The 57,671-nt window shown below is 44.5% G+C and carries 45 protein-coding genes, 6 tRNA genes and 1 pseudogene (1 of these 52 running past the window's edge); 7 read left to right on the top strand and 45 right to left on the bottom strand.

Annotated elements, in window-relative coordinates; genetic code table 11:
- The 5 genes from K7P76_RS00260 to K7P76_RS00240 all read right to left on the bottom strand — a co-directional run.
- Positions 1-337: the beginning of an ABC1 kinase family protein gene (locus K7P76_RS00260; protein WP_232182065.1), read on the bottom strand. It extends 1,610 nt beyond the left edge of the window; the window shows 337 of its 1,947 coding nt (coding positions 1-337); the start codon lies at positions 335-337; its stop codon lies off the left edge, out of view.
- Positions 338-517: 180 nt separating this feature from the next.
- Complete coding sequence (locus K7P76_RS00255) at positions 518-1,105, bottom strand: sterol desaturase family protein (protein ID WP_232182064.1); 588 nt, start codon at positions 1,103-1,105, stop codon at positions 518-520.
- Positions 1,106-1,446: 341 nt separating this feature from the next.
- Positions 1,447-2,607, bottom strand: coding sequence for a UxaA family hydrolase (locus K7P76_RS00250; RefSeq protein ID WP_232182063.1), 1,161 nt, complete (start codon positions 2,605-2,607; stop codon positions 1,447-1,449).
- Positions 2,604-2,930 carry a UxaA family hydrolase gene (locus K7P76_RS00245; RefSeq protein ID WP_232182062.1) on the bottom strand — a complete coding sequence of 109 codons (327 nt, stop codon included), beginning with the start codon at positions 2,928-2,930 and terminating at the stop codon, positions 2,604-2,606. The genes K7P76_RS00250 and K7P76_RS00245 overlap by 4 nt, the downstream gene beginning before the upstream one ends.
- A gap of 13 nt (positions 2,931-2,943) precedes the next feature.
- Positions 2,944-4,350: a HEAT repeat domain-containing protein gene (locus K7P76_RS00240; RefSeq protein WP_232182061.1), complete on the bottom strand. Its 1,407-nt coding sequence runs from the start codon at positions 4,348-4,350 to the stop codon at positions 2,944-2,946.
- Between the two features lie 119 nt (positions 4,351-4,469).
- Here K7P76_RS00240 and K7P76_RS00235 point away from each other — a divergent pair, with 119 nt between their 5' ends.
- Positions 4,470-5,294 carry a helix-turn-helix domain-containing protein gene (locus K7P76_RS00235; RefSeq protein ID WP_232182060.1) on the top strand — a complete coding sequence of 275 codons (825 nt, stop codon included), beginning with the start codon at positions 4,470-4,472 and terminating at the stop codon, positions 5,292-5,294.
- A gap of 211 nt (positions 5,295-5,505) precedes the next feature.
- On the opposite strand, the gene K7P76_RS00230 is transcribed toward K7P76_RS00235, so the two are convergent.
- A complete protein-coding gene (locus K7P76_RS00230) occupies positions 5,506-5,790 on the bottom strand; it encodes a DUF6809 family protein (protein WP_232182059.1) in 285 nt (94 codons plus the stop codon).
- 109 nt (positions 5,791-5,899) lie between these two features.
- Between K7P76_RS00230 and K7P76_RS00225 the strand changes: the two genes are divergently transcribed.
- Positions 5,900-6,130, top strand: a complete 231-nt coding sequence (locus tag K7P76_RS00225; protein WP_232182058.1) for a helix-turn-helix domain-containing protein — start codon at positions 5,900-5,902, stop codon at positions 6,128-6,130.
- 67 nt (positions 6,131-6,197) lie between these two features.
- Here K7P76_RS00225 and K7P76_RS00220 read toward each other — a convergent pair whose 3' ends face one another.
- The 8 genes and pseudogenes from K7P76_RS00220 to K7P76_RS00185 form a co-directional block, all read right to left on the bottom strand.
- Positions 6,198-8,609: a restriction endonuclease-like protein gene (locus tag K7P76_RS00220; RefSeq protein ID WP_232182057.1), complete on the bottom strand. Its 2,412-nt coding sequence runs from the start codon at positions 8,607-8,609 to the stop codon at positions 6,198-6,200.
- Positions 8,581-11,346, bottom strand: a complete 2,766-nt coding sequence (locus tag K7P76_RS00215) for an MrcB family domain-containing protein (RefSeq protein WP_232182056.1) — start codon at positions 11,344-11,346, stop codon at positions 8,581-8,583. The genes K7P76_RS00220 and K7P76_RS00215 overlap by 29 nt, the downstream gene beginning before the upstream one ends.
- Before the next feature lie 74 nt (positions 11,347-11,420).
- A complete protein-coding gene (locus K7P76_RS00210; RefSeq protein ID WP_232182055.1) occupies positions 11,421-12,005 on the bottom strand; it encodes a restriction endonuclease in 585 nt (194 codons plus the stop codon).
- Positions 12,006-12,227: 222 nt separating this feature from the next.
- A pseudogene (locus tag K7P76_RS00205) lies at positions 12,228-12,371 on the bottom strand (IS3-like element ISDha6 family transposase); the annotation flags it as partial.
- 511 nt (positions 12,372-12,882) lie between these two features.
- Positions 12,883-14,751 carry an SLOG domain-containing protein gene (locus K7P76_RS00200; RefSeq protein ID WP_232182054.1) on the bottom strand — a complete coding sequence of 623 codons (1,869 nt, stop codon included), beginning with the start codon at positions 14,749-14,751 and terminating at the stop codon, positions 12,883-12,885.
- A 25-nt stretch (positions 14,752-14,776) separates the two neighbouring features.
- Positions 14,777-15,367 carry a TIR domain-containing protein gene (locus K7P76_RS00195; protein ID WP_232182053.1) on the bottom strand — a complete coding sequence of 197 codons (591 nt, stop codon included), beginning with the start codon at positions 15,365-15,367 and terminating at the stop codon, positions 14,777-14,779.
- 21 nt (positions 15,368-15,388) lie between these two features.
- On the bottom strand, positions 15,389-15,910 hold the full coding sequence (locus tag K7P76_RS00190; protein WP_232182052.1) for a TIR domain-containing protein: 522 nt from the start codon (positions 15,908-15,910) through the stop codon (positions 15,389-15,391).
- Positions 15,911-15,919: 9 nt separating this feature from the next.
- Entirely contained in the window at positions 15,920-17,338 is a 1,419-nt protein-coding gene (locus K7P76_RS00185; RefSeq protein WP_232182051.1) for an AbeC-like domain-containing protein, read from the bottom strand.
- A 268-nt stretch (positions 17,339-17,606) separates the two neighbouring features.
- Between K7P76_RS00185 and K7P76_RS00180 the strand changes: the two genes are divergently transcribed.
- Complete coding sequence (locus K7P76_RS00180) at positions 17,607-18,113, top strand: TIR domain-containing protein (protein WP_232182050.1); 507 nt, start codon at positions 17,607-17,609, stop codon at positions 18,111-18,113.
- A 593-nt stretch (positions 18,114-18,706) separates the two neighbouring features.
- On the opposite strand, the gene K7P76_RS00175 is transcribed toward K7P76_RS00180, so the two are convergent.
- The 17 genes from K7P76_RS00175 to K7P76_RS00095 form a co-directional block, all read right to left on the bottom strand.
- Positions 18,707-19,702 carry a restriction endonuclease gene (locus tag K7P76_RS00175; protein WP_232182049.1) on the bottom strand — a complete coding sequence of 332 codons (996 nt, stop codon included), beginning with the start codon at positions 19,700-19,702 and terminating at the stop codon, positions 18,707-18,709.
- Positions 19,703-19,726: 24 nt separating this feature from the next.
- Entirely contained in the window at positions 19,727-21,175 is a 1,449-nt protein-coding gene (locus K7P76_RS00170) for a TIGR02679 domain-containing protein (protein WP_232182048.1), read from the bottom strand.
- A 25-nt stretch (positions 21,176-21,200) separates the two neighbouring features.
- A complete protein-coding gene (locus K7P76_RS00165) occupies positions 21,201-25,349 on the bottom strand; it encodes a TIGR02680 family protein (RefSeq protein ID WP_232182047.1) in 4,149 nt (1,382 codons plus the stop codon).
- Between the two features lie 16 nt (positions 25,350-25,365).
- Positions 25,366-26,589, bottom strand: a complete 1,224-nt coding sequence (locus tag K7P76_RS00160; protein ID WP_232182046.1) for a TIGR02678 family protein — start codon at positions 26,587-26,589, stop codon at positions 25,366-25,368.
- 38 nt (positions 26,590-26,627) lie between these two features.
- Positions 26,628-28,160 (bottom strand): TIGR02677 family protein, encoded by a 1,533-nt coding sequence (locus K7P76_RS00155; protein ID WP_232182045.1) that lies wholly within the window; start codon positions 28,158-28,160, stop codon positions 26,628-26,630.
- Positions 28,161-28,243: 83 nt separating this feature from the next.
- Positions 28,244-28,642: a nucleotide-binding protein gene (locus K7P76_RS00150; RefSeq protein WP_232182044.1), complete on the bottom strand. Its 399-nt coding sequence runs from the start codon at positions 28,640-28,642 to the stop codon at positions 28,244-28,246.
- Between the two features lie 938 nt (positions 28,643-29,580).
- The gene (locus K7P76_RS00145; RefSeq protein WP_232182043.1) at positions 29,581-32,166 is read right to left on the bottom strand and encodes a metallophosphoesterase; all 2,586 of its coding nucleotides are present in this window, start codon (positions 32,164-32,166) and stop codon (positions 29,581-29,583) included.
- Between the two features lie 5 nt (positions 32,167-32,171).
- Complete coding sequence (locus K7P76_RS00140) at positions 32,172-33,437, bottom strand: class I SAM-dependent methyltransferase (RefSeq protein WP_232182042.1); 1,266 nt, start codon at positions 33,435-33,437, stop codon at positions 32,172-32,174.
- A gap of 28 nt (positions 33,438-33,465) precedes the next feature.
- Positions 33,466-34,965, bottom strand: a complete 1,500-nt coding sequence (locus K7P76_RS00135) for a limonene hydroxylase (protein WP_232182041.1) — start codon at positions 34,963-34,965, stop codon at positions 33,466-33,468.
- Positions 34,966-35,085: 120 nt separating this feature from the next.
- On the bottom strand, positions 35,086-35,868 hold the full coding sequence (locus K7P76_RS00130) for a nucleotidyltransferase domain-containing protein (RefSeq protein ID WP_232182040.1): 783 nt from the start codon (positions 35,866-35,868) through the stop codon (positions 35,086-35,088).
- 65 nt (positions 35,869-35,933) lie between these two features.
- Positions 35,934-37,439: a TROVE domain-containing protein gene (locus K7P76_RS00125; protein WP_232182039.1), complete on the bottom strand. Its 1,506-nt coding sequence runs from the start codon at positions 37,437-37,439 to the stop codon at positions 35,934-35,936.
- Positions 37,440-37,790: 351 nt separating this feature from the next.
- Positions 37,791-37,864: transfer RNA gene (locus K7P76_RS00120), tRNA-Trp, on the bottom strand.
- 1 nt (position 37,865) lies between these two features.
- A tRNA-Asn gene (locus K7P76_RS00115) sits at positions 37,866-37,941 on the bottom strand.
- 4 nt (positions 37,942-37,945) lie between these two features.
- Positions 37,946-38,023: transfer RNA gene (locus K7P76_RS00110), tRNA-Glu, on the bottom strand.
- A 6-nt stretch (positions 38,024-38,029) separates the two neighbouring features.
- Positions 38,030-38,107 (bottom strand) — tRNA-Pro (locus K7P76_RS00105).
- Between the two features lie 83 nt (positions 38,108-38,190).
- Positions 38,191-38,264, bottom strand: a tRNA-Gln gene (locus K7P76_RS00100).
- Between the two features lie 5 nt (positions 38,265-38,269).
- Positions 38,270-38,344: transfer RNA gene (locus K7P76_RS00095), tRNA-His, on the bottom strand.
- 831 nt (positions 38,345-39,175) lie between these two features.
- Between K7P76_RS00095 and K7P76_RS00090 the strand changes: the two genes are divergently transcribed.
- The 3 genes from K7P76_RS00090 to K7P76_RS00080 all read left to right on the top strand — a co-directional run bounded on the left by K7P76_RS00090 (position 39,176) and on the right by K7P76_RS00080 (position 41,694).
- Positions 39,176-40,501, top strand: coding sequence for a helix-turn-helix transcriptional regulator (locus K7P76_RS00090; RefSeq protein ID WP_232182038.1), 1,326 nt, complete (start codon positions 39,176-39,178; stop codon positions 40,499-40,501).
- Positions 40,476-41,297: a WYL domain-containing protein gene (locus K7P76_RS00085; protein ID WP_232182037.1), complete on the top strand. Its 822-nt coding sequence runs from the start codon at positions 40,476-40,478 to the stop codon at positions 41,295-41,297. Before K7P76_RS00090 ends, K7P76_RS00085 begins: the two co-directional genes overlap by 26 nt.
- Positions 41,298-41,373: 76 nt before the next feature.
- Positions 41,374-41,694, top strand: coding sequence for a helix-turn-helix domain-containing protein (locus K7P76_RS00080; RefSeq protein WP_232182036.1), 321 nt, complete (start codon positions 41,374-41,376; stop codon positions 41,692-41,694).
- Positions 41,695-41,864: 170 nt separating this feature from the next.
- Here the strand turns inward: K7P76_RS00080 and K7P76_RS00075 are convergent, their stop codons facing one another.
- From K7P76_RS00075 to K7P76_RS00035, 9 genes are all read right to left on the bottom strand, one after another.
- Positions 41,865-42,317 carry a hypothetical protein gene (locus K7P76_RS00075; RefSeq protein WP_232182035.1) on the bottom strand — a complete coding sequence of 151 codons (453 nt, stop codon included), beginning with the start codon at positions 42,315-42,317 and terminating at the stop codon, positions 41,865-41,867.
- A 14-nt stretch (positions 42,318-42,331) separates the two neighbouring features.
- A complete protein-coding gene (locus tag K7P76_RS00070) occupies positions 42,332-43,990 on the bottom strand; it encodes an SWIM zinc finger family protein (protein WP_232182034.1) in 1,659 nt (552 codons plus the stop codon).
- A gap of 279 nt (positions 43,991-44,269) precedes the next feature.
- A complete protein-coding gene (locus tag K7P76_RS00065) occupies positions 44,270-44,578 on the bottom strand; it encodes a helix-turn-helix domain-containing protein (protein ID WP_232182033.1) in 309 nt (102 codons plus the stop codon).
- 5 nt (positions 44,579-44,583) lie between these two features.
- Positions 44,584-44,979, bottom strand: a complete 396-nt coding sequence (locus K7P76_RS00060) for a type II toxin-antitoxin system RelE/ParE family toxin (protein ID WP_232182032.1) — start codon at positions 44,977-44,979, stop codon at positions 44,584-44,586.
- Positions 44,980-45,195: 216 nt separating this feature from the next.
- A complete protein-coding gene (locus tag K7P76_RS00055) occupies positions 45,196-47,388 on the bottom strand; it encodes an MMPL family transporter (protein WP_232182031.1) in 2,193 nt (730 codons plus the stop codon).
- Between the two features lie 146 nt (positions 47,389-47,534).
- Positions 47,535-48,890 carry a GH1 family beta-glucosidase gene (locus K7P76_RS00050; RefSeq protein ID WP_232182030.1) on the bottom strand — a complete coding sequence of 452 codons (1,356 nt, stop codon included), beginning with the start codon at positions 48,888-48,890 and terminating at the stop codon, positions 47,535-47,537.
- A gap of 20 nt (positions 48,891-48,910) precedes the next feature.
- Positions 48,911-49,732 (bottom strand): carbohydrate ABC transporter permease, encoded by an 822-nt coding sequence (locus tag K7P76_RS00045; protein ID WP_232182029.1) that lies wholly within the window; start codon positions 49,730-49,732, stop codon positions 48,911-48,913.
- Complete coding sequence (locus tag K7P76_RS00040; RefSeq protein ID WP_232182028.1) at positions 49,729-50,625, bottom strand: carbohydrate ABC transporter permease; 897 nt, start codon at positions 50,623-50,625, stop codon at positions 49,729-49,731. The genes K7P76_RS00045 and K7P76_RS00040 overlap by 4 nt, the downstream gene beginning before the upstream one ends.
- Before the next feature lie 95 nt (positions 50,626-50,720).
- Complete coding sequence (locus K7P76_RS00035; RefSeq protein WP_232182027.1) at positions 50,721-52,091, bottom strand: ABC transporter substrate-binding protein; 1,371 nt, start codon at positions 52,089-52,091, stop codon at positions 50,721-50,723.
- A gap of 283 nt (positions 52,092-52,374) precedes the next feature.
- Here K7P76_RS00035 and K7P76_RS00030 point away from each other — a divergent pair, with 283 nt between their 5' ends.
- A complete protein-coding gene (locus tag K7P76_RS00030; RefSeq protein ID WP_232182026.1) occupies positions 52,375-53,391 on the top strand; it encodes a LacI family DNA-binding transcriptional regulator in 1,017 nt (338 codons plus the stop codon).
- Positions 53,392-53,525: 134 nt separating this feature from the next.
- Here K7P76_RS00030 and K7P76_RS00025 read toward each other — a convergent pair whose 3' ends face one another.
- The 5 genes from K7P76_RS00025 to K7P76_RS00005 form a co-directional block, all read right to left on the bottom strand.
- Positions 53,526-54,911, bottom strand: a complete 1,386-nt coding sequence (locus K7P76_RS00025) for a TolB-like translocation protein (protein WP_232182025.1) — start codon at positions 54,909-54,911, stop codon at positions 53,526-53,528.
- A 35-nt stretch (positions 54,912-54,946) separates the two neighbouring features.
- A complete protein-coding gene (locus K7P76_RS00020; protein WP_232182024.1) occupies positions 54,947-55,480 on the bottom strand; it encodes an RDD family protein in 534 nt (177 codons plus the stop codon).
- Positions 55,481-55,566: 86 nt separating this feature from the next.
- Positions 55,567-55,929 (bottom strand): VOC family protein, encoded by a 363-nt coding sequence (locus K7P76_RS00015; RefSeq protein WP_232182023.1) that lies wholly within the window; start codon positions 55,927-55,929, stop codon positions 55,567-55,569.
- 78 nt (positions 55,930-56,007) lie between these two features.
- On the bottom strand, positions 56,008-56,805 hold the full coding sequence (locus K7P76_RS00010; protein ID WP_232182022.1) for a hypothetical protein: 798 nt from the start codon (positions 56,803-56,805) through the stop codon (positions 56,008-56,010).
- Between the two features lie 272 nt (positions 56,806-57,077).
- Positions 57,078-57,380, bottom strand: coding sequence for a hypothetical protein (locus K7P76_RS00005; RefSeq protein ID WP_232182021.1), 303 nt, complete (start codon positions 57,378-57,380; stop codon positions 57,078-57,080).
- Positions 57,381-57,671: the final 291 nt, after the last annotated feature.

Below are 57,671 nucleotides of genomic sequence, written 5' to 3'. Positions count from 1 at the left end.
TTCGCTGTCTTCGCCACCAGGCAGACAGCCTTCTGATCGGATTTCTCGTATCGGAGAGACGCTCGCCCCGTTCGCCGAGAGGGATCGGATCGAACATCTCGAACAAGAGATAGAAGAGCAGGGAGACGATGACCATGCTGAGCAGCCATAACCATCCGTCGGCTCCGAAGCTATCCGTGTTGTGATAACGCAAGTATGTGTACCAGTACACGGAAGACGTCACGACGACGCTGAACAGCGAAGCCATGACTTGTTTCATGAAGCTAATGTTCGTCCCAATCAATCGGCCGATGATGATCATCATGATAACGGCTAGTAAAATATATTGAGAATACATCGGTTCACTCCTTTGAGTAAAGGGGCGTCCCCTTATTATACATAATTTTGTTATCGGCAACTCAGTTCGATACTTGCAGTGTCCACAGAAACGATCACACTTCTCCCCTCCAGCCCAGCAAAGACGAATAATCCAGTTTCGTCCCCAATTGGTGCAAACATCAAATTACCAAATCTTCCCCTACAGCTCAGCTTTCTTCTTGCCGTCTACATTAACAAGTGAATGGTCGGTACCGAGCAGCATGTCGAAAGCAGGGTGGGTTACGCCGAAATAGTGGGCCTCGTCCTTGTAGTGATGAAGAAGATGATGCTTTTTCATCCATTTGCCCCACGGTGTCCAAGGAATAATCGGTCGGTGCGAAACGAAATGGGTCCACTCATAAAATAACTGATAAGCGCCAAAGCCCAGCATGACCGCGAATCCCAGATGATAACTCTGGAAGAGGATGATAAACAAAACCGATAATGCGAAATGAACAGGCACATTATACGCATTGGGCGTAAGCAAGAATTCATTGTTATTAGGATGATTATGATGTTCTTCGTGACCTTTGTGCGCATTCGGCATAACGGAGGAAATAAAACCATGCAAGGCGAATCGGTGAATAAAATACTCAGCGACAAAGAATAATGCGATTCCTCCAACGAGAGCCGTCCACATCCACTTACTGTAGGGTGTCCCGATTACAATAGCGGCGTAGAAAATACTGGCGCACGCAAGAAACAGGATTCTTTTATCGAACCAAAACTCTTTCAAGTACTTACTCATCCGTCTCGCCATCTCCCTTATACTCATGCTCCTATAGCTTGAGTATAGGGAAAGGATGATTCCCCCGAAATACACCCAGGTCTAACTTTAACTTAGACCTTAGTCGTGATCACAGACCGGACCAAGAGGGCTATTCACCTTTCACGCGCTTCAATTCGACTTCTCTATGCTATGTTCTCGGAGAAGTTGAGCAATGCCTTCAAGAGAATACTCGCCTTTAACAATATCAACCATGGCGGAATTGCCACAGAATAGCAAAAGAGCAAAAGCGATAAGCCTTTGCTCTTTTGCTATTCTGTTACGGAATGTAAGCCTACCGACGCTCAGGTTATGCGGAAATCCTATAAACTCGGCCCGATTCGGTTAATACTGAACTCCTGATGGCCCAATACTTCCGCTTTCGTCCATTTTCCATCGGCGACGTCCGTAATCTCTTGCCAGATCCTCTCTCCTGCCAGCTCCAGGCTGAGCGAACCGTCCAACATACCGCTGACGTCCACGTCCATGTTGTCTTCCATCTTCTCGAAGGTACGACCGTTACCCGTAATCTTGATAACGGGTACGACAGCCGCGCCCGTAGGTGTTCCCCTTCCTGTCGTGAAGCAGACGATGTGGACGCCGCCCGCGGCCATGCCGGATACGCATTCGATATCGTTGCCGGGCGAGTCCATGAAGTAAAGTCCGCCTTCCGGAATCGTCTCGGCATATTCGATAACTCCCTTAATCGGAGCGGTGCCGCATTTGCTTATGCAGCCAAGCGATTTCTCCTCGATCGTCGAGAGACCTCCGGCGATGTTGCCGGGACTCGGGTTGCCGCCTCTCATGTCCGCGCCCATCCGTTCCACTTCCTTCTCGAAGCGATCGACAATGGAATAAAGCTTCTCTTCCGTCTGCGAATCCGCGCATCGCTCAGCAAGAATATGTTCCGCGCCGATAATTTCCGTCGTTTCGCCGATGACGATCGTTCCGCCCTGCGAGATGACCGAGTTCGCCGCTTGGCCAAGCGCCGGATTGGAAGCAAGCCCCGAAGTGGCGTCCGAGCCGCCGCATTTCACCGCTACCTTCAGCTTCTCCATAGGAATGGCGACTTTGTCCTGCTTGGCCAGCTCAGACAGCATCTTTCTCGCCAGCTCCGCTCCATGCGTAATCGCTTTGACCGAGCCGCCGATCGACTGGATGTCGAACACTTCCACCGGTTTCCCCGTAAGCTTGATTGCCTCGGCTAGTGCAGCTGGATCAACTACCTCGCACCCCAGGCTGATAATGATAACGCCGCCCACGTTCGGGTTCCGGCCCGTTCCCGCCAACACTTCGAAAGTCCGTTCCTTATCCGCGCCAATCTGACTGCAGCCGTGCTGATGCGGAATAGAGATCGTTCCCGGAACCATCTGCATGATCCGATTGCATACTTGATTGGAGCATATAACGGTCGGAATGATTAACAAATGATTGCGTATGCCAACATCGCCGTTCGGTCTCTCATACCCCATGAATGTGTTCACTCGGTCGTCTTCCTTCCCGCAGTATCGCCCCGGCCGCGAATGCCTTCAATATTGTGCACATGTACGTGCCGTCCCGCTTCAATGAAGAGAGTCGACCTGCCTATCGTCTCCCCGTATTTGCGCACATTCTGCCCCGACTCTATTGCGGAGATAGCGAACTTATGTCCGAAAGGAACGTCATCAAGAAGCTTCACTTGTTGAAAAATGCCGCCGACCCGATATTGAACGACAGCCCCTGCTTCTATATCTCGAAGAGCTGTGGCGACATGGTCTCTTTCATCCATGACCAGCGCATCCGCTCCCAATTCCACCTCATGCGACACGGTCTCGTCCTCCTTAGAATGTGTTTGCCTTCGTCGTCGTCGAACACCAACGCAAGTTAAACAGCTCTTTCATTAGGATTTCCCGAGCTTCCTCCGTGTCGATGGCGCGGAGTGCTTCGGCCGAATGCCCGCGTACATAGCGATTCTCGTCATCAAGCGCTTTCTCAAGCTCCGGCACAGCCGCTTTCGCCGCAGGTCCCATCCGAAGCAGCGATAGGGCTGCCGTAAATCGAACTTGCTCATCCGTATCGCGCAAACATTTAATTAATCCGTCAACCGTCTCATTCACTGGCTCTGCGATCAACCCCAGCGTTTCCGCAACCGTGCTGCGTACCCGTTCTCCTCGCGTGCTTAGCAGATTTACGATTTTCGGCACGGCCGGGGCTGCTAGCCCTCTTAATTCACCTAACGCGAAAACCGCGTTATTAACCGTTTCATCCCGCTCATCGTAAAGGGCTACAATCAGTCCCTGAATGGCACGTTGACCGGACACGGACAATCCGTATGCCGCCATCCGCGATACGCGTACATTGTCGTGACGAAGCAATTTCAGCAACGCTTCCGTTCCCCCGGCTCCTCTGCTCGACAGCTCGTATGCCGCATTCAGCGCTGCAGGCTCGCCTTTCTCCTCGAATTGCAGGGAAAGCTGCTTAATCGTATCGGCATCATCCGGCTTGGAATCCGATAGGCTGCCAATCCGGCCGGACATCCAGTTCCAGTTCTCTTCCCACAGAACGGGTTGGCTAACGATGCTGGAATTGCTTTTCTCAGGAGAGGACCACTTGGTATCCGCGTTGTTCCAAGAAGGCTTTTCAGGCGCTTGCGTCCTCATAAATTCAAACTTAAGCATGTAACGGGGCGTACCCAGAATATTAGCCGTTGACCGGTGCCATATATCGTAATGGATGAGAGCGAAAGTGCCCGCTTCCCCGCTCGCCGTCACTTCCCCTTCCGGATTATCTTTGGCGAAAGTACGAGTATCATAGTATTGCGTGCCTGGCATGACTCCCGTCGGTCCTAGCTTAATCGGGGTATCTTGCGGAAAATACATGACCATCGCCCACCAGGAATGATGGCTGCGAATACGTCCGTATCCCCAATAACTGTCTTTATGCCATTCCCCTGGAGTCGGCGCCGCGTTATAATGACCATGGCGGTGCGTATGCATCAAGTAATTAGGTCCTAGCACGCTAGTTAACGCTCCCGTGATGACGGGGTGATCGAATACTTTCTGCAACTCGCGAATACGCGGCAATATATTGTTGCCCGGGTTGCCTTCTTCTTGATAGACTTCATTTAATTGCTCGAGCAGCCGGTCGTGAAAAGCTTGCGGGAAATCGGTCTTGAGCAGCAGGACCCCATCCCGAATAAATGCTTTCATCTGGTCGTCGGTTAAGAGCAGCGGTTGTGTTCGATTCATTTTACAAATACCTCCCCCTGTTGGATACTTCGATTATAAGTCGGGGTCCGGCTTGGGGACATGGATGATCCTAAGAGATGCGGGTACAAAATTAAGCATCAAGGCGGAGGAAAATCGCGATGAAAAACGAAGAACATGCTCTGGCCGATCTGCTGCAAAATTTACAAATTAACGTGACGTCCGCACATCGCACGCAATGCAATGAGTATTGGGAAGACTTGGACTACACTCCGGAGTACAATAAGCTTTATTTTATTGAAGAAGGCGAAGGTTGGCTGAAGATTGGCGACAAAGAGTTTCACCCCAAGCCGGGCCAGCTTTGCCTCATGCCTGCTTATGTGAAGCAATCGTATTCTACCGTAACCGATCGAAAGCCTTTTCTTAAATATTGGTGCCATTTTACCGTCACGGCCGGCCCTTTCGACCTGTTCCAGTGGATCGGCGTGCCGTTCTTCATCGACGTCGAGGATACGGAACGAATGACAGAGTTGTTCGCACAATTAACAGCCCTCCACGGGTCCCATTCCCTTGTCTCCGTTCTTCAAGAGAAATCGATCATGCTCGAAATTATATCGCGTTACCTCGGGCAAGTGCCGGTTCGCATACTTAAGCACCGAAGCGAGGAGATGGACAGGTTAACCGTCATTCATGATTACGTGGAAAACCACCTTCACACTTCCATGAGCATCGACGAGATGGCTGCCGCCCTCCATCTTCATCCGAACTACTTCATTGCTTACTTCAGAAAACATTTCGGAATTCCACCTGCCAAATACGTCAATAGAAAACGAGCTGAGCGCGCGAAGTTACTGCTCACGACCACTTCCCTAAGCGTTAAGGAAATCGCCGAACGGACCGGGTTCGTGGACACGAACCATTTTACGAAGTTTTTCCGCAAGGAATCCGGTCACAGCCCGACGGAGTTCCGTTCACTTTATGCGTAATGAATGCCTAGGCATAGCAGAACCCTGTCCGCGTGAGGACAGGGTTTTCATGATTAATTATTCTTTTCCTTGTGCCTTCTTCTATGACGGATTTCTAGAGATATTAATACAGCCATCAGCATGACGAAAACGATAAGTGCAATATGTATTCCATCTGGGTTATTCATTATGAGGTCAATAAACACAGAAGATCACTCCTAATTTGCTCTTATCATGACTCAAACATCTCTTCGTTAAACAGTAGAAAAATCAATAACTGTAGTCCATCTTGAACCCCTTTAACGTAAAGCCATTGTTTTTGGAGTGAGATCATCTGGTCGTGCAGTTCCATCCATTGGCTCATAACTTCTTGAGTGTCATCTGATAGCTGCCCAATCAATATTTTCTCATATGCAGCTGCTTGATCTTTTAATGCCATTAACTCACTCTTACTCTCGGCCTTTTCCGATAACGCCTCGTATCTCTCTATGATGACTTCCTTAATCCACTCGTTCATGATATCACTCCTAAATTTTTGAATTGTCGTTACGCAATTGCGTACCAGGGAATAATTCATTATATGGTACGTTTTTGCGTATAGTCAATGTCGAGTTGGAGTGATTCGTATGTCCAAGAAAGTAATCGTTAAAATATCTGATTTAATTAAGCAGCGCGGAATTTCATTGAGGGAACTGTCCCGCTTATCAGATGTGCGCCATGCTGCTTTGAGCGAACTTGCAAACGGAAAGCGCGCTAACATAAATTTCGCCCATATCGAAAAAATCGCCGATGCTCTTGGCATCAGCGATATTCGAGATATCATTGATTTTATTGAAAGTGATGACAGCGATCACTAGTAAGCATGAGTTACACATAGTGGCTCTTATTAATTACATCAATTAAAAACTCATCGATGTCAGATCTTCATTCTTTTAATTGTATATCCACGACGGAACTCGCAAGATCCACTTGATCATGGTCCAACACCACTGATACAAGCCCCAATCGTCGCTGCTCGCGCCAAGTCGCCAAGTCTTTCTCAGTTTCCAACCTAAGTTCTGAGATCTCCAGCGCTCGATCAAACATATATTTAGACGTATATAGCAACGTGTAAATCCCTCGTCCGCCTGAAACTATAGGCATCGGCCGACGCTGCCATTCCCCCACAGAAAACTTCACATACAGGTTTTCTTCCGTCCCTCGTCTTGCAGGTCGTTCTGTTATTTCCTTACGACGAAGCACTTTCCAATCGGTAATTCTGCCGTACCAGTGAATGCCCAACTCTCCACTTGATTCGAATTTCTTCTTAGACTGATAGAGAGCCACGTACTCTAACTGTGTCAGCAATTTATGATCAGTTATATTCTCAAGCGGGACATGATAATAACCATATCTAAGAGCATCCTCAAGTTGCGACACATCTCTCAACGAACCCACCAATACATTTTTACCTGCAAACTTGTTCTGATAGTAGTCTTTAGTCCCTCGTGGGCGAGTTGAGCGCTCGTAAGCCTTTTCTGGACTATCCATAATGATTTCATCTAAGAAAGCTTCCATTAACTTCGTAGAATTCGGCAAAAATGGAAAAGCCCCCACATTAATTAGCTCAATACTTCGAAAAAATCGATGATCCCGAAACTGTTCTTCATTGTGATAAGGAAAAAGAACGTAGGCTCCAAACATGCTACGTTCTAATTCCCGTCCGTTTCCTTCAGCATATACGATTGCATCTCGGTAACGATGCATGGTGTTTATATCAGACTCAACAGGACCTGGAAGTTTATAGACTCTGTGATAAGGTGTACCTTCATACGCAGGATCGATACGATATTTAGCATCGAAAATATATTTATACTCCGCTGACGAATCATTCTTCTTTAACGTAAGCACGTTATCAGGCTTTTGTTTTAATGTAGGTGTTTGCTCGCCTTTGGGTAAAGCATTGTAATACAGAGTAAAGATTTCACCATTCCCGGGATTTTTGTAAACTATTTTAGCTTTCTGTGTTTCATCAAGCTTCACAAATATACCCGTTCGATCGACCTTAATAATATCTTGCTCGATCAGCTCATATTTCCGACTTAACAAATCATGAATCTTGAGAAAGCACCAATATTCATACAGTTTCGCAAGATCCTTCATGGATAATCGGAACAGATCGCTTTGAATAGATAAGCCTTTCATTAGCATGAGATAATTACGATAGACCTCACGATAGCCAGGCGCCATTTGCAATACCAGTGAGACAGAGAACTGCCGCATTTGTCCCACATTCAAGAAATCTAACTTCAATAATCTCTGTAGTTGCGTCTGCATCTCGTTTATTTTTTTAGCCAAAATCGGGTCCTTACGATTTTCCTTTGCAGCTAGGCGGACACGCAATTCATTTAACTTTTTAGAAATACGAACTAGAACCCAGCAAACAAACCGGTTCTCGTTGGTATCATAATTTACATATCGTTTTGCTTCCAATGCACGGCTTGGATAATAGCGATTACCGTGCAATGGAATAAATCCAAGTTTACTGTCAGGTATTAGCAAGTTAGGGTGCTTGGACAAAAAAGAAACATTCTCTATCCCCGTTTTCTTCACCCTCGCTGCTTCTACAATGCGATTCTGCACTTGATGCTTGCTATGAGGAGATTGATTTATTCGCTCTACAGCATGAACCAATTGACGGAATATGTGTTGAAGTATGGTGAAGTACTCCGTTAAGCTTTGATTTTTGGTTTCTCTAAGTCCGGTTAGATTATAGGTTTTACGCAGGAAATCGAAAGACAAATTATAGATTTGCTGATTAACATCGCTTAGGATCATCTGATAATCTTCTTTATAGTCCATTTTCGACGGAAAGATCTCAAGCTGAATCTGCAGAATAGCTTGTCCGTTCAATCGCAGCTCAAGCTCAGTGAGTCCTACCTCATTCTGAAAGTTCAGAATTCCCGAGAGAATCATCTTGCCCAGCGGTTTAACTGCCTGCCTTAGGTGTATGTTCTCATGGAAGAAGGAAATTGCGCACTCCTGCTTTTTCTCGACGACAATTTCATAAGCTTGCGTTTCGAAGAAAATAGGCCAACTCGATTGTCCTGCACTCCAATCTTCAAGCCGTCTTGTCTTTGGGTTAAAAGCAAATATTCTTTCGACCATTAGATTAGAAGAAAAGGTACTAACTTGTAACTGCGCCTCAACAAGCTGTTGATCTTCTGATCTATGCAATTGCAAAGCTTCTACTGTTGAATGAAATGGCTTCCCTTGGATGTACAAGTTAAATAATTTCGTCTCAATACGTAGAAGCTCGACATTTTGATTAAGAGAGCCAATAGGAAGTAAATCCATCTTCTTCTAACCTCCATATCATGAAGGCGATTTTTCGAGCGCTTTGCGGATGCCTCGCTGTTTCTGTTGAATCGCTTATGACCCACTTCTTATATAATTCCGATGCATCATCCATATAATCACCAATTGAGATCCCTCTACCTAATGCCTCTTGCATAAGTTGTAATAGCACACGCTTAACAGAGGAGCTACTACCTTGAACGCGAGGAAGTATTTTCTGCAATAATTGTAGGTCGAACGCGTCGTCGTCACTCATCAATTGAAATCGTTTATTATAAGCCATGTAGAAGCAAACGGCATCTCTAATCCGAAATCCTACCTGAGAATGGATCTGCTCCAAGATTCCATTTACTCTTACAAGTTTTTTCGTTGTGGTCTCAATTAGTTCTCTATCTTCCTTATACACATTCACTAACTGCAAATATTCACTTCGTAGGAATGAGTTAGGAGCTTGCAGTGCACGAACTTCTGCTATATTGTTCAACTCTTCAGGGTATTGCTCAAGATTAATGAAATTAAATTCAATCGTATTAGCACGGTCTAATACTTTCTTACTGAATGGATGTGTCGTTTCATCCATATTAACTGTACCCAACAAATACACATTGTCAGTAAGACTCAAGTTTCCGTATATGGACTGATCATCGGTTAAGAGCGAATTATCCTGAATTAGCGGATGGGTCACAATTCGGTCGTTCTTCCATTCCTGTGTCTCAATAACACTGAGAAGATCACTGAAGTAATGCTCCACCCTAGCCAAATTCATTTCATCTAAGCAGATAAAATACGGCTTGTGCCGATTGCTTTCTTTCGAGGCCTCGACGAGAACTTCTGACAACCGTCCTGGACGAAAAGCACCTGTTAAATCCTTATAGCCAAGAAGATCCGAGGGATCACTCCAATCCGGACGGACCGGGATGAGCGAGAACTGATTATTGTCTTTCGTTGCACCCAATGCCTCGGCAAATAGTTTAATCAGCTTTGTTTTTCCGGTTCCGGATACGCCAGCAAGAATCACAAAGGGTTTGGTTTTGAAAGATAAATACAAATTCTCAATCAACGCATGAGGGTAGTAGAAGCCCTGACTTCGTATATAAGTTTTAATGGCTGTGATTCTCTCCGATACCGTTAACGTGTCCATAGGCTCTACCTCCTCTTCTGCTTGGAATCTATATTTATCATCCCTTTTTACGATATATCCTAGTTCCTCAAGCCAGTTAAGCATGAAACGAGATCTGTTGTCTTGAGTAACCTCACTCCACTCTTCTTCCATCCCCATGCCTGAGATAAATACATCTTTAAATGGATTAAAAGTAAATGTATCTAATTCCTGTGCCAGTGAAATTGCTAGATTAATAACATTTACTAAGTTAGTGCCACTACTCTCTCGACCCACTGCTAGATGCTTCCTGAGAATTCGGCTTTGCTCCATGCTTAACTTCCAAATGCTAGCATTCATTGTATGGTAATAGGTTGTCCCTTGAGTCGTTAAAGAGTAATTACCATTCTCGTGGGTAAGCTGCCCAAGCTCCTGAAGTGCTCTAGCTACTTGCTGAATTCTTTCTTTGGGATGCTTAGCATCCTCACCGGATTTAAGGACGATGGATTGATTAGCGATTAATTCAGTTAAGGGTATTGAACGAGAGTTGTGAGTTCCTAAGTAATTGATAATTCCCTGCCCATAGTATAGATAGGCCATTGTGTATTTAAATATTGGTAGCGTTGTTGGATCACCCTCTGTCGCACCCGCAACATACTGCTTGTAGTTTTCCATTACATTCTGTAAATCAGATAGCAATTGGTCCTCATCAGGTAAGTGTTCACGATTATATTTTATATAGGCTACTGTAGAGACTTGATAATCACGCCCGATCCCACTTGATGTCAGTTGTATAAGGGTATCTTGGTATAAGCCTTCTAATGGTAATTGCTCCCTCATCGCCGCTACCTTCTGTTCCAAGTAGCGGTAACCCTCTCGCTTCCCCTTTTCTTTTATTGGTACAGTCACACCCTGATTCAAAGTCAAATAGACCGAGCTCATATCCTCGGCGAATAAGTACACTACGTATTCACCTTGCTGAGTCGTTGCCGTGTTTCTCTTATCTAGAATAGCTATCCACGGAATCGTCGCCCAATTCCCCTGGCCTATTGAGCCTTGTACTTTGTAGTCTTGATCAATGTAGGGTAAAGATTTTATATATTCAGGTATCGACTGTCTAACCAATGTTCCAAGTGAATGGTTAGCGAATATCTCCGTTTTTGCTTGCGCATATTGATTTAGCACCTGATATAACGCTTCTCGAAGTGAAAACCCTTGGGATGAGTTTGTGGCTATTTGAGCGTTATAGTTATTCAACTCAGTTGCGGCATAGTTCTCTAATTCTTCAAACGTTTGAGTATCTAAAGTATTCCAAATCTCGGATTTAAAGCTAATGGTCTCAGATGAACTATCTAAGATAGAGGAGAGGGCATCAATAGGGGTTCTAAGTAATGTCTTGGTCTGGGTTACGGTAAAATCATTCCAACTTAAAGCTACCCCACTAGGAGGAGAATCCGTATTCAGGCCATTGTCATGAGCATTTCGGTAATAGTATAAGAAGTGCTCAGCAACCTTAAGTAGCGATAATGGCTTACTTAGGGTTTCTTTATACTCTTTTATCATCGAAAGGATTAGCACCATTTTATATGACTTTTGTCTGATCCGAAATATCGACGCCAGCTCTGATGGAAGTGACATATTTCCCTCTCCAAACTGTGTATGTATAAGTCTTAGGCGAATTGTCTTACGGGTCAATTAGGGTCTGGGAAAATCTACTTGGCTTTAGACTTCGTAGTGGGACGCCATTTCCCCCATGCTCGCAGCTTTTGCTCTATGATTCCTCCATGCCAGTATTCGACACGAAATTGCTCAGCTTCCTTCTTCGCCTGACCGGTTAAATCTGATGTTGTGATTAGTAAGGTTAAAATGCAATCATGGTTTCTCTTCGCTGCTACCAGTTCTCGTACTGTTTGAACAGGGACCAAATTATGGTCAGCATAGCACTTAGCCTGAACAGCAGTTTTCTCTCCTCGTTTATCAATAATCACAAGGTCTACTCCACCATCGTTTCCACCAATACCAACTTCATGTACTGTGTATCCCTGATCTCGAAAGTACAACGCCAACAATCTTTCGAACTCCACTCCATTTATATCACTTAATGAACTAGTTAATATTATGTCGTCTGCCCGGCATGATTTAGAGGTTCGTAGAACCGTACTAACGGATGTATTAGAAGTTTTTTTATTTGTAGAGACATTCCTTTTCTTTCGCTTGCTTTTCTTATTTGGTTGAAGAAGACCGGCTATTACACCGATGAAAATGGGGATTAGAAGTAACCATAGTAACTCTTTCATTGCTACCTCCAACTGTATATTTCTTACTCATTATACTATCTCATTTGGGAACATTTGCCTATGAAATATATGTCGGAGGATGGGGGATTCTGATGTGTTTTAGTTTGGTCATAAAAAAGCACCGTCTTAGGGTGCTGATACTTTTGAAAAGAGGCCTCCTCTTGCTCATATTTTCCACCTTTTCAGCATTATATCTCTCTGTTCCCCGAGATGGTTCATGCAAGTTTTAGGCCGGTTGAGCCATTCAATATTGAGCTTTCCCCAAAAGGATTCCATTGGTGTATTATCGTAACAATTGCCTTTACGGCTCACGCTGCAGATGAACTCGTTCTTCTTAAGCAGCTTTTGGTACGTCTTGCTGGCATATAGTGACACTACCTCTTCTATGTGCATGGAGTAAGCAGAGTCAACACTCGTCGTTATCAACTTTCGGGACACCTAACTCGAACTGCTTCATAAAGACCTTAATAGCCGTACGATCGAAAACGGTTGTGCAGAACAAACTACTGCACAACCGTTTCCTACAAATCTTAATGACAGTTCAAGACCGCGTCACGATCAACGTGTATGTCTTTGTCTTGGAGGTTACCCGCGTGGTCACTGTTATCATGATTACGTTGCTTCCTTGGTTCAAGGTAGCTGTAATTAGTTAAATGCGGTACGCTCTTCAACTTGGATTTTTTGAATATTGGGTGGACGCTCGACCTGTACTACAATCTTATCCAACCGCCGTTGAAGTGCACTCTGAAACCATGACGGAAATTCAATTGACTTCTCCCATATTCCTTTCGATTCTTCCCACGCATGTGCTCTAGCTTAGCTCTGTCGAGATGAAGTGGCAAGTCGTTTTTATCTATATTAGATCGAACTGAATACATTAGATTCCGATTTGGTCCAATATATTTTTAGATAACATCTGGTAGTCCAGACTCTTCATTAATTCTTGATTATCACGAGTCGATAGGGTGTTTATTGAAGGCTCCCAGCTCTTTTGATCCATTTCTACAGCAATTTCAGCAGTCCTCCCACCAACGGAACCAATTAAATATACTGGTAATCCTTTTTCTTGTGCCAAAGTTATCTCTTCATCTACTCCAGGAGAATGTCCTCCTGCTTTGGTTTTACCCCCTAGAGCAATAAGTCCCAGAGCTTCATTGTCACCAATCATACATTTTCTCATAAGAGTGAGACTTTTGTTTCTCTCTCCCTTTATCACTTCAATAGCAAAGACTGTAGCATGTTTCGAATATTCCTGAAACCCTGATTCGGCTACAAAAAATTTTGACAAGTATAGGTGAATGTCATCTTTAAAGTCTGATGGATTATATCTTTTAGCTAAGTCAAAAATAATATGCTGGAATGTGGGGTGCCCTCCAAAAATGACAATTCCTTTTCGCTCCAAAATTTCTTGTGTCACCGCATGAATGGCGTTCGTCAGTTGCTGTTGATATTCAGGTTCACAATCAGGAAATGCCCCTGAAATAATAACTCCCCGTTTTTTCTTCTGTATAGGAGCCATATATGGCTTAACATATTGCTCAAGACTTCGAACATATTCATCAAGAGAGTCAACAACACACTCTTCTCCTACTATCGTTTGTTGATCAGGTATAGGACCAAGTAATAATGCAGAATCATAATATCTCCCAAATTTCGGATGTGAATTGAAACCAAACCCGTCAACTAGAGGATGAAATTGTGCTTTGTCATCCTCTTTCGGAAACCTTCCGTACAATTGAATGAGGTGGGTCATGGGTCTTTGAGTATATCGAAAGCCTTTTCTAGGAACATGAACTTTATATAGCATCGTTTTCTTATCAATTTCTTGTAAAGTAACATCTCCAGATCTAGCAAGAGATTTTAATCTACGGAAAGGATCAAATACCTTTATGGCATGTTCACGTGAAATCTGAAATGCTTTATGTATTACAGCATCGACTAGTGTAGATTCAACATAATTGATCGTAATATCCATATCTGGAAATTCAAAATGAGGAGATTCAGCTGGTGAAATCGGTAATTCGCCCCGTCCCTCATTTGAACCAATCTTTACCCAAACAATAGGCAAATTTATAGAGAGGGCAATACGAAGCTCCTTTTGAATCCAATTTGATTCGTACGATTTTGGCGTGTCCAGAAAGATAACAGCATCGCTTTTGCGGAGATTTTCTTCAATTAATTCCTGAGCTTCTTCACCTACACGGATATCGATTAAATCACGAAAGACACTTTCTGCTCTAGCTCGAAGCTCTCTGCAAAACGCTGCAGCAATTTCTTCCCCGTCCAAGCGACGATGACTTATAAAAAGATGCATACGGTCTTTGCTTAATGTAGGCTGCAACTTGGATACGACAGATCGTGCCAAAGCACAAGAAATAGTATCAATGTTGGCCTCCGTTAAAGAACGATGTCTTAAATTTTCAATCACATCAAAACTTTGATCTTGAAGAGCCTGCTGCGGCGGAAAACGATGATCACGGGAAATAGAGATGGGGAACACCTCTACGCGATTTAAGGTAGCATCTTGAATAAAATCAATAAAAGTTTCCGAATATGCGTTGTCAGCTCGATTGAAAAAAACAACTCCATCACCTTGCGTCGGATGAGTTCTATGAAGCACACTTTCCATAATTATTGGTACAGTATCTATATGCTCTTGAAGTTCACGAGAACATTCATCAAAAAAGAGCAATGCATTCTTTTCCTCACCTATTGTTAGAGTAGGATTGACAAAGAAAACCGGCACTGCGATTCCTCCCAATTCAAGAATATTATCGGGCAGCAGGTTTATAGCCCTCTAACCAAGATTTAAAGTTTACATAAACTTTCTGAGAATCATGAACCCAAAGCGTCATTTCGCCCGTTCCTTGTGTCGGATTTCGTGCAATGTAACTATATAGTCCAAGATATTCTTGACCCTGATATGAATCTGTTGATTGGGATGTCTCCGTGATAGGTAGGATTGCCACCTTATTTTTAATTCCATCGAAGTATCCAAGTTCCCAAGGCATCCACTTCGAATCCGAAGAATTATTTGACACTGCAAATAATAATGATTTACATTGTTTCATTCTTTTCCTTAATGTCTCAGCTGTTTCCCTAGTTACTTCATCTCGGCTCATTTGTCGATCATTGATCCAATCAATGTAAATAGAGAACCCTAACTCTTCTATTCCCTTTTTAATACCAAGTACTAATTTATCATCAGAATAGCTGTGTGACAAAAAAATATCGTACGTCTTCGTCTCACTAAATTCAGCCGAAGCCGATTCGAGTATTGCACTCGCCTTGGCAAACATACCTTTCTTGATGATTTCCTGATCGGCTTTAGCAATCAAATCTCTCTTATTGAATAATGCCATTTGCTTTCTCTCCCTCGTGACTTATCGATTCTTCCAGAGTTTCATCCGTATTGCTTCCGCAAGTTGAATTGGACTGTAACTCTTAGCATCCAAATATCCATACCTGTCCGTTATACCAGGAAGTACCGTTTGATCAAGACAGACCGGTAGTATATACTCACCTTTTTCATATTGTCTCTTCATAGCAACATTATGTTCATAATTACACCATGCTTTCTTCAGATAGATTTCTGAAATAAACATCACACAAAATGCCGCACGGTATGCATAAAGATTATCGAGATATACAAATAAGTCTTGTCCCCAAATCGATACTTCCTCAAATTCATCATAAAAAACTTTAATTCCCTTCTCCTTTAGTTCACGAGCTATCATCTCTACAAAGCTGCGATCTTCTCCTGCAAAAGAAAACGCGGCATCATAATCATATCTCGACGTATCTTCATCAGAGGGTATATTTATGGTACTCCCTTCACCTATGGAAACTACGCTCGCGTGAAAGGTACCCCCATTTACAATGATCCCCTTGTTATGGTTTTGCATGACGACCTCCTATACTGAACTGTTTTGAACGACATTCTTAGCTTGGTGTATAAGCATCTGAGCTTGATTGCCTACAGAGACATTTTCAGCAGTAAACGAACCGCCATTTACCATAATCCCTTGATTAATAACCGTCTCCTTTCGTTGGACAAACTCTGAAATGTCAACTCCTTGGCTTTCTAAGAATTCCATTATACTATCTGTAAAACAGCGTTCAATTTGTTTTCGATACATGTCCACGTCTGACTGTTGAAAGAAATTTTGCAATTTATTTGTGGCTGCCATTTCCCTCAAACTTTCATAAGCCCCATAGTCAAATCTTTGGTCTTCATCAATTTGTTTCTTCGTTTCTTTCTTCTCTTTCCAACTCGCAAAAAAAGCACTTCCACTACGCACAGCTCGTAAAGGAGCCGTAGGCAAAGAAATGATGGCAGGGATTATGGAGGATAGTGCCATTTTTACGAGAATGCCAACGGGAATTGATGAATGGAGCCGATCTATTTCGTAATATACGGATTCTAAAGGGGGCAGCAAATAATAGTTTGCTTCGACAAATAGATGCTGATCATTTTTACTGATCCTGAAAAATGAAGAAAACACAAAATTCCCTTGCCATCCTAAGACCTGTACCGTCTGATAATAACGTACATTCTCCTCTTGCTTGACTTTATATTCATCTATCAAAAAATCAGCTACATGCGTAGATGGTGCCTCATACGGATTCGAGAGAAATCTACTATCATTACGAATTGATTTTCCATCCACATAGATCATATCTTTAATCGATAAATGTGGAATATGAAGGGAATTCATACTTTTATTAATATGACGATACAGGTCTGGCAGAGAGATTACCACATGCTCCGATTTTGTAATTCCTCTTTTAGCTGTGCCGCAAACAAACGACCATCCTCCCAGACGAACTCCCGCACCCACAAATGGAGAATATCCACTGTAGTACGCAATATTACCTTCTTGGAGCTTTTCTAATTGTTGTAGACGTTGCTCATACTGAGATTCCATAAAAGATTTTTTTCCATTCATATTATGTTGATCATTCTTTAAGTCTTTTACTACGACCCGAAAACCCACGTATAAATTAAGCCATTTCAAAAGAAAAGCAAGCAATAATGGAAACGAAACTAAGGAATAAACAAAATAGGGAATCCCTGAAAATATTCCATGTGATTTGAATGTCCCTATGAATGTCCACAGGACAGCAACCGAGATCAAGGCATCTACAATAAAATCTCTTGTATGTCCTCTTAAGCAATGTTTAACAACAAGGGGGACATCAACCCCATAAGACGGTGCAACATATCTAACTGTATTATGAAGAATTTGTTCAAATACCTTAGATCGAAATTTTGGACTAATTTCTGCAGCCGCACATAAATACCGTGAAATATCATACTTTAGCTTTTCCATTAAATTATTCCTTTCTTGCGAAATATTATTCTACTCTGTAAACATAGTTCGCTAAAATCCATCTTTTTCCTTCTTTGCTCGGAGAACTTTGACCCTGACTTGTTTTCCAATCATGTCTGCATTTTATTGCTAATCCTGTATTTATGTTTACTTACTTATTGTTTAATCACTACCAGATATCGCCAAATCGAGACTTCTGCGGTAAAATTATGTCGAATATGTGAAAGCCAATCCCTCAGCCGATGAGGAATCGTTTAAGGAGACTAAAATGGCTAGAAAAACTTTTTACAGTTTCCATTTTAAGCCCGATAATTGGAGAGCATCACAGGTCAGAAATATTGGTATAGTCGAAGGAAACGCCCCTGTCTCAGATAATGACTGGGAAGCAGTTAAAAAGAAGGGCGATAAAGCAATACAAGATTGGATTGACGGTCAGTTGAAGGGGCGATCTTGTACAATCGTTCTTATCGGGGAAAATACGGCCGGACGGAAATGGATCAATTATGAAATTGAGAAATCATGGAATGATGGCAAGGGCGTCGTAGGGGTATACGTGCATAATTTAATAGACAGCAACAGGAACCAATCGAGTAAAGGGAAAAATCCTTTTGAAAATTTCACAATGTCTCCCGACAATAAGAAGAAGTTGTCTAGTATCGTTAAAGCTTATGATCCCCCTTACACGAGAAGCACGAATGTATACGATCACATTAAAACTAATCTTTCAGATTGGGTTGAGGAAGCCATCAAGATTCGGAGTGAATACAAAGGTTGACCCTGATATAAGTTGCTTGTTGAAATCCTCAACTTGCTAGTTCATATTAGTTATGCTACAAAATATTATTCATAGAATGTCTGCTAATAACGTATCGTGTTTGTGCGCTCACTTGTGAATGTCTATTACCTTTCAGCTATGTTTTGCAGAAATTTCCCATAACGTTTTTTACTCTTGAACACGAGAAGCCACCCAGCAACTAAAGCTGCTGGGTGGCTTCATCATTTAGCCCGCAGGATTGCCACCACAACTGCGAGTAGCGGTTGCCTATCCAGTAACTTAGATGCCGTGTTTGTCCGCTACTTTCTTATTCGCGAACGACCCCCAAATGTCCTTATAAATCGGCGCTAAACTCCCCCCTTACAACTAAGCAAGCTAGCCTCTTTGCCATTTTAATTATGACTGCGGTGACAAAAGGGGCCAGCCCCTATCACAAGGACTACCCCATACAATTGTAGTAACAGATTCTATTTCCCTCTAGTAACTCCCCATCACCAGTTTTTCATCTGGCAAAAATGGCTTTATCACTCCATTATCCAGTCATGTGCGATGGAGAATAGAAGCAAAACAATCAATTAATAAGCTCTGCACTATTAGTTTGGTATATACACTCTTTTCAACGGTAGAAGCGCCTTCTTCTCTGCTGTCATTTTTTCATACCATTCATTAACCAACTCTACTAAATCAGTCAAATCCACAAGTTTCACACTATGCTGTTGAGCGACTGTTTTTGCCTGCGATGTAAATCCGCCAGTTGACACAAATAGACTGCTTGCTCCGATTGGATTGGCACCTAAGAGTTGCTGAATCTCCGGACCACCAGCAGCTACTTTTCGATGTTTTAATTGAACTTTAATTATCGGCTTTTCAAATCCGAATGCATCACGATGGGCAATAATATCAACGCCACCGTCAGGACCTTTGGGACTAATCCGCACTTGATACCCCATTGCTTCCAATAACCCTCCGAACAAATCCTGCATTTGCCAGGCATCAAGCTTGTCAATCGCATCTTCGAGCAGCGTCAAAGCTTGTTGAATGAAATCGGAGTTATCTGTGACTCCAACTTCTGATTCATTTGGAGTTGTCTGAGCAGCAACTGTGACAGGTTGTTTTCCCTGAAGTAAACTCTCAAATTCGTTACCCCAGTTATCAACTCGAAATACGGTCGAAATTCCCCCAAGAGAATTTTTAGCCCCTTGAGATAAATCGTCCCGAGATATTCGTTTTGTTCCCCACTTTACACCTACAACATTCGGATAATAATCACTTATCATAACAGGATTATATGTGTAAAGCTGCTTTACTTTGCCGATTATGTATTCTCGCGTCTCTTTTGAGTATGTAATCACGTTATCGTCAACTACTAATTCTCTGCTGAACTTCCAGACCTGGCTCCCCCAAGTAATACGGGTTCCAGGCTTTTCCTTGGAATAAACCGCGTGTGCCTTCTCAATTAACTTGTCCCTTGTAGAATAACTCAGTGGATTACCAATTTCACTCCAGCCAATTGAAGCAACTTCTTTAGATATCCAATCAGGAATTAATTCATTATTATCACCAGCTCGTACCATCCACCATCTTGACATTGAAGCCCCCCCATTCTGTTTATATTATTTCATTTTCTCTAATACCTCATTTACTGCCTTAATCCAATCAGCATTTAACTCATGAATAATTGCCTCATGATAGCGTTTAATACCTATCTTCTCCATTTCAATCCCAAGATCATTAGACCACGGCACTTCCATCTGCATTAATAGCTTTTTATCCTCGTCGGAAATAGGAACTCCATCCATTGAATGGCTCCTATACGTCTCGGAATTCATATACCACTCTTGAAAAGCATTTGGAAATTGATTATAAATACCAATTGCTATTTGTAGACCTGCAAGATCAAAATCACCTGAAAAATTAAGCCTACAAGTCGGATTAACATCCAAACATCTACTAATAAACGAAATAGCAGCAGCACTAGGCTGACCACTGGTACATATTATTATAGGAAAATCAGAAGGTACATCTCTAAATGAAACTCCTAATGAATCAAGAATTTCAATTGCTTCGTCAGCCATTGTACCGATAACAGAAGGATTTTCAACCACATATAAGTCTGAATATTCTGGCCATACAGGATAAATTTCAACTTCCCTTAATGTCATAGTCGAAGGTGAGTCGAACTGTGTAAAAGGCTGGGCAAATAACTTTACATCAGAGCTTATATCATCGTCTTTAATGCCTGAATTTCGATATATTTTCCTTCTGTTCATCGATATAGAATCATCAAATGATAATTTCGTATCTGTTGATTGCTTAGGTTCACTCTGCAATTTAGTACTATCTATCTCTGATAAAGCTGACCAAAATAATTTCCCTAATGACCTCTTCCAATCTAACGCATGTGAATCTTTTGTAATGTGAGTAGCTAAAACAGGAAGACGTATCCAAGGGACATTAATACCAATAGACTTTAAGTTAGCTATCATATCATTTTTTAAAAACCATAAAGCATTCATACAGTAACCAAGTTCTTCAGAGGCCTTTTTTTGATCCTGTCGCAGCATGTTTTGCAATATTCTTGAACCACGTGCGCTCCCCTGCTTTAACATACTAAACCAATTACAAATTGGGTGAGAAGTTTCTTCCTGCAGTAAGTCGAATTTATGTTTTCCTTCAAATTCATCTCTAACATTCAGAAATAGTAACGTCCATTGACGTGACTCCATCTCTTTTATATCAGCATTAGTCAGTAGAGGGCGCCCTTTTAACACTTCATACAATTCTGGGATCGTCAATCGATAACCCCGGTAAAGCTCAACAATAAATAGTTTTATTGGAACTTTAATGATGTCCCCAGGACGTATATACTGTTTTGATTTCCGAAGCTGGGGACCAAAAAACTCGAGAAGTCTCTGTGACTCTTCAATTGTTAATTCATCAGTCTCAATGTTTCCACCTACTCGTCCAAGACCTTTATATTTTTGGAATATTTTCCCAATAAAATTGCTAAATCCTGGTTGACTATAGTATTCTTTTGCAGTCATACGCTCCTGGAAACTCATGATCTTTATATTCACCTCATAGCTTCTAGTTATCTTGTCTATCCACAAGTTCTTTTCGACGACCATTCCAACGATAGTGTAAAAATGTTAAGAAACTTACATCCTTTGGTCTAAAAAGCTCATATATGGCCAAGCGAGGAACGGTGTCGTAGCATCCCCATAAAACTTGAGATGTCATCATGTAATCAAACTTCATATCAGTTAATAGATGAAACAAATCACGTATGTTTTCTTCATCCACGCCTGCAAAAGCCTCATCTAAGGAAATAATCTTGGGAGCATCTGATCTAGCATCACTGTATCTTGAATATGTGGCAGCAAACAATGGAATGTACATAGCCATAGCCTTCTCACCACCACTTAATACATTAAATCTTGAATCCGTTAGCTCTCTATAACCATTCTGATCTCCTTTACGATACGAGAGCTCGAATCGGAACCAAGAGCGATAATCTAACAGCTCGTATAAATGCTTTCTTAGTGATTCTCGTTCCTCTTGTGCACCTTGCTTCGCCCAAGCTACACCCAATCGAAAATGATTAATAACTTGCTCTATCTCTTCATCATCCATACGGTGTGCATCTCGTAAAAGTAGATCTACTAATTTTTCCGTGTCAAGCTGTTGTTCATTTTGCTTAGCTTTTGGAATCCAATCAAGCGACAATCTAAGTCCGCTAGATGTATTACGTTGTTCCATTAAATGGTTCATTTGTTTTACCCAATCATTTGCGCGATGTATCCGTTGGCGAATGGCTTTACCTACACTTCGAAGAATGATTTCCTCGTATAGATCACGGTCTTTTTGACTTAGTAATCTACGCTGCTCTTCTTCAAGATTCGCAAGTTCCTCAAGCAACATTTTAGGGGTCTGAGGGTTCATTTGATCGCGTAATGAAATAATAACGATACGTCCTGATTTTTCATTCGGACGATTTTCTAAAGCAAAGTCTGATAATGAATAACGAACTGCATTAAATACCTCAAGTAGTTTGTTGGAAATGACTTCTTTAGGCTGATTTCCATACTGGTTTTTATACTCTTTTGTTATCTCTCTACAAAGTTGAACAATGGCTGCTTCATCGTTATTTGAAAGATAGGCTTCTTTCCATTCTTGTACGAGTCCTACATTCATCTCCTCTTGCCAATTTCCGAATGCAGTATTTAATTGGATCTTTTGCTGATGTAACTGTTCTTGATAAAGACGCAATCGTTCGTTTGCTGCTGATAGACGAGCAATAGCCTTCTCTTTTGCTTCTTGAGCGCCATTTATATCTTTATTTAAAGACTCCTTTTCTGATTTAAGCTGCGAAATTTGCAAATATAACTCCTCAATACCCAACTCATGCATCATCTGTGTTAATCGTTCAACCTGCACTTTTAGCTTATGATGCTTTTCTTCGAGTTCCTTTAATAAGGTCGTATCGTCATCAAGTAGCAATGAAACATCAGACCATTCAGCTTGCATCCTGGACAGAAGTTGATCCGTTTCTGAATACCTCACCCATAATGAGCTTAGCTCAGAAATTCCCCGATCGTATTCAACGCACAGACCAATTGCTTCCGTAAGCTCCTTCTCTCTTTTTAACAAAGACCAATTAGCGGTCAATTCAGTTAACTTCAATTGTAATGTACGCCAAATAGCTGTTTTCTCTTTATGTAATTCTTGCAACTTTTCTTCTTGACGCATTACAGCTTCTAAATGGTACAAGGTTTGAGCCATCTGATCCAAAGACTCCTGTAGGTTTGTATCGCTTGGGAACAATTGAAACTCTTGTCTTAATGACGTGTCTTCATCGTTGAGAGTATCTAAAGTTACATCAATCTGGTTTATTTGTTCCTGATATAGATCCATGTTCATTTCTAATTGAGCTATAGCTAGTTCTTTTGTATGACGTCGAGTCTCTTTCCCAATAAATTCAGCACGCAGCTTGGATGTTGTTTTTCCAGTTACAGGACCAAATTTAAAAGCACCATCTGCATATAACAGTGGAGTGGATTGTTCTTTTCCACTGTACCCAACTCCTTCTTGTTCTTCCCAATAAAAGCTACGCAATGCCGCATTAATATCTTCTGCTGAAAGCCCACAATCATGAGAAGCCAACGGTACTAATACTTCTGCTAGTGTAGTCGCATGTATTTGTGGATTGGGCTCAATCCACACCTCTTCTTCCCCTTGCCCAACTTTACTCATACGTCCACCTGGGAAAATCCAAGCATCAAGCAATCCCGACCGGTCAAGTGTTTCTTCAAGCGTTGCTCTTTTCTCTTCAGCTAATCCAAGGTGAAATTCACATACTTCATACAAGGGAGCTCCTATACCAGAACCCCTAAGATTACGGGACTTTCTTCTTTCTTCGCTTCTACTCGGCTCTGGCTCTTTGCTCAATAACCACTCCTCTCGTTCTCGTAGTAATTTCTCGTATTCTTCATTTAACGTTTTCTTTGTTTGAGTTAACTCCATTTTTTTCTGAAGGTAATATTGATATTTTTCCTCGTAAACCGTAATAACGGGTTGCCTAACACTATTATAATTACGTTCTTGTAATTCAATAAGAGAAAGCGCTTGAAGTGATTTGCGAAGATTTTCCCCATCATAAGGCAAATATTTAAGTGATTGTTGCCATTGCACTAACGAATCACGTAATTTATTTCGTTGCAATTCAACATCTCTATCCTTCTCTTTATACTCCTTTTCAACCTGATTACGCTCTTTATGAATATCACCTAGCTGTAACTCCACCTCATGAGTTATTTGTCGTGCTTCTCTTTCTGCTTGTGACATTGCATGCGCTGACTCCAGCGCTTCCTTATGTTTTCTGAGATCTCTACGCCAAGCATCACGCCAACGATCATCTTCTGGAGCACCCTTTAACCAACTCCGGTGATATATGTCATGTTCTCGGAACTCTACTTCACGAGCAATATTTTCTAAATCCTCTAAAGCCTGATTCTGCTCTTGCAGTAAGACATTCAGCTTACTAGTAGATGACAGTAGGTCCTCATCTAATCTATCCGCTCTTTTCTTATGATTAGAAATTCTTTCAACTGTATTTTGCATATGTTTGCTTACATCCGATAATTGATCTTCATTAAGCTCAAGCTCTTTTTGCTTTTCGATAGCATCACTACGATTTAATAATTCTAGGTCCGTGTCTATTACTCTGATTCTAATGGACTTTTCATTCAATGTGTTTTCGGCTACTAAATACTCATTTTGAACTGCTTCTTTAGTGTTCTCCTCTTTATGAACTTGATTGGTGCACTCATTATACTTATCAAAATGACCTAGTACATCTTCAGAGTGTTGAAGTAGCAAGTAACGGTTATAATTTTCATACACTGTATGAATCTTCTCTGTATCCTTCCGTTGCTGCTCTAATTCTTCCAGACGATCCGCTATTTGATCCATATCCTCCATAACTTCAGATAATGGATTTAACTCTTCTTCTAACAATGGTGGTAGGGCCTGTGTTAAAATTTCATATATCGCTGAAGGTTTAAAATCCTTGGATAGTTTTGGACTTCTCAATTGCAATAATAACTGCAATAAATCTTGATAAGAACTTTGTTCATGAAACCCAAATAATTCTCTATTCACCATGTCCCTATACGCAGTCTGTTCTTGCACCACCTGACCACCTGCACCAATTTGTTCCTCAAGTACCTTACGAGATAAAGGCTTTCTTAGCTCTTGTTCTAACCATACATTTCGATCGTACAACCAGAAATCTTTATTAATGCGCCTGCCATCTTGAAGTATAAAACCCCAGAAACCAACTTGCACTATTCCTTTTCGAGCCTTTAAGCCGATGCCAATTGTCTTGTATAACTTCTTTTTGGGATGAACAAACTCAATCCATAAGTAACCTGTCCGTTCTAGATGACCGTCTTCTGCTTCTCCCAGCAAATAATATTCTATTTTCCTATCTCGTGAGCCGAAAGGATCCAAGCGATGAGCACGCTTATCTCCGTCCAATACTAATGGCAAGAAACTTTGCATGGTCACAGATTTACCTGATCCATTAGATCCCCTTAGAATTAATCGCCCTTCTTCTAACTGAAACTCATCATTTTCGAAATACCAGAAATTTAATATTCCCGCTCGACACATCTGCCATCGATCAATAACTGCCTCTATTGTTGCCTCTTTATCCACTAAACTTTCTTGTACCAATTTCAACCCTCCTCACTTATATCTCAATTTCTTGGCTTATATATTCAGCAATCCATCTTCCAGCAATAGGGTATAACAAGAAATAATTCTTATCCTCCCAAACACCAAATCCCCACTCTGTAAGGTGTTCAAAAACCCAAGCAGCCAATTGGTGAGATTTTGCGTCCCTATGTTCTTTGTTCCAATACTCTTTGTAATGCTCATGTAAACGAATGAGCAAATGTTCCATCTCACTCTTTGATATTCGAAGGGTCCCATTGTTAGCAGAGGATAATTCAGAGTCATAGCGAAATCGTCGAATTTCACCAATCACTAATAATGCAAGATCTGAGATAGAAGACAGTGTAGGGAATAACTCAGACTCTGCTGTAAGCTCAGGATGAAAGAAGATTAATCCTTCTTGATAACGCCTTCCTTCCCATCCAAGCATGTTATTCATTTGCTCCATGATTGAGTGTCTTTGGGTCAGTACATAGTATAAGTCATCATCTTTCCATTGCTTATCATGAACAACAGGTTCAAGTAAAAACCGTCGATATACTCGATGTTTGCGTCGTTTAGAAACTCCTTCATCCGTATCCGGATACAATGTAATTTCCCCTAACTCTTCTATTGTCCGATATGCTGTTAACTCTTGAGGAAATTTCCGAAGAATATACCGCGAATGAGAAGAACATTCGTATAACACATTTTTACTACTATCATGAGCCCAAGCTGATTCCTCTCCGTCAACAGACTGTAATATACCTAGATTTTTAAGTTTTTTTAACGCCCTTGCCATAGACAATCGATGATAATAATCTTTCCAATCTACCAGCATCCCTTGCTCCGTCATATGATCACGAACTTCTTCAACCATATTCGTTAGCAGAAACTGATCGAACTCCGTTTTTCCTTCAAGATACCATAGACTGAATGTGAAAAAAGCATAGTCGAGCGGTTCTTTAAAATCCTGAAATCCCATCCATGGTAATGCCTCAACAGGAGCTTTATCTAGCTTTGCAATTGTCTTTGTAATGATTATCGAAAATCCAGTATATTCTAAAAACCATTCTCTCAGCTGAGGATACTGATCTTTAATCCAATAGTATAATTCAGAATCTCTTTCTTTTATAATCCATGGTCGGTTTAGCAAAGCATGGACACATGTTCGCATCCGTTCCATACGCTGTGCTTTATCAATAATGTTTGATCTACGTCTTCTAGACATATTACTTTTGCCTATTACGATTTTAGCCATAATTTTTTCCCCTTTAAATCACTCTTTTAAGCTCCTCACTACTCCATTTGTTGGGCAGCCGCAGATTCCGCAAAACCTTCATTACCAATCGTAAATGTAAGCTTATAGTTTGGCATTTCCAACTCCCCATCCTCACAATTTAATACGGCAATATCACCAAAGCCAGGTCGATATAAAGTGACCTCAATTCCCTCCGGTGTACGAAACTTAGATGAATTTGAAGAAGTGCAACGGCTAATCCACTGCATAAGACTTAGTCTTATGTTAGAAGATATATATCCTAATTCGGAGATTGTCACACTTCCACGTCTAACCATATCCTGCAATAAGTAAAGCTCTCCACGGTGATATTCTAATATTTGTTTCATTGAAGTCTTTCTTCTTTCAGTATTATCCGGTATAGATTCAATATCTTGTCGATCGTTTTTTTTTCTGCTTCGTGAACGAAGTGGACGAAGCATAGGTTTCTCCAGCCACATAGAAATATCTGCACGGTCCGTTTCCCGTATTTCCTCGCCTTGTAAATGACGAGTTTGGAAAAGACCAAAAGTTAGCGCTGCTAGCCGATGCGCATCATTTAATTCGTTGGTTTTATAAAACCAATTTCCAAGATAATTCAAATCTTTTCTTTTACTAATGCCGGACCGCTTGCGCTCTTGAATTCGAAGAGCACATCGAACAATGCGGACTATTGCATCTTTAGTTGACCGTTCTAGCCGCGATAGCTCACTTGGTGAATCACCATTCTCTATGAACCAACTCTTTAAATTACCCCACCCTCTTAAATACACTTCTATTAGTTCTTCTCTAGTAGGTACGTCTTCTAATCTAGGTTTACGTAACTCATCCTCAATAACAGCATCAAAAAAGAGATCCCGAATATTTTCTGAAATTCGATTTAAATTGCCTTCTATTTTATAGGCTCGTCGTTGCAAAGTTTGTACAAAGTTCTGTAAGTAATCGGTCAAGGATTCTTTATATACCAAAAAAGCATCAGTCACCATAAGTTCCTCTGCTTTAGAAGTGTGAAGACTAGCTATATAATCAACTGAAGTTTGATGAAGACGTTTAAAAGATTCAAATAATTCATTCCACAAGTCAAGAGCTTCCCCAGGCTCAAAATTTATTGAATTAGATCTAATTTCAAACAATTTATTTGCAATTGTATCGAACAATGTTGGTTCTAATGAACCTCCATAACCTCGCACATTCTCCAATTCTTCTAACATACGTTCAATTTCGATCGAATATGGTGTTAAAAGATATTGAAATTTTTTTCGTAAATACTCTTCTACCGTAGCCGACTTCCCACCATCATGTCGTGAGGTTAGATTTTTCCATTCTACTAACTGCTCTAAATCAACTTGTAATTGCTCGAACAAATATTGGTCAAACAACTCCCATTTCATTATACCTTCGTAAATTTCCTCTGGCTTTAACCAATAATTAAGCCTTTGATACTCTTGATAAATAAATCGCATTATTGCCCGGTATCGTATTACATTATCTGCATTAACATACTTCAGCTCTGATACGCCACGCAAAGATTGCAAACTTGGAATTCCTTTCAAGTTAAAGCCTCCTACAAAATCAAATTTCATCACTATGTAAATTCAATTTATGACTTATGTAATAAGATATTTACAACCTTTAACTATTCTAAAATTTCATCTTGCGCCTTGAATTCTTTATTAAGGTCACAATAAATCAGACCATTCAAATCAGTTGCCATTTTGGGAAATCCTCTTCGACAAATAATTGTTCGTTTGGTCCCAAGCTTACCAGCAAAGAAACCGTACTCAATCAACACATTGTCACGTGGCTGTTTAGTTCCGTCCCCACGATACCAAAGTTGATCGTCCTCATTAAAAATTAGAATAGCAGCATCAATTTGACTACCTACCTCAACCAGACTTTCGAACAAATAATTTCCCAGTGGAAAAATACCTGGTTTATTCCAGGGAATTGGCTCATGACCTTCTTCTTCAATTAATCTAGCAATCATCCGTAGATCTTTTAACGATTCCACTGAACTTCCGATAAAGACTTTCATAATCGCAGCGTTCCTCCTGACCTCGTTCCGTTCTGCAAGCTGTGTAAATAGAATACCTGATAAATAAGTAGCTAATCCACAAACTTTTGGAAATTTGTTCCGAGTTATACCTTTAGTGTTGCTTAAATGGAAAATATATGCTATTTTTTAATAGACGTTTAGGAGGGATAAAATGTCTATCGGTAACCATAATTCCGGCCAGTCTGATCTTCATTTAAAGAGCCATGCTGAGTTACTCATCTGGGCAATTAAAGTTCAGAATCTTCTCCTTCAAAAAACCCCTAGAGACGAAAGAATGTGCCCAAAATGCCTATCTATCAATGTAAAAGGACACGGGAACTACAAAGATCAAAAACGATTCTGGTGTAAAGACTGTAGATCTTCGTACAACAACTATTCACATACTATTACCTATAGAAGCAGATTTCCTGAAAAGTGGATTCTACTGATTGAAAGCTTGGTTCTCGGATCGTCTGTAAAAAGCACAATATCAAAGCTCGGAGTATCTACAAAAACATACTATCAATGGAGACATAAAATACTTGTCATCCTACCGGAGCTCAACATTCACCTAGTGAAGGGTACATCGACACCCCAAAAAACACCCTAACCTCTTATCCCCCCCTGTATTTTGCCTATGTTTTAGTATTCAAATCTCTAATTTATTGTCAATTCAGACCAATACACAATTGATATTATTTTAATGACTTTCAATCCAAAAAACGTATCGATCGAAATTGATAGCACCAATAAAGTTGTATTAAATTGCTAATTAATGGGTACAGAAGTCGAACAAACTGAAACTCTCCAATGATATCCACTATCTGATTTGAATTGAGCTTTTCCCATATACTTTTCCTAAAAAAAATACCGCATGAAATGTGGAGCTCCCCCCTCATCTCATGCGGCATTCAACAGAAATCATAAACGACTTTCATCTACAACCTCGGATCAATCTCTTTCTCCTTTGCTACCTCGAATAGCAGGTTAGCAACGATTTCCTTATACTCATTGTTATCAGGCGTGATCTCATTCAACTTGACCGAGAGCATCTGAGTCCCCAGACGATGTTCATTTGCAGAAGTCCGAAGCTTAGAGTTAATATTCTTCTGCTTCATGAGCTTGTTATACTTATGCGGGAACTTATAATCGTAACCGTAGATGATAGACAGGTAGCTTTCATTGCGGACCTTCATATAAGGAACGACTTTGTTCTCAGCCATTTCAGGTTTAATGACGACACCCTCCATATGGTTCTCGATCGTCAACTTCGAGAAGAAGCGTTCTGCCCTTTCATAGCTGTCTGGTTCCGAGAGATCAAGCACCAGGAAATCATCATCTGACAGGAATCGATACATGTCGGAGATTCTCCCATCCAACAATCGTTCTTCCCTGTTCTCGTATACCTCTTTCATCAGCGCAAAAGGCTTATATTCCAGTTCTGCATCCCCGGCATACAATTCCATCTGCCGCTTATAGATGTGGTACGCCTTCGTGTGCTCGGCCAGCGGCACATACATCTCTTGAATATCTCGAACGTATTTGTAATTCTGATACACGCTCGCGCCATACTTGTCGCTTAACATGGCCTTTGCCATGTGGTACTGTTCCTTCTCGAACCCGCTTGACTGATAAGCTTCCGACAGCTTACCGAAGGCTTCTTCAAAACCATTCTGACGCAGGAATTCAAGCTCGGTCTCCAGCGCCTTCTCGATCGGATTGAACTGCCTCTGGATCAACCCATCCCCCATCGCTTTCCAAGGTAACAGCTCTCCATCGAGAATCAGCATAGCGATCTGGTTATCCGCCATATACGCCCCGAACTTCCGAAGCATCTGCTCGTAAATGGGCGTTAAATCAACGGCATTAACCTTGTAACCGTTGCGGCTAACCGCAAAGCATTGGCCGATGTCCCGATGAAGATAGACGTTGCATCTGGAGCCCATGTATTTAGGTTGCAGCACCACCTCAGTCACGCCGCGTTCCACGAAATAATCGAGTCCTCGCTTCAGCGACTCCAACTCCCCAGCAGCCTCATCTTTATCGGCCGGCGACATCGTTCCGGAGATAAAATTAATTTTGTTCCGCGAACAGTATTGCAGCCTGCGAACCGCTTCATCGTCGAGCTCCTGCAGCGACACCTTCCTCTCTTCCCGGAACAATGTCGGCAGCTCTTCCTGGATAACCGTTTGCTGAGACTTGTAGCTTCTGAAGAACGGCTTAAATGATATTTGGACAGCAGTCAATACATTGCCGTGTGCGCTCCCCGTATCGAGATGGACTTTATTTTTGAGACGAAACGCATTCTTCGCGGCCACATGCCCGAACACGTGATAGGGATGATTGCCCACCGCTTCTACCTTCAGAAAATCAAGCTGCTCTTCAAGCGGTGCATCGCGATCTATCCTGAAATTGCGTTGATGGCGGAGAGAGTTCGTATCCAGCTTACCGATGTACTTATTACGGCAAGGTGCATGGGTCACATAGAAGGACGGCCCGCTAGCACCATTGAACCGATAAAACGGCTTCGATACCGACACCAGATGAGCAAACTTCTCCAGCAGTGCCGCATCATCGGAAAGCACTTGTGCTGAATCAAAATACGTTTGCAGCAGTTCGGGATCGGTACCTTTGATCTCGCCCTTCATATAGTTGTCGACGAAGTTCTCATGATTTCCCGCGACAAGCAGGAAGTGCTCCTGATTTTCATGCAGGAACGCGATGATCGCACCGGTCTGTTTGCCTTTGTCTATCCAGTCGCCGACAAGGATCGCCTTCGTATCCCGTACTTTGTCGGTCGCAATCAGCTTTCCCTCTTCGATTCGGTAGCCGTAGCTCATCAGCAAGCCTTGAAGCTCCTGAACGCATTCATGAACATCGCCGACGATAATATACTTCTGATCCTGCGGCAGGAACATCGACAAGTATTCCTCCCAATCCTGGACCACTACTTTGTAATCCGGATTCGGCTGCCCCTCCGCAGCGAAATAGAAATCTTTGGCGCGTACCTTATGAATCTTCGCATAACCCTCACGGGACAACGTCGGCAGGACATCCTTCCGCAGCCGGTTGATATGGTTCGTAATCAGCTTCTTGGAGCGTTCCGACGCATAGTAATCCTCCCGCTTACGGTAATCGAACAGGATGACCTCCAGATTGTAATTGTTTTCCTGAGCAACCTCGCGAACCTTAGTCCGGAAGTCCTCTGTCAAACCAATCGTGTCCACCACAACGAATTCCGCATTAATTGGAAAAGAAGTCACCATCTTCAGCTTCTCGAACAGCAGATGAAAGGCGTGTGAGCTCGCTTCCAGCATCACCTGATTGTATTTGTCGTAGTCAAAACCAAGCACCTCTTGGCGAATGCTATCGGACGAAAGATACTGCACATTCGTCTTAACGTTCCGGTCCTGATCCTCCAATCTCAACTGAGGGATCAGTACTTCCTTGGCAAAGGTCGTCTTGCCGCATTCCGTCGAACCGACCATCATGAAGATGGTATGGACTCTTGTTTGTATTTCCATGCGCTCTAATCCCCCTTCCTGCGGACAATGACACCCTGAGTGGTCTGAATACCGTTAACACCATCACCAATCGCAACTAACTCAAATTCCACATCCAACCCTTGAACCACTAGAGTGAACCACTGCATGAAATCCTCTTGGCCCATTTCCCACTTGTGATCCTCATGCCTGAACCCGTCCAGTTCATAGTAACGGTTAAAATCGGCGTTAGGCGTCGTAATGATCAATCTGTCGAAATCCACCTGGCTGCAAACCTGGCGAATAAGCGCTTCGGCTTCTCCCTGGCTCATATGCTCTATGACTTCCGTCAAAATAACATCGACTTGTTCACCATTATAGGACTCCAGAAAATGATCGATGGAACGGTGCGTCGCGATGTTATCGACCTGCTTCGATGCAGCCTTGCGCGTGACGACTTCAAGTAAATCCTCATTAATATCGACCGCATAATAGGTGCTCTCGATTTTACCGGCGAACGGAATCGCGTAGAATCCCTCTCCGCAGCCGATATCGAGAATAGCCTTGTTAAACGGCAGAGCGTTTGCGATAAAATTCCTCCGCTGCATCGCGGTCCCGCCATACTCGAACGAGATATAATAACGGCTGGTTTGTTCGATTTCCACCCTATATTTCTTGAACCGCTCCCTAGAGGACAGAAAGTTCCTCACGAACAGGCTGCGGATATAGAACGGCGCATCAATGACGATAAAGCTTCGAAGATACTTGTCCAGTATGGAATCCGAGATGTCGATATACTCGTTGCCGAACATAGACAGGAATAAGCACAATACACTGGCAACATGAAGCAGGTGATATAAACTTCTGCGCGTAGTAATCGTCAGGGAGTAGCTTTTATGAGCTTGATGCTGGATGGTGAACGTATAGTCCTTCAGATGCTTTTCGAAAAAGTCGATGTAACGCACCAGTTCGATATGAATCAGATTGATGAAGAAAGTATGCTCATACCCCTCCACATCCCGCTCATCATGCGCCTTAAAAGGCGTGGAGAAAAACTCGTTGATCGCATTCAGCGGAAATAACGGCGTGTTATAACGGGATACGTTCAAATATTCAAAGTTCTCATCCGCATGCTGTTTGTAGGATATTTCGTTATCCGCATCCTTGAAATACACGTTAAAGGTAGCGTCATCGGCATACCACCCATAAGCCATTCCTTGGCGAACGCTCCTTAGCAACATCCCTATTCCCGGATTCTTCTTGATAAGGAAAGAAAACTTCGGATTCGTAGATTTTACTTTTACAATAGCCAATTCTATCTTCCCCTATCTATTAAACTGCCTAAATCCCGTTCTCTTGCATTAGCTTCTCTATTCTTTCTTTTACAGAAGAATCCGGTTCCACTTCAGCCAATTTCTTTACCTTCGAGATCAGGGAATCACCCCAGGACGCTATGGGCCATGCTTCTAAAGCTTTTAAAGCCATATTTCGATTCCGCACAACTGGACTTTGCAGTGCCGTCTCGATCAATTTCCTGCCAACACCCACATGCCGATCCAAATCTTGCACCAAGGAATCCAATGCACTATGAGGCTCAAATCCTGGCCCAAGTCCCATCTCTTCACTAGGACCGGATGCAATATCCGATAAAGGCAATGCTTCCTCCGCATGAGCAACCAATTTCTTTACCCGCTCGCTATTCTCCGTTCGCATCAGTTCAAAGTACAATGAACCGTTCTCTGGAGTTTGTTGCAACTGCTTAAACAACTCAGGCCATATATCTAAACCGAGCGCTTTAGCAGCCCGAATAGCGGAATATTGGGACCTGTTGCTGCCGGAGTGTATGTCTTCCCATACTTTTGCCGCCCAACCTTCATCAGAAATGATCCCTTGGCAAAGCAGCCTGTAACGATTTCGAGATTCCTCTGTCCAACCCTTGGAGTACCGCGCACTCCAACAATCTTCGTCTTGGTCAAGAAAATCCAAAATGTCGATAATCACGGTAAGCTGAGGAACCGTCGTACACATTGTTCGTGCAAGCCTCAGGTATTCCCCCACAACTAACGATGCATGCTCGTAGTCATCCATATCTTCGGCTGGACCTCCGGTGATTAAGGCAGAGATAATGTCACTCGCTCCCACATATAGTTCGAGATCCACCTGCCTGTTTTTCAGCGCGATATGAAGTTCTCCTTTTTGTGCGCAAGTGAATGCCAAATATTCATACATCACGCTGTTTTGACAGCCTTTTCGCAATAGCCAATCTTTAATCTCCTGTGTATCAGGCTCGAGTCGCTCTACCAGCTGAATTTTTCCCCAACCGTTCACGGACTTGGCAAGTTCAAATAGAGCCTCATTTGCCGATTCCAAACTGTTTTGGATGGCTACTGCTGAATAAAGCGTAAACTCGTCGTGTTTCCCTAGAGTTAGCACGAGATCTCTGTGATTTTCGGTTTCGAACTGGCCGAGCAGCGCAATTCCAAACTTCACCACATTACGGTGAGCCCCTGTTTCCGCTAACCAAAATACTTCGTTGTACAGATTCTGCACATTAATCCCAGGGTGCTTGCGCAGGGCTTCCAGCAACGGGTCAATGACGCTTATGACATCCTTCTGCATCAGTTTCAGGTAAGTAGCTCGCCTTGTTTTGTTACTTGGCTTTCTGCTTTGCTTGGCGAGTAATTGAACCATCTCTTTAACATTCGCTTCTTCATTCCCGCCACCCGAGTGATGGCCGAAAGCACCGTCTATTCCTCCAGCTACCCAACGAAACTGATGCCCTGCCCAAAACTCCTCATCATCAGTAAGCTTATCGTCCGTGAGCCCGACAAGCCCGTTCAATTGCGATTTTATTGTATCTTATATGGAAGGCTTACCCACCCAAGGGTATAGTGTTCCGTTCTTAAAAAAATGTAGCATGTTCTATTCACCCCGACTTTTACTTTTTGACACACGTAAATCTTAACCCCACACTTCCTGTAAGGCAGAGCGGAATAGGTCATCGAGACTTTCATCAAGCCTAGCTTCCCCTGCTTTCATTGACCCAACTGACTGCGCATAATAACGTAATCGCTCTTCAAGGTAATCATTGATTGGGTTCAACCTCGGCTCATAGTCCAATTCCTCTCCCGATTTCTTACGGAGGAGCAGCTTTTGCACTTCCAGCGAGAGATCGCCACCTTTCGGTATGAGCCGATCTACCAACACATTGAACTCCATCGGCGGCATCTCGCCGTATTTTTCGATCCATTCACAAGCAAGAACGGGTCGCAGTACATAGAAGTATTTCTTGATTCTCACCCGTTCTCCCTGCAAGTAAGTCCGGTAGTTGACTCGGGCCATGTTCAGGTAGTGATATAAACACGACTTCGGCGAAAAAGTGAGCGGAGAAACCGTGCGGATTTGCTCCATTACACTGTATTTCTCGGTATAAAGAATTGGAGATTGCAGCCATTCGAGCAGCGGCGGGTTGGACTTCCGGAAAAGATTAAGCGCCTTTCTCAGATCCCAGCCGCTAATATCGAGCTTGTCGCTGATTGGCCGTTCGATCACATCCCGCTTATCGAAGATGGACAAGTACCAATCGGTTTGCCGTATATAGATGAATCGGACATCATAATCGCTGTCCTGAGACGGAAAGCCCCAAGCCCTGCTTCCCGACTCGCAGGCATACAGGATGCGGATTCGTTCCTCTTGCTCCAGCCTATTTAATTCTTGCTTAATTACCTCATGAATCGTAGACATTCCATCTCCCCCAATCAAACCGACTGGCCATGAATGAGCTTGCATCCATGGCCAGTCGGCTTCACTTAATCTGCCGTATCTAGCACAATCGCTTCGATTTGTTGAACCATTGATCCATACCCCTTCGCCGTCTGAGCAATGTAGCTGAGCACCGTATCGCTCCATCCGTAGATGTAGAACGTATTGCGGTCTTGCGGAGGCACCATAGCATTTCGGTAAGGGGCAATGTCGATAATGAACGCCTTTACACTCGGGTTGATTTTCGACCTATATTTCAGCAACGCTTCGTAGAACGGGCTGCCGCTGTTCTGCTGCTCATCCGTGATGATGACGATCTGGTCGACCTTGCGACGCTCCGCAAGCAGCTTCCGGATTGGCGCGCCGGTATCCGTACCTCCACGTGCCTGAATCCGATCGGCCTGCGTCAGAATGCTATCACGCCGGGACGGTCTGGCATCCTCCACCTCGGTATCGAACAGCCAGAACAAGGAATTCCCTTGTGTCTTCTTGTACAAGGCCAGCGCGAACACTGAACCAATCTGCAAATACTCGCCGTTCATTGAGCCCGATATGTCGAGGAAAATCGCTGTTTTGTCCTCCATGTCCGGCAGATTGGAGAACGTATACTCAACCGCATCCCGAAGCGCATCGCGCAGTACCGGATGATTGACCTGCCGGAACGCCTTGGCGAATCGGAATGGAAGAATCTTCGCCTTCTGCAAAGCGCGTTGATCGGTCAAGCGACTAACCGCTGCTTCGAGATTGTATCGATCTTCGAATACACCAGCACGCTCAAGCGCATTCAAATGACGCAATAATGCGAATGTCGGCATTTGATGGAGCAACGCTTTCCAAACCGCTTTTGTAGGTTTGATTGCACCGGTGACTACCTCGTGAGGCAACTTGCCTGTATCAATCCAATGCATCTTCTCCGCTTCGGTAGTCGCACGCTTCAGTTGCTCTAACGCGTCCACTTGGGGGAGCAACGACAGGTTGGCATCTTGACCACGCAAGTAATGGAATAATGCTTGCTGCTTGAGGTCTGTAGGTTTGGGGTGAGCTGTAGCAATCGCATCTCCCAAGCTGTAACCCCGTCCCCTCCCGTTGTACTTGATCGCCCAGTATTCCGACACGCCGGATAAGAACCGGTTGACTTGCCGCTTGACTGCACGGCCGCCTTCCCCACGTCTCAACCCTTGCAAGATCGTCAGAAAATCGGACAAATCGGACGGAATCCGCACAACCTTCATGAAAATCTTCGCGAACAAGTCAGGTCGGTAAGCGGACAACACAACCAATCCGAACAACGGCTGCAAGCGCATATACCCTTCGTTTCGAGCATAGACGATCGCTTTGGCCATGAATTGTGGATTGCTTTGCGCCATCGCGTGATGTAACTCCCCAGCTTCCGACAGAAGCTCGTGCTGATCCGCATAGAAGGTATTGCCGAATGTATTGGTCACCAAAGTCTGCACATATTGCTCTTCCGCAGAGCGGACATAGGCTGGATAGCCGTCCTTGTTCAGAGTAGTCGGCCTGAAGGCCGTGAATAATTTTTTTGCAAAGCTCATAATTATTGCCTCCTAATAATGGTGCCGGCGAGGAAAAGGCGGGGAAGGTAAACTGCAGGACTCGAACCTGCCATAATGCCCATGGGATTTCTGTGCGCTTTAGTGGCGAAGGAACCCTCCCCGGCGCCTCGCCGGTTGTTATGTAATTGTGAAAGAGCGAGGAAATGTGTTGAGAAGGCACGCGGCACACCAGCAAGCCGGTAATTACCGCCCCTATACTTTTGGAAGAAGTAGCCCTCTCTAGCGCCTCGCTCCTGTCATTCTTTGCTCTTATCTTCGCTCATTTGGAATTTCGCGAACATGGCGGAAGTATGACGATGAAGAGATATTTTTCCATTTTCCTTAAAGAATTGGCAGGGGCAGCAGGAATTGAACCTACACCGACGGTTTTGGAGACCGATGTTCTACCGTTGAACTATACCCCCATGGCAGGGTAGGCAGGGCTCGAACCTGCAACATCCTGATTAACAGTCAGGTACTCTACCAATTGAGCTACAACCCTATATTGGAGGCGTGGACGGGGGTCGAACCCGCAAATCCGGACGTGAAAGGCCCGTGTGTTCATCCATTTTCACCACCACGCCAAATGATGGTCGGAACGGCAGGATTCGAACCTGCGCCCTCTTGCTTCCAAGGCAAGCGCTCTAACCAAGTTGAGCTACATCCCGATGGCGGATAGGAGCGGGTCTCTCCCGCTTGATCTGTTAACCGCCGAAACAGCAGCCTATCTGATTACGCCTATCCATAATATTGGATGCCCGAGCAGGAATCGAACCTGCGATCGATGATTCAAAGTCATCTGCCTTACCACTTAGCTATCAGGCAATAGTTGGGGAGACCAACCAGACTCGAACTGGTACTAACGGAGTCACAATCCGCCGCGTTCGCCTTTTCGCCATGGTCTCCATCATCAAACAAAATAAAAAGCTACCTGTTCACCGATTCTGCCTCTGCCCTTAGGCAGTAAACAGAGTGTCCGGATTTCAGGTAGCTCTCGATACACGAGTAGAGGGTGAAATTCACCCGGTCAACGTTGGAAAGTGCCGCTTATAAAGCTGCGTCCCACTTCGTTGTATCGTGGATCGACTACCTAAGGGGTTATGAGGCATTAGGAAACCAAAGAGATGAATCATGGTCTCTCGATTAAACCAATGTTTGATTGGCTGGTCGTGCCATTGTTTATTGCTTCTCATTGTAATCACCATACCTTCTCAATTTTTTCATATCGTATGTACTTTGATGGGGATAAAGAAAGACTACCCCCTGCCCGTTCGATCTTTTCCCTTGGCTAATTAGCCATAGAAAAAGACCACTCGGCTTCAAGTAGTCTTTACAAGAACGCTTATGTAGAACCACCGGCAAAGAGTTAGGCTGTTGAACACAACCGATTAGCCAATAGGTAAATGCGTCTGTAAAGAACTTGAATATGATATTTGGTGTAGGCGAAATGAGGCTCCTGCCTCTGATTACCGTTATGATGCTCACTATTTACTAGCTTCATATTACTCTCGAACGATTGGAAGAGCTGAATCATTTCCTTACACCCCCATGCTACAATGATGACTGTGAATCTTCACCTTGCGGCTCCGATTTCACTTCTTGATCTTCGCTTATTTTTATAGTCGCGAACAGGGCGAAAGTATGGCGACGGATAAAAATGTTTCCATTTCCCATAACATCCAACATTGTTACAATAGGCGTAATGACATGATCGGACAAGAGTTGGAGGAACGCAAGTGGCCAGAGAAAGCTTCGATAAAGAAATTCAATTCCTCCGTATGCTTGCACTCGCGGGTGGTGCTTACAGCCGACAGCAGTTCGCAGAACGCCTCGGGATATCCGTTCATACCTTTGATAAAACGCTGCGATATCTCAAAGAGATCATGAGTACCGTTTATCAGCGCCTCCCGCGGGATCAAGGAAAAGAACTATCAGAGGGTCTTCGTTACAATTACTATGAATCCGCCGATCCGCTGCTTCTCTTTCTTTTTCGTGCCAAGTCGCTCAAAGAGTCGGAAAGCATTCGATTATCCTTAATATTGACTACTCTACAACTTCAGTCCTTGACCGCCATGGAAGTGATGGATGCATGTAGTGGCAGTATGCCTGACGACTTTTCGCTCCCTGACGAAAAAACGATTCGCGGTGATCTCAAATACTTGGAAGAGATCGGTGTTATCGTTAGGTCCGAGAGCGGTCGTCCTTATCGTTATAAGGCTGCGAATGACTTGGTTACCCAATTATCCGATGAAGAGCTCATTGATCTATTTGACTTCGTTGATATCATGGCCAATACGCAGGTTCCATCCGTTCAAGGCTATCTGCTTCGTGATAATCTTAAGAAGGCGCTCCGACAGCGTAGCATGGATGCGACCGTGACAGAGCCGTTTCTCTATAAGTACCATTATCATTCTCGCATTCTCGATGAAGCGCATTTATATACTATTTTTCAAGCCATCCGGCAAAGAAGGAAGTTGCGTTTTCTTTACTTATCGCCAAAGCGGACTAAAAGTTACTCCTCCAAAAATACGAATCCGCTCTTCGAACGTGAGACAGAAGGCGTTGCAGAGATGCTCCTTCCCCTTCGGGTCGTATACGATCACCAATATGGACGGTGGTACCTGATCGGCCATAACTCCCGACAAGGGATTATGAAGTTCCGAATGGAGGGACTGACACAAATCGAGGAAGGCGATACCGTTCCAGAGGAGGAGTTTTCACATAAACTCGCTAACTTAGAGGAACAACTGAGGCACAGTTGGGTGACCGATACCGGCCGCTCCGTGAGGGTTGTGGCCCGTTTTTATAATCCCGACAGGTCTGGGGCCAACTTCGTCAAGGAGCGAGTACTGTCTCAGGGACAGTGGGGAACGATTACAGAGGAGACGGACTCTACGTTTCTCTATGAGATTACAGTTAACGGAATATTCGAGATCAAGCCATGGCTGCGCAGCTTCGGTTCTAGCTGTGAAGTAATTGAGCCAGCTTCACTTCGCCGGGAATTCATCGCCGAATGGAAGGAGATACAAACTTACTATGAACCTCTTCGAGAAGATCTTTAATTACCAAGTTATCTCCCGCTTAGATGAAGCGGGTTCCTTAGCCCTAACCTCTCAGGAGCGGGGCTGGCTAAAGACCTTATTGGAACATCCGGCCTCATCCGATGCCTTTACAGCGGGGACATTAGCAAAGCTCCAACTGCTGCTGAAGGCAGAAGCGAATACAGAAATCAGTGATGTCATTATTGAGAAAGTCAAAAGCCATGAGCGGCAGGTCTATCATCCGCTTCTACGTACGCTGCGCCGGATTATGATACGAAGTGGCGGCATACGTCTCAATTACCGAATCAAGCATGGCGGCGTAAAATCCGATCAGACCGGATTCCCTTACAAATTGGAGTACTCCATGATCAAACGGGAGTGGTATTTGATTTGGTATAACACCCACCATCATATGTTGATGTCAACAAAGCTTCTGAACATCGTCTCCGTCGAAGAAGTGTCACTTCCATCCGACCGTGTCGAGATGCTGAAAGCTAAGCTTGCCGATCTACTGGACAGCCGTCAAGAGCAAGCAGCCATTGAAGTAGTTCGGACATATAACCCGGAACTTTCTCGGATTCTATATGCATTTTCCTGCTTCGAGAAAACAGTGAGCTACGAAGAGAGTTCGGACACTTATCGGATTCAGGTTACATTCCTTGGAGACGAAAGCGAATTTCTGCTGTCCAAAATACGGTTTCTGGGGAAGCGGGTAAGGATCGTGGAAAGCGAGAACCTCAAGCGCCGTATGCAAGAATCGGCTTCTAAGGCGCTAGCCCGTTATGGGGTTGAGGAGCCGAATTTGAAGCGGCTGTAGCGGCCACCGAAGCTCTTTTACCGGATTTCTTTAAGAATCCCGAGAAATACATTAACCTACAAGGAGTTGAAGAACCATGACTGAACGTAAACTCGGTCAAGACTTCGCAGATTTGAAAGCTGAAGTTCGCAAACTTCCGGGCATGGGGGATTACCTGGATAGCTATTCCGTTGTCATTGGAAATTTGGTCTTCGCTCGTCGAATGCAGATGGGATATACGCAAACCAAGCTTGCAGAACTTTCCGGCACAAATCAAGCGCATATATCAAGAATCGAAGCCGGAGACGAGTCGATCACGGCTAAAGTCCTCAATAATGTGTTCCGGGTGCTGAAGTTGGCTTCTCTAAAACCTCTCTACGATGAAGAAGCAGCCTCAAAGGAATTCACTTCCCGGTAAGAAAATAACGAAAATCGTGAACATTGGAAAGACCGGCAGCAACCGGTCTTTTTCTTTTCGCGCTAGCCAAGGTATGGCGCGCGGCCTTGCCCAATATAATTAGATTCAGCAAGATACTTGCCGATATGGCATGCGTCTTCGTATATATCAATCCAACATTTTTTCTATGATCATTCCCAAGGATAAATCTCTTCCTCCTTCGAATCTTCAGGAGGCAAAGTTCGAAACAGACTATAATCGTTATTCATTCGTTCATTCTCTTCCCAGGTAATCCCGTAAGGAAATCCCCAGTCCGTGTACCCAGCAATGTAGAAGTAGGTTTCATCTTGCCAGGGAACATCTATTTTAATGGATCCTGTTTTCTTATTTCTCTTCTTCTCCGATCTGGCAATCCTCAGTGCTTTCTCCTTTGCTTTTCTGCTTCTAGCTCGTGCGCCTTTTCGACCGTTTATTATCTCTTCTTTTGTCAGTGGAACTTGCAGCAGAAGCAGCTCCTGAATCGCGCATTCCGACGATATTCCATAGCGCTTGCGATAGCTGCTAATCCATTTATTCCCCTTGTATTCACTAATCCAACGTTTGGCGACTTCAAGGCGTTGATCCCGCTTCAAATTCTTATTCAAAAGCTGCCTCCCCTTCACACCGAATTCAACTCATCCATAAGAGCAGGCCGATTAGAATAACGAAGCCGAGCGCTCGCTATGATCTCTCTAGCCGTTTCCTTCCCGCCGGCTTTCATGAGCACGCGAATGATTTGGCAACTATTCTGGTATGCCTTCCGATTGGAGGCTGCTGCTAGGGATTCTTCAATCTGCTTCCGAAATATCTCGTATACCTCATTCGGATACTGACCGGTAAGATGACTATAGAACTGCACCACAGTTTCGGGGTTCTGGCTTACATATTGGAGTAACCTCAGAGTCTCTTTCTCCTCAATGAGCACCTTCGTGTAAGTCGAGGATGAGCCCCACCTTTTCCCCTTCTCTAACTCTGCCAAGACTCGCGCATAGACGGCCGTCCACTCCTTAGAAGAATATAATTCCTTCAATTGAAGGTAATAGGGATATTCTCCGCTAGAAGCAAACTCTTCGGTCAGTTGACGTTGAGGCTCTATCGCATTCGTTAATTTGTATACCTCCAACCGTTTCTTTTTCCACTGTATGACCAGCCCTGGCAATCTCCTATCAGCGTCCTGCTGCTCTCCTTCTAGGGCAAGTCTCAGCGCTTCCTCATAGTTCTTCTGCGAGATCGCTGCAGTAATCGCTAGCTGACGGATATCCTCAAGTCCTCTATTCACTTCTATGAACTGGGCCGCTTGCTCCTTGCTGTCGTACCTTTGAATCAATTGATATTTAAGCACCGCAGCCTTCTTGGCCAAATAAGTATCAGCACCCGTCCCCAGCCTATTAACGCATTCCTCCCACTCTTGCCTCTCCTGTGCATCGGTCACTAGTTGTAAAGAATTTTCCAGCAATGATAACTTCCACTCATCCCATTCCCCCATACCTGGGTGTTTCGCCGCATGAAGCAGCATATGAAACAACGAATTTCTATCACTCGGTGTTAGGGATTGTCCTGAATTAGAAAAGTCGTTAACCCACCCAAGACACTCATTAATAAGGTCCCCTACGTAACCAGAAGAATCATCACTCGATTGGATCAATTCGACCATTTCATGCAACACACAGATGGTTATTCTTGCAGCAAGTAAAATGTCTCCATTCTCCTCAGCTTTCGAAGCCTTCTCTAGCACCAACTGAGCGCCTTGTATGGCTTTGGATACATTTCGATAAGGAACAAATCCTCCCCGCTCCGCATTCTGCTTAATATAGGACTGAATGATTTTCACGTATGATTTAAGATCATCTTCTTCGTTCCCTCCATTAGAGGCGATAAAGTAGAGATCCAATCTCTGCTTCACTTCCCTAATGTCATAGGCATACTCCAGCAGCAGCTTCACTAATTGGTCTTTACTTAGTGCGGACACTTGATCGGAGAGCTTCGCTTTGGGCTTCGATTCTCTAGGCGCAGCAACCATAGCTCTTATCTCAAGAAGTACGGCTACCTCATGCTTACACATCACGTCCATATCAAAGGGACAGTCGCAGCTACTATGAATATGCCCTCCCGCATCCAACCTAACGTTAACCTCATAAATGTCGCTGCCTTCCACTTCCGCATGGTAGACTCCTTCATCTACTTCCTCTAGTTCAATGATATTTCCATCCTCGCGATATTGTTGCCCTCTCCTCAGTATGACGGGTGAAATATGATTTTCTATTTCAGTTAGCTTCATAGTGTATTTACTCCTTAGTCATTTATAGCAGCTTCATGCACTATTATAGATTATAGCAAAGGAAAGGGCGTGAGAGAGTGAAGGAGCACAAGATGATCCGGATTCAGCGCATAAAGGCATCTAATCTATTATTGCTCAGTCGGTGTAATTCATCCAAATACATTGCTAGCACGAACCTTCTCGACACAATCGTAACTCTCTTAAAATAAACCCCCTGTCACGAAGACAGAGGGTTACTCGTTTGGGTCATTTGCTTGGATAAGAATCGGTTGATTTCAGCTATGCCAACGCCACAGCCGCAGCTTGATGATGACCTGAATGATCGGATGGCATCAAGGTAATATCCACACCGAGAGCCATAGCCACTCTGATGATTGTATCAATACGTGGTGCAGTTGTATCACTTTCAAACCGGGCAATTGCGGATTGTTTCATCCCTGCTCTTCCCGCCAACTCTGCTTGTGTCCATCCCTTGCTTTCCCTTAGTTCTATCAATGTAACCACCATTGCAGCCCGTTTGCGAATGATTTCAATCTCCTTTTGACTCTCTGGGCTCATATCGTTGACTGTGTCATCCCAACTTCTCATGAGTATCATCTCCTCCCGCTCTTTTTATCTTTTCCCTCAAAAGGATGTTCCCTCATATATTTGTCCCTCAAGCGTCTTGCCTTAGCCAACTCAAGATCGTCTGTTTCGTTTGCATCCTTCGTGTAATGAGACAACATGATAAAGTGATTTCCGTTCCATAGACACATAAATATTCTTTCGTCGAGTGGTCTCAATTCATACAGGTTATCATTTTCCTTGCCCTTGAGGTCCTTGATAATTTTTATTCCGGCACGAGTTCCCTGTAGACGAACACGCTCAATGCAATAAGCTATCTTCTCAAACATAATTCTTGCATGTTTGTCACCTTTGTTTTTCCTATCCTCAATGTCTTCTAGGAAAGCATTGACTTCAGGCAAACTGGCAAATTCAAACTTATACACCGAAACGACCCCTTACACACTATCTTATTCAAAACCATTAATATTATAACTAATACGTTATAATTATAGCGCATTAGTTATAATTTTTAAACTACTGCCTTTCAGCTCCCCATTTATATCTTAGCACCACGATAACCCATCTTCCGATGGATACTTCATTCGAGTGTAATTCTCATTTAATATTTTACCGACAATGCACCAAGAGCTTATGTAGCCTTATCTATTCCAAAAAGGAACCCACCAGTTCGCGCGGCCGAGCAATTTCATGAGAGCCGGAACGACGATGACGCGAATGAACGTAGCGTCGATGAAGATGGCGCTGAACAAGCCGACGCCGAGCGCTTTGGTGATCTCGATGTCCGAGAAAACGAAGGAACCGACGACGACGATCAAGATCAACGCCGCGCTGGTAATCAGACCGCCGGTTTTGGTCAGTCCGACTGCGGTGCTCTGCTCATTATCTCCCGTCCTTTCGTACTCCTCCTTAATTCTCGAGATCAAGAACACCTCGTAATCCATGGAAATGCCGAACACCACGCAGAAAATCGTTACCGGCAAAACAATGCTCACGTAGCCAATGGAAGTGATGTGCAACACGTTCGCCATCAAGCCGTTTTGAAATACGATCACGACGATACCCATGCTGGCCCCAAGGCTAAGCACGTTCATCATCACGGCTTTGAGCGGCAGGAGCACCGATTTGAAGGCAACGAACAGAACCAAATAGGTGATCGCCATCACGAATCCGGCCATAGTCGGGAGCCCGCGATCGATTCGATCCATGATGTCGACACGATTAGCTGCCACACCCGTGATGTAAGAATGAAGACCGCCCGAATCGAATCCTCGAAGCTCGCGTATCAGTCCGGCGGTTTCGGCTGACTCCGGATCGGACTTGGGAACCGCTACAATGAGCGCGGCATTCCCTTTGGCAAGCTTCTGCCCCTCCAATTGCCTCTTGATGGAATCGTTCTGCAGCATTGCAGCCGTTTGATCCGGCGAACGATTTCCCAGAACGGTGATATAGCTTCTGACACTCGTAATACCGGAATGAGCACGAATTTGTTCCGAATAAGCCTGGACTTCCCGGACCGCTTCTATGCCCCATATAGACCCCGGTGCTTCGACGACGATCTGAATCGGGTTGGCCTCCCGGCTATCATACGTTTGCTTCAATAAATCCGATCCCTGCCTGGACTCATAAGCCGGCGGCAGCACCTCGGCGTTCGGGACACCTAGCTTCATGCCGCCAATCGGCAGCATCAGCAGAATCAGAATTCCGCTCATGAGCAGGACAAGAAAAACCGGACGTTTCATAACGGTGAAAGCGATTCGTTCCCAAGCCGTGGAATTTCGCCGTCTGCGCTGCAATGCGGGGAATAATGCCAGGCTGTTGATTTTGTGGCCCAATATGCCGAGCAACGCCAGAAGCAAGGTATTCGACAACAACACGGAAGCCAGAACGACAAGCACACCTCCTAGACAAAAGGCGCGCATGACCGGAAGATCGATGAACAGCATGCCGAGCATACTAATCAGGACCGCGAAACCGGAAAAGAAGATCGATTTACCCGCCTTCCGGCAAGTCGCCGCCACCGCCGTGCTGACCGCACGCTGACGCACAAGCTCCTCGCGGAACCGGCTGACGACAAACAACGCATAATCGATGCCGATCGCAAGCCCGATCATCGTCACCATATTGGGCATAAAATTCGATAACGAGTATTTCTCCGCGATAAAATAAGACGCTCCCAACGTAACGGTAACGCTCATTACTCCTACAATCAAGGGAAGGATTGCCGCCCATAACGTTCCGAAAATCAATATCAGCACAACCAAGGCGACCGGCAAACCCAGCATCTCCGATTTGGACAAGTCCTTCTTCGTCGCCTGCTGAATATCGTACATGATTGCCGTCGGACCATCCACGAACACCTCCATCCCGGCAGGCGCGCGGATCCGGTCTCGGAGTTCCGGGTAATTGTTTAAGGCTTCGGTTTTGCCTAGAGCAAGCTCGATGTGAACCGATTGAATACCGCTGCGCTGGGTTAAACGCGGCGTTTCATTTAGTTTCACGTTACTGACATACGGAAGCTTTCGGAGTTCATCTAGAGAAGAGAGAATGACGGAGATTTCACGGCGACTCGTCAAATCCAGCGTATCGCTGGTGTACACCAAGGTGATCGCCGAAGAGGCAAACCCGAGTTTATCTTGCAACAGGGTATAGCCATGGTCGGAATCGCTGCCGCGAGGAGCAAAGCCGTTATCCTTGAGCAGCTCCGGCACCTTCCGGGCATATAAGCCAAAACCAAAGAAAAGTGCCGCGCAAACCAACACTATGATCCAGCGATTCCGATGAATGGAGAGGCCCCAAGACCAAAAAAAACCTTTCTTTCGCGCTTCACTCATCGGTCTGCCCATCTCCATTTAAACAAGTTTTATCGTGTGTACTTATCCTTCACCGAATAGGTTTCCGTATTCACACTTTTTACAGAAATGAGAAAAGACACCTCCATACGAAGATGTCTTTTCCATCGGCTTTATTCGTTAACGATTTAGTCCGATCCAGGCAACCCGCCCGCCAGCATCACGTTTCTATACCAATAAGCACTTTGCTTAGGAGTGCGAATTTGCGTCCCGAAATCGACGTGGATGATTCCGAAACGCTTGCCGTAACCGTACGCCCATTCGAAATTATCGAGAAACGACCACAAATAATAGCCTTGTAAATTGCCTCCGATACGGATGAAGCGGAGCGCTTGCTCCAGGTGAGCTTGCAAATAGCGAATCCGATCCGCGTCCTCAATCTTGCCGTCTACCATATGGTCGTCTTGCGCGGCCCCGTTCTCCGTAATGTAAATAGGAATATCTGCATAGTCGTCGCGAATGCGGCATAACAGCTTGAATAGCGATTCAGGATGGACTTCCCACCCCATGTCCGTTACCTCGCACCCTTCCTGGACGACCTGTTCCGTCAGGAGCACGGGATGGTCGTTCCCCTCTCGAATGACCGTCCGGGTATAGTAATTGACCCCCAGGAAATCTCCCGGTTCGCCGATGATCTCCATATCTCCCGGAACGATGAAATCGAACTCTCCGATTCGGGGATGGTACCAAGCTTTCATATCTTCCGGATAATCTTCTTTATACAGGGGATCCAGGAACCATCGATTCAAGTGGCCGTCATGCCGTCTGCGCGCCGCCTCGTCTCGTTCATCTTCCGTAGCGCTGTCATTGTGGTCCAGATTCAAAGTAATTCCGATGCGACCGGTTAATCCGAACTTCCGATATTCGCGAATCGCTAATCCGCTGGCAAGCAACAGATGATGCGCGGCAACGATCGCCTCCCGCCAATTCGTATGCCCGGGAGCATGCACCCCGACACCATAACCGAGAATGGCCGCGCACCAAGGCTCGTTAATCGTATTCCAGATCGGAACGTCGGCACCGAAAGTCGCAAACATCACGCGGGCGTAATCCAAATAATAGTCGATGGTGTTCCGATTCACCCAACCGCCCTCGTCTTGAATCCATTGGGGCAAGTCCCAATGATACAGAGTCAACAGCGGCGTTATCCCGTGCTTCTCCATTTCCTCCAGCAAGGAGCGATAGAACGCAAGCCCCCGTTCGTTAAGCACGCCCTTCTCGGGAAATATTCTCGACCAGGAAACGGAAAACCGGTAATGCTTGACGCCTAACTGCGCCATCAACCGAACATCTTCCGGGTATCGCACGTAATGCTCGCAAGCCAGAGCGCCGGTATGTCCGCCGTACACCTTCCCCGGAGTCTCGGAGAACGTATCCCATATCGAAGGAGTCCTGCCGTCTCTATCGGCAGCGCCTTCGATCTGATAGGACGAGGCGGCGACGCCCCACACGAACGAATCAGGGAATTTCTTGCTGTCGCCCATTCATCCCACAACTTTCTGTTTTATATTTTGACTGAACCCGCCAGCGCACCGCTGACCAAGAAACGTTGAATGAACACGTAAAGAACGATCAGAGGACCGGCTACGATGATGATCCCGCACCCGAGCAGCGGCCAATTGTTCAAATATTGTCCGTAGAAGGCGAACAAACCTCGCGTTATAGGCTGATAATCGTTGTCCGATAAGTAGATCGTCGGGCCGATGATGTCGTTCCATACTCCGATCGCCGTGAGCATGACTCCCGTCGCCATAACGGGCTTCACTAGAGGAATGAGAATTTGGAAAATGTAGCGCAAATAACCGCAGCCGTCGATCGCGGCCGCTTCGTCCAGCTCCCGCGATACCGACTTGATATATCCGACGAACATGAGGAACGCAATGCCCGTTCCTCCCGTGCGGAGCAGAATATAACCCCATTGCTCGTTATACATGCCCAGCTCGTTAACAAGCCAGAATTGGGGAACGAGCGGATTCGGCAAGAAAAGCGACATCGTGAAGAACAAATAGATAAGATTGGAAAACTTCACGTACCTTCGCGCGATCGGGAACGCCGCGAACAAAGAAAGCAGAATGGACAATAGGGTCGAAACGACCGTATACAGAAGGCTGTTCCATATATATTTCGAGAAATCCCCCTGCTTCCAGGCGGTCGAAAAGTTACTGAACCGGAATTGTTCGAACAGGCCGACCGGGGATTTCAAATGTTCGATTTGGGTTTTCATGGACACATTAAACAAATAAAATAACGGGATTAAATAAATGATCAGAACAGCTAGCACGATCAAATAACGAGTGGACAACAGCCATCTGGATTCCCGGTTCACAAGTCCACCTCTCTTCTTCGCAAGGCCACCAAAGAAACGAGCGCGATTGCGAATACGAACAGGAACAGCACCATCGCGCCTGCCGAAGCAAGGCCGTAATCAGCCGTCGTATTGTTCGCTATAGCATCGCGGTAAATATCGAATGCTAACGTTCGGGTATTAAACCCGCCATTCGTCAGGACATAAATAATATCGAACGTCTGCAAGGCCCCGATAATGGAAAGCAGCAAATTGACGGTAGTTGACGGAGCGATCATAGGGAACGTCACGTGACGGAACGCTTGCCATCGGCTGGTGCCGTCTATATACGCCGCATCGTACAAATCCTTAGGGATGGATTGGAGACCGGCTAGGAAAATCGTCATCGAATACCCCATATACATCCATATTTGCACGAAAATAACCCACTCGAAGGAGGCACCGTAGCTAGACAGAAAACCCGTATCGAGATGCAGCTTCTTGAACAATTCGGTTAAGGGCCCTCCGAGTGGATTCATCATCATGCGCCAGACGAGACCGGAGACGGTTACGCCAAGGACGACGGGCAGGAAGTAAGTCGCCCTGATGAAGGAATCTGCCCGAAGCTTCCGATTGACGAGCAGTGCCATGAACAAGCCTACGACATTCTGAACCAAAACGACTAAAAAAGCGAACTGCAACGAATTGCGGATGGAACGGAACCGTTCGGCTTGGTCCGAAGAGTTGAACAGCCTGTCGTAATTCTTGAATCCGACGAAGTGCCATTCCGCTCCAGGCAGGCCCGTCGCATTCGTGAAAGAGAAAAACACGGTCGCCACGGAAGGTCCAAAAGCAAATATGACATATAACAGAAGCGGCAGCATGAGCAAGGCCATTGGCAAATGCCTCGCGATTCCTCTTCCGAATGGGTACATCCTATACACCTCTCAGTTTCATTTCTGAAAGGCAGTACGGGGCCTGAATACAGCTTCAGACCCCGCCAGCCTACTGCTATTCATCTTCCGATTTGTTACTTCGCCGCATCCCATTCCTTCTGCGACAGCTCAGCCAATTCCTTAGGCGTCTTGATCGGTCCTGCAGGGGAAAGGAATTCCGCATGCACGCTGGAGCCGCTGACATGCTCGCCCGCATTCTGGCGGTTAATGAACAATTGGTCCCATGCCAGCTTGAAGTTAGCCAGATAAGGGGAGATTTCGTTAATGAAAGGATCTTCTACCTGTACGTTCTGCGTCGGAAGGAAGCCCGAAGCTTTGGCGAAGGCGGCATAGTTCTCCGGTTCGGACTGCATAGCCAACCACTTCAAAGCCGCGTCTTTGTTCTTAGATTTCTCGAGGACCATCCACGACATATCGTATTTGCCGGCAAGAGAACCGTTCTGCGCGGCATCGTTGCTGCCCGGAATCGGGAAGTAGCCGAATTCAAGGGTAGGGTCCAAGCCTTTGAGCGTTGGCGCATTCCATGTACCATCGGCGATCATGGCAACCTTGCCGCTAGCGAACAAGCTCGGCAGCGAGGCATAATCGATTCCCATTACTCCGTCAATGGAGTTTTGCAGCAAATATTGCGCCTTCTCCAACACTTCAAGCGCGTTAGCGTCGGTGAATTTCGTGGATCCCGTCCACAGTCCTTTAATAAATTCACCTTGATCCTTGATTACGGAAGCGGACAAGCCTTGTACTGCGAGGTTATAAGGCCAAATGTCTTTGCCTGCAAAACCGAGAGGAGTAACGTCTTTCGCTTTCAAGGCATCTACGACGCCTTTGAACTCATCCCAAGTGGTCGGGACCTTCAGATTATTGTCCGCGAAAATTTTCTTGTTGTAATACAGTCCGGAGAAAGCCACTTTCCCCATGTTGATTCCGTACACTTTGCCGTTGTAGGTCGTCGAGTTCTGAACGTCAACCGGATTGTAACTCTTGACGAATTCTTCATTGGACAAATCCGCGATCAGACCCGTATCGATCCATTGCTTCCACAGCGGATCTTGCGCGCCGGCCGCCCATTCTTGCGGAATGGGAGCGAAACCGCTCTTAAGGGCGAGAAGGTCCGTATCGTTGGCGTTGATCCGGGTTTGTTGGAGCTGATCGTAAGTTGCATCGGACGGCACGACTTGATAGTCGACCGTAATATTAGGGTAACGCTCCGTGAACTTCTTGTTGAATTCCTCGTAATACTTGTTTACCGGTTCGTTAATCCAGTGAATGATCTTAAGCGTTACCTTCTCGGCAGGAGCTTCTTTGGATGGTTCCGCTGAGTTGGAAGCCGGGCTGGAAGCCGAAGGCGAGTTGGATGACGCTTTATCATCGTTTCCTCCGCCGCAAGCAGCCAGAACGACGACCATAACGATAGCCATAAGCAATCCTGTAACTTTTTTCAACATGATATTTCCCCCTAATTAATTTTGAAAACGCAAACGAAACCGCTTTCGTAACTTCATCCTTATTATTCCAACCATTTTCGATTTTGTAAAGAGGAGTTGGGAAAATTTTTAGATTTTTTTTACAAAAGACTTTCAAAAATGTTAAACTCCTTTCCCTATCAAGCTTTTGTTGACTCGTATAACCAATGAAATTACAATGGTTACATAACTACTAAACGAAACGTTACGAAACCGGTTTAGAAATAGCTGACACACATCTGATTTCAAGGAGAACCTTAGACTTATGAATATAAAGACGATCGCTCAAATGGCCGGGGTTTCCGTAGCGACAGTATCGAAGATTATGAACAACTATACGGACGTCGGAGAGGATACCAAGCAGCGGGTGCTTAAAATTATGGAGGAGACCGGGTACAAGCCCTCCTCTTCGGCCAAAACGTTGGCGACCAAGAGATCCAACCTCATCGGAGTCGTGTTCGCGGGCGAATTGAATTCGGATCTAAGCCATCCTTTCTTTATCAGCGTTCTCGATGCGTTTAAGAGACAGATCGGCGTGCTCGGTTATGATCTCCTCTTCTTCTCCAACGAGAAATTTTCCCAGGAAAAAGAAGATTATTGGGCGCGCTGCCGCCATTTCCAAGTCGAAGGCTGTATTATTATCGCGGGCGACCAAGTAGAGCCGAGCATCCATATGCTCGATCGCAGCGATATCCCATGCATCGGCATCGATATTCGATTATCGGGAGACAATTCCGCCTACCTTATGTCCGACAATGCCAAGATTTCCTCGCGGGTCGTCGAGCATTTCTACATGTCGGGATACCGGGATATCGGTTTCTTAGGCATCAATCGCGTTAGTGAAGTTACGACGACGAGGGAAGTCGCTTTCAAGGAGTCCCTCGAAATGTTCGGATTAAACATGAATCCCGATTGGTTCGTCTATAGCGACGATTTCGAGGAGGAAAGCGGCTATAGGGCTATGAAAGCGATGATCGCCCGCGGTCAACTGCCGAAAGCGCTGTTTGCCGTAACCGATCTTCTAGCCTTCGGAGCCCTTCGGGCCATCAGAGAGCATGGGCTTCGCATTCCCGATGACATCGCATTGATTGGCTGCGACGATCTTCTGGCTTGCCAATATACCGATCCCGCCCTTACCTCGGTCAAGCAGGATAAGGAGAAGATGGGTAAACTGGCCGCCATGATGCTGTACGACATGATTAATAAACAAATGGATCCAAAATCCGTAATCATCGAAGCGGAGCTGGTCGTGCGGCAATCTTGCGGAGCCAAATCTATCTAAGCCGAAGAAATTTTACGATTCTCCGTCTGCCATGGGGGTTAGCAAGCGCCGGAAGAAATCGAGGTAGCGAAAAGCCGGCAAAGTTGTGAAAGGCCATCCTTTGCGGGATGGCCTTTCTAGTGCAGTTAGTTAACTCAAAGATCAATGACCCCTAAATAAGCTTGCATCGGATCTGACGGCGGGGAGATGAGCGCGACGAGATGAGCGCCATCAGGCGTCCATTGATATTCGCTAATCTGCATGTAATCTTGCGTTAATAGCTTCGTTCTTTTCCCATCATTGTCGGCCAGCGCGATTTGGGTACCCTCAACGACGTCGGCCGAGCTAACCCCGATCGCACCGAGCAAATAAGCAAGTCGCGTACCATCGGGCGAAAATTGAAACTGCGAAGGACCGAACCTTCCGCCTTCCCTCTCGCTTTCGTAATAATGCAGCGGCTGGTCCGGACTGTCTGGTGTTGCTGTGTTAATGCCCGAATACTCGTCTAAGCCGGTCGGCCATGCAACCTCGGACTTAACCTCACCGTCCGAACCATAGAACTTGAACGATCCTTGATCGCTAATGAATAACTGCTTCGAGATCGGCTCAACGACGCTTCTTAAATATTCGTAATCGGAGGTATCTACGATTTGCCGTTCTATGCCGCTCTCCAAATTAACGATTTTCAAGCCGACGACATCATCGAAACCGTTATTTGCAACAAGAGAGACGCCAGGCTCCAACCATTCTATGCTTCCCCAAAAGGCTTTATCGTAAGGCAAAATGCTCGTTTTCTGCGAAGCGATATCATACCGGGCCAGCTCGTAATACGGGCCTGCTCCATCTCCAATTTGCTCGCCCGTATCGTGCAGAAACAGAAAGCCCGAAGAATCCGGCAGCCATAACGGCTGCCAATCCTCCGTTCCCGATGTCCATTGCTTCTGTTTTCCCGTCGATTGATTGACGCCCCAAATACCGTGGTTACCCGTTCCGTAACTGACCGACCAATGGCCGTCAGGACTTACATCTCCATTGCCCGTATTCGTTACGAGCTGTTCACCTATCAGCCTGTATGTTCGACGATTCATCGAATTTTCGGCATCATATGCGTCCCATCCGACGGCATCTCCGATCTTGCGCAAGCTGTATGAAGACATCAATTCAACGCTGCTCTCCCATACGACGGTCGACTGGCCGGTTCGTAAATTCACGCGGACAATTCTCGTCGTCTCCGGATCGTACTTCCTAGCGGACAGTATGACTTCATCCGTGCCGACGGCAACCAAACTCTCGCAATGATATTCTTCCATTGATAACTTTAATACTTTCGAGAAATTGCGCTGGAGCAAGGTTTCGATCGACACTTCTGACTCTACCGACTCTTCCGGTGCAGGGGAAACCACGATAATCGGGGAAGGAGTCGCGGAAAGCGAGGGCTCGGCCATCGCTTGAGCTTCCGGTTTTACCGGTTCGTTGCCGCAGGAAGTCATCGTAATGGTGAGTGCTACGATTAATGTTGCTATCAACAGTTTGCGATACAAGTGGCTTCACCTCAGAGCATGAGATCGATGAATTCTTAATTTTTGTATCTTACAACGGTCCCCGAAATAATGTCATATACAGTTTGTTTATTTTTGCTCCATAATGGACTTATCAAGTAAATGAGTGCAAGACCGTAAACCGTCGCCAATAATGAATAAATTAATGATTCGGGGTACTCAGCAGGAATGACCATGTGCCAAATGGTGAAGTGGGCTAGTTCCCAAGGAACGAATTTAAGGGCGGAGCGAAATAGCGAGGATCGGAGTCCGATTGATTGACCGTAAACTCCAGTCACCACAACCCCCATTTTTCGTTTCCCCCATGTAGCATGCGATTTCGATCCCTCACATACGGCAAAATAAAGATATACAGGTAGAGTAATGAATAGAAACCCAGTGATCTCAGCCAACAAAGGATTTGTCGTAAACAGCGGAATCAACAAAGGTCGTATAAGAAAAGATACGCCGATCAGCAAGATGATGTAGCCCGAAATGATAACATAATCCCATAAAAAGGCGATTATTCGGGTGCCTAAAGATACGCTTTTTAACTTTTCTCGCCTATGCATAACTTTACCCCTCCTGCAAACCCCTCCACTATAGTTTCCCGTTAGCTCAACAAAGTTAATGGATACAGCATTAGTATTGTATGACCTTACAATTGTATAACGCTTATCATATTTCCATTTACATCGGTCAAATCAAAACGTTTAGGCTCACCAGGTCTTAAGCCAGAAACTGTAACACCCTTCTCTTGTAACCTATTTCTAACTTCCTCGACATCCTTGACGGCAAAATTAAATGGAGTGTATTTATTAATAGGATGGAAGTCTGAAACTTGCACTAGGTGAAATCCACAATTCGGTGCTATTGCAAGACCACCCATTCTTTCGTTTCTCCAACGTAAAACAAACCCAAAGACATCTTGATACCATTTCAACGATTCTTGAAGGTTTTTTACAGGAAGGAATACTGCATCGATACGTTCAACAAACTGTTCAACAACTTGCTCACTCATCCTATACACCTATTGGAATTTTTATCCACTTTCTTAAAGTAGCATTCATTCTAACTTGTGTAAACTACCACTTGAGCATTACTGCCCGCGTTTCTTCTTAATTAACTTAGGCGCACTCAGAATTCCGGAGGGCAGCAAAACATAATCATCAGAAAAATGCTTGCCTCCCGTAATCCAATTCTCAGGGCCATAAGCCGGGGTATGCAAGGGCAGTTGATGCAACGGACCAAATGTGTTACGGCGCGTCAATATAACTTCGAGTTCCAGACTAGCCGTTTCTCCCCGTTTCGCGATATCTGAAATGGCTGCTTCATAAGGCTGCCAAGCGATCATCCTTTCTTCCCCATCAGCCATCTTTACTTTGATACATGCGGCTTCGAAATCGGGTATTTCCAGGAATGTTTCGGTATTGCCAGCCGAATCTAAAGAGTCTAATTGCTGATTGGCAGCATTAACGATGTCCGCATTAATTTGATAAGTCACCTTGCCACCATAAAAAGGAAAACCCTGTTCCGTGATGCAGCCGATATTAAGAAACTCTGGCTGTTTAATAAATGTCCTGATTCCCTGATTAAGCTGAACGCCAAACTTACCAAGTAAATAAAGCGCTTCTAAGTCTATCCCTTGATGGAAAAGTGTTTTAAGCTTAACTTTATTCGTTCCAGCCGCCCAATAATTGGAAGGTATAATGATTTGCACAAAAGAACGATCAACCCACCATTCCAGGTTCCCCAACGCTTCTACCCCAAAACCATTTATCTCTATTTTAAAATGATCAGGACGTTCCATAACGAGGAATATCGGGGGACAGGCATTAATGAGATCAAACCACTCATCCCCCATATACTCCGTGACAAGACCTGTACGTGAATGCATAAAGACCCCGCCAAAGCCCATGTCATGCAAGACGTGGATTTGCCTAAGCAATTCCGCTTTATCTAATGTTCCATTCTAGGACCAAAAAGGCTTCCCTCTGAAAGCCGCTGTTGGCTTCTTAAACAATTCGTATAATTCCTCTTGCTTCCTCATACCTCTCTGATCACCCTTCTTAGGTTAATCGTTTTCTGGGGAGCAATCTATGGCTCGCTTCGCGCCAATAATGCCAGCCTCATGCGACTGGCATTGATGACATGCCTATTGGGTACCGACTAGCTCAACAACGTTGCCCATTTGTAGTCAAGTAACATGATTATTTCTGCAGTTCCTTCTGTATTAAAACCAATGGAAGCCATGTAAATATCTTCTTTTGCTTCTGTTTGATTTATTCCGCCCAACGATATTTCACCTATAAATTTCTTTTTCTTTGAATCATAATAATAATCTATGTTTCGTTCTGCTTTATCAATGGCATATGTAGCACCGTACAACTCTTTAATATCGCTTTTCAATTGGCCGATCTCGGCTCCGCGCGCTGTTTTATATATTCCTTTTGTTTCCTCTCTTAATCCCATCCCAACAACCTTAACATCCCGGTAGAAGACATTGACGCCAAAATCATATTTAACGCCTACCCCCAGGCCGCCGTCTGCTCCATAACCAAGACTCTTTTCAACATCTGAGCGCAGGTCACCATAGCATATTTTCGTGGAATCCCCTTGTTTAACGGCTTTCCAGGAGAAGTCCCCTTCCCTCTATAGGGAGGGGATGAATTTCGGCTAGGCGAAGCCTAGAATCTTCGTGCTCGAAGTCATGACCTTAAAAACTTATAATGAGCTCGGAAATCTAGATATAAGAACAAGTGT

The organism is Cohnella silvisoli (assembly GCF_021190915.1).
GTDB lineage: Bacteria > Bacillota > Bacilli > Paenibacillales > Paenibacillaceae > Cohnella > Cohnella silvisoli.
Note: the sequence above shows the minus strand (reverse complement) of the source record. Positions and strands in the feature narration are given on the sequence as shown.

Coding starts and splice junctions, on each gene's coding strand:
- K7P76_RS00255 (WP_232182064.1), bottom strand. CDS start 1,105: ATGAGTAAGTACTTGAAAGAGTTTTGGTTCGATAAAAGAATCCTGTTT.
- K7P76_RS00240 (WP_232182061.1), bottom strand. CDS start 4,350: ATGAATCGAACACAACCGCTGCTCTTAACCGACGACCAGATGAAAGCA.
- K7P76_RS00235 (WP_232182060.1), top strand. CDS start 4,470: ATGAAAAACGAAGAACATGCTCTGGCCGATCTGCTGCAAAATTTACAA.
- K7P76_RS00230 (WP_232182059.1), bottom strand. CDS start 5,790: ATGAACGAGTGGATTAAGGAAGTCATCATAGAGAGATACGAGGCGTTA.
- K7P76_RS00225 (WP_232182058.1), top strand. CDS start 5,900: ATGTCCAAGAAAGTAATCGTTAAAATATCTGATTTAATTAAGCAGCGC.
- K7P76_RS00220 (WP_232182057.1), bottom strand. CDS start 8,609: ATGGATTTACTTCCTATTGGCTCTCTTAATCAAAATGTCGAGCTTCTA.
- K7P76_RS00215 (WP_232182056.1), bottom strand. CDS start 11,346: ATGTCACTTCCATCAGAGCTGGCGTCGATATTTCGGATCAGACAAAAG.
- K7P76_RS00210 (WP_232182055.1), bottom strand. CDS start 12,005: ATGAAAGAGTTACTATGGTTACTTCTAATCCCCATTTTCATCGGTGTA.
- K7P76_RS00195 (WP_232182053.1), bottom strand. CDS start 15,367: ATGGCATTATTCAATAAGAGAGATTTGATTGCTAAAGCCGATCAGGAA.
- K7P76_RS00190 (WP_232182052.1), bottom strand. CDS start 15,910: ATGCAAAACCATAACAAGGGGATCATTGTAAATGGGGGTACCTTTCAC.
- K7P76_RS00185 (WP_232182051.1), bottom strand. CDS start 17,338: ATGGAAAAGCTAAAGTATGATATTTCACGGTATTTATGTGCGGCTGCA.
- K7P76_RS00180 (WP_232182050.1), top strand. CDS start 17,607: ATGGCTAGAAAAACTTTTTACAGTTTCCATTTTAAGCCCGATAATTGG.
- K7P76_RS00175 (WP_232182049.1), bottom strand. CDS start 19,702: ATGTCAAGATGGTGGATGGTACGAGCTGGTGATAATAATGAATTAATT.
- K7P76_RS00170 (WP_232182048.1), bottom strand. CDS start 21,175: ATGAGTTTCCAGGAGCGTATGACTGCAAAAGAATACTATAGTCAACCA.
- K7P76_RS00160 (WP_232182046.1), bottom strand. CDS start 26,589: ATGGCTAAAATCGTAATAGGCAAAAGTAATATGTCTAGAAGACGTAGA.
- K7P76_RS00150 (WP_232182044.1), bottom strand. CDS start 28,642: ATGAAAGTCTTTATCGGAAGTTCAGTGGAATCGTTAAAAGATCTACGG.
- K7P76_RS00145 (WP_232182043.1), bottom strand. CDS start 32,166: ATGGAAATACAAACAAGAGTCCATACCATCTTCATGATGGTCGGTTCG.
- K7P76_RS00130 (WP_232182040.1), bottom strand. CDS start 35,868: ATGTCTACGATTCATGAGGTAATTAAGCAAGAATTAAATAGGCTGGAG.
- K7P76_RS00125 (WP_232182039.1), bottom strand. CDS start 37,439: ATGAGCTTTGCAAAAAAATTATTCACGGCCTTCAGGCCGACTACTCTG.
- K7P76_RS00085 (WP_232182037.1), top strand. CDS start 40,476: ATGAACCTCTTCGAGAAGATCTTTAATTACCAAGTTATCTCCCGCTTA.
- K7P76_RS00080 (WP_232182036.1), top strand. CDS start 41,374: ATGACTGAACGTAAACTCGGTCAAGACTTCGCAGATTTGAAAGCTGAA.
- K7P76_RS00070 (WP_232182034.1), bottom strand. CDS start 43,990: ATGAAGCTAACTGAAATAGAAAATCATATTTCACCCGTCATACTGAGG.
- K7P76_RS00065 (WP_232182033.1), bottom strand. CDS start 44,578: ATGAGAAGTTGGGATGACACAGTCAACGATATGAGCCCAGAGAGTCAA.
- K7P76_RS00055 (WP_232182031.1), bottom strand. CDS start 47,388: ATGAGTGAAGCGCGAAAGAAAGGTTTTTTTTGGTCTTGGGGCCTCTCC.
- K7P76_RS00050 (WP_232182030.1), bottom strand. CDS start 48,890: ATGGGCGACAGCAAGAAATTCCCTGATTCGTTCGTGTGGGGCGTCGCC.
- K7P76_RS00040 (WP_232182028.1), bottom strand. CDS start 50,625: ATGTACCCATTCGGAAGAGGAATCGCGAGGCATTTGCCAATGGCCTTG.
- K7P76_RS00035 (WP_232182027.1), bottom strand. CDS start 52,091: ATGTTGAAAAAAGTTACAGGATTGCTTATGGCTATCGTTATGGTCGTC.
- K7P76_RS00030 (WP_232182026.1), top strand. CDS start 52,375: ATGAATATAAAGACGATCGCTCAAATGGCCGGGGTTTCCGTAGCGACA.
- K7P76_RS00020 (WP_232182024.1), bottom strand. CDS start 55,480: ATGCATAGGCGAGAAAAGTTAAAAAGCGTATCTTTAGGCACCCGAATA.
- K7P76_RS00015 (WP_232182023.1), bottom strand. CDS start 55,929: ATGAGTGAGCAAGTTGTTGAACAGTTTGTTGAACGTATCGATGCAGTA.
- K7P76_RS00010 (WP_232182022.1), bottom strand. CDS start 56,805: ATGCATTCACGTACAGGTCTTGTCACGGAGTATATGGGGGATGAGTGG.
- K7P76_RS00005 (WP_232182021.1), bottom strand. CDS start 57,380: ATGGGATTAAGAGAGGAAACAAAAGGAATATATAAAACAGCGCGCGGA.